Origin of the sequence: Pseudomonas sp. TWP3-1, from assembly GCF_049896625.1 — a bacterium.
Lineage (GTDB): Bacteria > Pseudomonadota > Gammaproteobacteria > Pseudomonadales > Pseudomonadaceae > Aquipseudomonas.
Map to the genome: position 1 here is coordinate 1 of NZ_JAFCUQ010000022.1, position 57,054 is coordinate 57,054.

The window sequence follows — 57,054 nt, forward strand, 5'->3', positions numbered from 1 at the left end:
TTTTGGCCATGTGTGAGACGTTGGAGCAACACACCCCAGAGGAGCTGGCGGCTTTTGCTAAAGAAGCCATCGGCTGGATGGCCAGCCGAAGAACTTAGATGTGTAGATACCAATGCCCACAGGGGCCTGTGTAAAACACAGATCCACTGTGGGAGCTAGCTGCTAGCGATGCTCTGAGCGTTAAACACTCTCGGGCTTGTGCGCTACAAAACGCATCATCCACTCCGCCACCGTGGCGCCATGATGCTGATGCTCAAGGCTGGCCACGCCCTTCGAATAAACCTGTTCACCCAACGCTTCCTGACGCAGATCCAGCAGCGCCCGTGAGTAGTCGTGAATAAATTCCGGATGGCCCTGGAAGCACAGCACTTGATCGTTGATGTGGTACGCCGCAAATGGGCAGAAATCGCTGGAAGCAATCACCGTGGCGTTCTCCGGTAACGCCGTCACCTGATCCTGATGACTGATCAACAGCGTCAGCTCTTCCTGCACCGGACTCATCCACGGTGCCTTGGCTGCCAGTTTGTAGTTGTGGATACCAACGCCCCAACCCTTGGTCGCGCGCTCGCTTTTGCCACCCAGCAGCAGCGCCAGCAATTGGTGACCGAAGCACACGCCGAGCAGCTTGTCGCCGCGCTCATAGCGGGTCAGCAGGTATTCCTTGAGCGTTTGAATCCACGGATCCGTGCCGAACGAATCGGCCTTGCTGCCGGTGACCAGATACGCATCGAAGGTCAGATCATCGCTCGGATACTCGCCCTGCATCACGTTGTACACGGTGAACTCGGCGGCAATCGGTTGCTGCGAGAACAGGCGCTGGAACATCTGCCCGTAGCCCTGATATTGATCGATCAGTTCCGGCCGCAGGATGTCGGTTTCCAGAATGCAGATGCGTAGCGACATAAAAAATTCCTGACACGTGATGGGAATAATGCACACCCCAGAGCCTGCCTTGAAACCAGCCAGCAAGGCAAGCCCTGAAACGCTCACTTCATCCCGTCAGAACAGTTCGCCTGTGGCGGCTTTTTCCAGCAACAGCGCTGGCGGAGCGAAACGCTCGCCGTATTGCTCGGCCAGATATTGCGCGCGCGCGACGAAATCCTTCACCCCGTACTGATTGATGAACTGCAACGCACCGCCAGTCCATGCGGCGAAACCGATGCCGAAGATCGAGCCGACGTTGGCATCCGCGGTCGAGGTCAACACGCCCTCCTCCACACAACGCACGGTTTCGATGGCTTGCACGAACAGCAGTCGATCACGCACGTCCTTCGGTGAAATCTGCCCGTCAGCCTTTTCGAAACGGGCTTTCAGCTCGGACCACAAATGCTTCTGGCCACCGGCCGGGTACTCATAGAAGCCGCCTCCTGCGGCTTTGCCCGGCCGCTTGTATTCGTTGAGCAGCAAGTCAATCACGGCGAAGGCCGGGTGCTCAATCAGAGGTTTCCCTTCTGCTTGCAGGTCTTTGGCCGTTTGCTGACGGATATGGCTCATCAGGCTGAGGGAAACTTCGTCGGAGATTGCCAGAGGCCCGACCGGCATGCCGGCCTTGCGCGCTTCGGTCTCGATCATCGGCGCGCTGACGCCTTCGCCGAGCATGGCGATGCCTTCGTTGGTAAAGGTGCCGAACACCCGCGAGGTAAAGAAGCCGCGACTGTCGTTGACCACAATCGGCGTCTTCTTGATCTGCAGGACGAAATCGAAGCCACGCGCCAGGGTTTCGTCGCTGGTTTGCGCGCCCTTGATGATTTCCACCAGCGGCATTTTTTCCACCGGACTGAAGAAGTGCAGACCGATGAATTTGCTCTGATCCGGTACGGCAGCCGCCAGACCAGTGATCGGCAAGGTCGAGGTATTGGAGGCGATCACAGCGTCAGCACCGACAACCTGTTGCGCGGCCGCCGAGACCTTGCCCTTGAGTTGACGATCTTCAAACACCGCTTCAATGATCAGATCACACCCCGCCAGATCGGCATCGCTTTCAGTGACCTGAATCCGCGCCAGCACCGCTTCACGTTGTTCGGCGGTCAATTGGCCGCGAGCGACTTTTTTGTCGAGCAACGCCGCCGAATGCGCCTTGCCCTTCTCTGCAGCAGCAATATTGACGTCTTTGAGCACTACATCAATGCCGGCCGAAGCGCTGACGAAGGCAATCCCCGCGCCCATCATCCCGGCGCCGAGCACGCCCACGCGCTGCGTCACGTAAGGCGCAATACCTTGCGGACGCGAGCCGCCAGCGTTGATCTCGTTCAGTTGAAACCAGAAGGTGCCGATCAGGTTTTTCGAAATCTGCCCGGTGGTCAACTCGGTGAAGTAACGGGTTTCGATCAGATGCGCGGTATCGAAATCCACCTGCGCGCCCTCCACTGCCGCGCAGAGAATTTTCTCCGGCGCCGGCAACGTACCCTGGGTTTTCGCGCGCAGGATCGACGGCGCGATTGCCAGCATCTGCGCGACTTTCGGGTTCGACGGAGTACCGCCGGGAATCTGATACCCCTTCACATCCCAGCGTTGTACCGCCGCAGGATTGGCCAGAATCCATGCCCGCGACTTGGCCAGCAGCTCATCACGATCCGCCGCCAGTTCATCGATCAGACCGGCCTGCAACGCCTGCTGCGGGCGTACTTTCTTACCTTCGAGCAGATAAGGCAGAGATTTTTCGATGCCGAGCATGCGCACCATCCGCACCACCCCGCCGCCGCCCGGCAGCAGGCCGAGGGTGACTTCCGGCAAGCCGAGTTGCACCGAGGCGTTGTCCAGTGCGATCCGATAGTGGCAGGCCAGACAGATTTCCCAACCGCCACCCAGTGCCGCACCGTTGATCGCCGCAACCACCGGTTTGCCGAGGGTTTCCAGCGTGCGCAACTGGGCCTTGAGGGTCAGCACCATGTCATAGAAGGCTTTGGCTTCCGGCTTGCCGACTTTGATCAACTCATTGAGGTCGCCGCCGGCAAAAAAAGTTTTCTTGGCCGAGGTGATGATCACACCGGCAATCGCATCTTTCTCCACCACCAGGCGAGCAACGCACTCGGCCATGGCCTCGCGGTACACCGCGTTCATGGTGTTGGCGCTCTGGCCCGGCATGTCGATGGTCAGCACCACGATGCCGTCCTGGCCTTTTTCGTAACGAATGGCTTGGGTCATGACAGTTTTCCTTAAGGTCCGGGGCTCAGAGGCGTTCGATGATGGTGGCAATGCCCATGCCGCCGCCGACACACAGCGTCGCCAGGCCGTAGCGCAAGCGCCGCGCTTCCAGTTCATCGAGCAAGGTGCCGAGGATCGCGCAACCGGTGGCGCCCAGCGGGTGGCCCATGGCAATCGAGCCGCCATTGACGTTGACCTTGTCCGGGTCGACCGCCATGTCCTTGATGAATTTCAACACCACCGAAGCAAACGCCTCGTTGACCTCGAACAGGTCGATGTCCTCAACGCGCAACCCGGCTTTCGCCAGCGCCTTGCGCGTGGCCGGCGCCGGGCCGGTGAGCATGATGGTCGGGTCAGTGCTGGTCACCGCCGTGGCGACGATCCGCGCCCGCGGCTGCAACCCCAGCGCACGGCCCTTGGCTTCGGAGCCGATCAGCATCAGCGCCGCGCCGTCGACGATCCCGGAACTGTTACCCGGTGTGTGTACGTGGTTGATCCGCTCGATATGGCTATAAACCCGCAACGCGGTGGCATCGAAGCCCATCTGGCCGATCATTTCGAAACTCGGTTTGAGCTTGCCCAAGCCTTCGAGGGTCGATTCAGCGCGGATGAACTCATCGTGATCGAGCAGGATGATGCCGTTCTGATCCTGCACCGGCACCAGCGACTTGTTGAACGAGCCGTCCGCGCGGGCGCGCGCAGCTTTCTGTTGCGAGTACAGCGCGTAGGCATCGACGTCCTGCCGACTGAAGCCTTCAATGGTGGCGATCAGGTCGGCGCCCACGCCCTGCGGGGTGAAATGCCCGTGCAAGTTGGTCGCCGGATCCAGCGCCCACGCCCCTCCGTCGCTGCCCATCGGTACGCGCGACATCGATTCGACGCCGCCGACCACCACCAGGTCCTCGAACCCCGAGCGCACTTTCATCGCGCCAAGGTTCACCGCCTCAAGTCCCGAAGCGCAGAAACGATTGATCTGCACTCCAGCAACGCTGACGTCCCAATCGGCCACTTGCACAGCGGTTTTGGCGATGTCCGAGCCTTGATCGCCAATCGGCGTAACGCAACCGAGGACCACGTCATCGACCTGGCTGGTGTCCAGCGCCGTGCGCGCCTGCAACGCCGTCAGCAACCCGGCCACCAGATCGACCGGTTTGACGCTGTGCAGGGCGCCATCGGCCTTGCCTCTGCCACGGGGAGTGCGTAACGCGTCGAATATCAAAGCTTGGGTCATGACGGCCTCGAACCTGTGCGGTGAGTGAAATACTTGCTGCCACTCTTGGCTTTGCACGTCGCGGATTCAATGACCACAGCGCTCAATGACGTTGACGCGCACGCTCAGACGGACGGTCATCCGCCGTTTGGTGAACCGGTTCACGTCAGCGAGCGGTCTAGCAAAAGGGCGACAAAGAAGCTGGCAATGGGCCTCATGTGTTTTTAATCGCTTTGTGCTTGAGATCCATACGAAATGGATCTAAGCCAAGTGTGACGTGGGCTCTAAGGTGAAGATGTACGCCGTTGTCGTCGGGTTTTGCCGAGGCAGGCGTACTAAACAGGAAGTGCAGCACTTGCCGTCATGGATATGCAGGCAAGTATCAGGAAATAACAAAAAAGGCGGTCAAGCCATGTTCAAGCAACCGAAAGTTCGTCAAGCAGGCCTCATTCTTTTCGCCACGACGCTGTTGTTGATTTTGCCGAATCTGACCAAGGTCATCGGCTGATTCCAGCGGCAGGTCTTTCATTGCCACCGAAAATGTCCTTGGCCCGCTACCCGGGCCAGCGTGGCTGTGCCAACCTTCGTGCACTTCCACGACATCGACGACGATCATTTGAAAGCGCTCATTGTGTTCGGGGCCATGCTGCTGAGCATGCCCTTGTCTGCCGCACAGCTGAATCTGGAGCTGGGCGCAACCAGCCGCACCTGGCAGACCGAGGAGTTGCTCAAGCATCCTCAGGTACAAACCCTCACCATCAAAAATGACGTGTCCTACAAGAAGGACATGACTTATCGCGCCGTGCCTTTGGCCAGCCTGCTGACCGGAATCAAACCGCAAGATCACCTGCAAGCTGTCGCACTGGACGGTTTTGCTGCGGAGATAACCGCCGCACCGTTGCTCAATACGCAAGGTGCGCGAGCCTGGCTGGCGATCGAAGATCCGGCCGATCCGTGGCCGCCGCTGTCGGAAGGCAAGCACAGCGCCGGGCCGTTCTATCTGGTGTGGACCGATCCGCAGGCCGGCAACATCAGCCCGGAGCAGTGGCCGTTCGAAGTGGCGAGCATCAAGCGCATGGCGCCGGTGGCCGAGCGCTTCCCTGCCCTGCTGCCGGATCCCGCGTTGAAGGCTGATGACCCGGTGAATCAGGGCTTTGCGTTGTTCCAGAAAAATTGTCTGGCCTGCCATCGCTTGAATGGCGCAGGGGATGCGCAATTTGGGCCGGATCTGAACATTCCGTACAACCCGACCGAATATTTCGGGGCGGATTTTCTCAAGCGCTACATTCGGGATCCGCAGAGTTTGCGTCAGTGGCCACAGGCTAAGATGCCGGGGTTTTCCGCGCAGGTGTTGCCTGACGGAGATTTGCAGTTACTGGTGGGGTATTTGCAGCACATGGCCGGGCGCAAAGCCAAGCCATAAGCCTTAGGGTGTGATTACCGGCCTCATCGCTGGCAAGCCAGCTCCCACAGGGTATGCGCCGATTTTGAAACAGCGGTAATCCTGTGGGAGCTGGCTTGCCAGCGATGCGGTATCCCGGATTTATTGTTGTTGCACCGAGATCACCGGCGTCGGCGACACGAACACCTTCGCATGCATCTGCTCACACCCGCCGCCCCGACGCATGCCGCGTACCGGGCAGGCGTCGAGATAATCCAGACCCACCGCCAGTTTCAGGTGCCGCTCCGGCCGTGCCAGTTGGTTGGTCACGTCAAAGCTGTACCACGCGTCATCGAGCCAGGCCTCGGCCCAAGCGTGACTGGCCAAGTGCTCGCAATCTTCGCTGTACAGATAGCCCGACACATAGCGCGACGGAATCCCGAGGCTGCGCGCGCAAGCGAGAAACGCATGGGTGTGATCCTGACAAACCCCGGCACGCCCGGCGAATGCTTCCGAGGCGCTGGTATCGACTTCGGTTGAGCCCGGCGTGTAAGTCATGTGCTGGTTCAAACCATGCATCAAGTCGATCAGCGCAGTACGGTCGCGGCGTTGTTTGCAGGATTTTTTCGCAAACCCGCGCAGGGCTTCGTCAGCTTCGGTCAACCGGGTGAAGCGCAGAAACGGCAGCGCCGACTGGCTCTCATGCTCGGCTTCGCGCAATTCATCGATATCGACCTGACCGCGAGCACCGATGATGATCGCTTCGTGCGGCTCGTCCATGGTCAGTACATGCAGGATGTTGCCGAACGGATCGAGCTGCGCGCGCACCGGGCGCGGCAGGTCGAGTTGCCAGCTCAGCACGTGCTGGCGCTCGCTGTCGTGGGGTGTCAGTCGCAGGTACTGGATGCTCGCCCGCACCTTATCTTCATAGTGATAGGTGGTCTCGTGGCTTATGGAAAGTCTCATGCAGCCTCCAGGTAGGAACTGTGAATGGCGTTGCCCAACTGGCGCACCAGCGGGATGAATTCGGTGAGCCAGGCGTGCAGGCCTTCTTCGAGGATTTCGTTGATGCCGGTGTAGCGCAGGCGTGCGTCCATTTCGGCCGCCAGCCGTTGTGCGGGGCGGCCATTGGCACCCGGTAACTGCGCGAGTATCTGGTCGATTTCTTCGGTGCAGGCGCGCAGCGAACGCGGTACGTCAGCGCGCAACAGCAGCAGCTCGGCGACATGCCGGGCGCCGGGTGCGTCGCGGTAGATCTCGGTGTAGGCCTCAAAGGAAGACAGAGCGCGCAACAACGCACTCCATTGGTAGTAAGCGTGCGCGGTGCCATCGCTGACCGCTTCGGCCTGATCGCCAGCCATTTCATAACGCGCGTCGAGCAAGCGCAGCGTGTTGTCCGCGCGCTCGATAAACGTCCCCAGACGAATGAAGCGAAATGCATCGTTGCGCATGATCGTGCCGTAGGACGCACCGCGAAACAGGTGCGAACGCTCCTTGATCCACTCGCAAAAGCGGCTCATGCCATAACGGCTGAGGCCCTGTTCGGCGATCCCGCGAATCTCCAGCCAGGTGGAGTTGATGTTTTCCCACATGTCAGCGGTGATTCGTCCGCGCACCGCGTGCGCACTGGCCCGCGCCGAGCCCAGGCAGCTGTAAATACTGGCCGGGTTGGCCGCATCCAGCGCGAAGAAATGCAGCAGGCGTTCGGCGTGCAACTCGCCGTGGCGCTCCAGGTAATCGTCGAGAGTGCCGGTGATCAGCAGCGGCATGGCGAGTTCGTGCAGGCCGTCGCCACGGCCGTCCTGCGGCATCAGCGACAGTGAATAACTGATGTCGAGCATCCGCGCGAGGTTTTCCGCCCGCTCCAGGTAACGCGACATCCAATACAGATCCGAGGCAGTTCTACTTAACATGACAGGCTTCCTTCAATCCTCGACCACCCAGGTGTCCTTGGTTCCGCCACCCTGGGAGGAATTCACCACCAGAGAGCCTTCGCGCAGCGCGACCCGGGTCAAACCGCCGGGTACGACCCGGGTTTCGCGGCCGGACAATACGAACGGACGCAAGTCGATATGGCGTGGCGCAATACCGTTTTCGACAAAGGTCGGACAGGTCGACAGTGACAGCGTCGGTTGCGCGATGTACGCGTGAGGCTTGGCTTTGATCCGCTCGCGAAAGGCGTCGATTTCCGCCGTGGTCGAGGCCGGCCCGACCAACATCCCGTAACCACCGGAACCCTGGGTTTCCTTGACGACCAGATCCGGGAGATTGGCCAGCACATGGGAAAGTTCAGACGGGTTGCGGCATTGCCAGGTCGGCACGTTCTTCAGGATCGGTTCTTCGTCGAGATAGAAACGAATCATGTCGGTGACAAACGGATACACCGACTTGTCGTCCGCGACACCAGTGCCAATCGCATTGGCCAGCACCACGTTGCCGGAGCGGTAGGACGACAGCAGCCCCGGCACACCGAGCATCGAATCCGGATTGAACGCCAGCGGATCGAGGAACGCATCGTCGAGCCGGCGGTAAATAACGTCCACGGATTTCGGGCCGTCGGTGGTGCGCATGAAAACCTTGTCGTCACGCACGAACAGATCAGCGCCTTCGACCAGTTCGACGCCCATTTCCCGGGCGAGGAATGCATGCTCGAAAAACGCGCTGTTGAAGCGTCCCGGTGTCAGCACCACCACGCTCGGGTTATCGATCGGGCTGGAGCTTTTCAGAGTGTCGAGCAGCAGGTTCGGGTAGTGATCGATGGGCGCGATGCGTTGCGCGGCGAACAGTTCGGGGAACAGACGCATCATCATCTTGCGGTCTTCAAGCATGTAGCTCACGCCGCTCGGAGTACGCAGATTGTCTTCGAGTACGTAGTAGGTACCATCGCCATCGCGCACCAGATCGACGCCGGAAATGTGCGAGTAGATATCGCGGTGCAGATCCAGCCCTTGCATCGCCAACTGATATTGCTCGTTGGCCAGCACCTGTTCGGCCGGGATGATGCCGGCCTTGATGATGCGCTGCTCGTGATACAGGTCGGCGAGGAACATGTTCAGCGCCTTGACCCGCTGAATACAGCCGCGCTCGACGATCCGCCACTCGCTGGCGGGGATGCTGCGCGGAATCGTATCGAAAGGGATCAGGCGCTCGGTGCCCTGCTCATCGCCGTAGAGCGTGAAGGTAATTCCGGCGCGATGGAACAGCAGATCGGCCTCGCGTCGCCGCTGGGCCAATAGCTCGTCAGGGGTCTCGGCCAACCAACGGGCGAACTCCCGATAATGCGGGCGAACCACGCCGCCGGCATCGTACATCTCATCAAAATAGGTGCGGATCATGCCGTACTCCTTGTCACCCGGACCTACGAGCCTTCGCAAGGCCCGTGCCATCGGCAGAAACGCTTTGATTTCAATCGGTTGGATATTCACGCTGCAACCGCCGCACCATTCCTGTGCGACAAATGCCCCAACTCGTCAGCCCCCGCTTCATTGCGACGCAGTGCAATCGCCTGTCACCAGCATAGTCAGAGTTGATTTCACTGCCCGGCGACTGTTGTTTCAGCGTTTTTCCGCGAGAGATTTCCTGCCGCCGAAAACAAAAACGGCCGACCCAAAGGTCAGCCGTTATTCAGTGTCGATGTTGCGGGATCAATGCAGACGATGCCGATTTCGCACCTCCTGCTTCACGCCCCAGCCTTCGATGATACCGCCAAGCGGTTCAACGACGGCGCCAAGGTACTGCTCGAAATCGCCAATGCCGCCGTAGGTGGCGTACATCACTTTGCTCAATTCCAGACACCATGCGCCGTCATCACGCGCGCTGATCTGTGCATTGATGGACTCACCGCAAAACTGATCGGCGGCTGTACGCGCGCTCTCCTCGTCCGGAAACAGTGCGTAGAACTCGATCGGATGAAACCTGGAGAAATCGAAACCGCCTTCCTTCATTCGGCGCAGCACGCTGCTGCTGATGTCTTCTTGATAGGCTGTGCTCATGAATCGTCCCCCTCACATTTGATGGATAGACTTTCCGTATTCCCTGCAGCGGCCTGACGGCCAAAGTACGACGGCAACAGATTGCCAACGGGACACAAGCATGTAGCTGAGAAGACCAGACCTTAGCGATTCTTCGCTGATCTCGCCTGCAGAGTAGCCCCAAGATAGAGCCGCTGCCAAGGCCTGGTGATTGAAGTGACAAAAAGATTTCAGACGGGAGTAATGCTGCGGATTTCAATGCTGTTCTGGGTCTTGAGACTTTTGACGCCGGCATCGGTGGTGCGGCCTTCCAGATCGTTCAGATCCAGTTCGGCGGCGACAGGCAGGAACCGTTCCTTGATGAGTTTGGCGGCGTGCTCGTGATCCGGGCACTCTTCACACTCGAAGACCTCGTCGACTACTTCACCATGATCATCCACGAAAGTGACTTTCCACTTGGACATCGGAGCCTCCTAGATCAAACCCGCAAATGGGCTTACCTCTATCTCGACTTTTGTCAGGAATGATCGTTCAAAACCTTTACACCGAGTGACGATGAAAAAAACATCATCCAATCCGGGGCGAGGCTTTTGTGGCGAGGGAGCTTGCTCCCGCTGGGCTGCGAAGCGGCCCCCAAAATCTGACGTCCATCGCAGATTTTGTGAGTGCTGCGCACTCAAGCGGGAGCAAGCTCCCTCGCCACAGGAATCCCGGGATTTGTCTAGTCGTTGCTTGGTTTGTTCACCGCTTGCAGCACGTACTGTGGCAAGGCGAAAGCACCGATGTGGATTTCCGGGTTGTAGTAACGGGTGACGATGCCGCTGCCGATGAAGCGCTGTTGCAGGGTTTCACGGCTCAGTTTGCGATAGGCCGGGTTGGTCGAACCCCAGGCAAAAGTCATCGAACCGCCGATGTAGGTCGGCACGGCAGCCTGATAGAAGTGCCAGTCCGGGAACAGGCTGCGCAGGCGCCCAGCAGTGGTTTTGACTTCTTCGATCTGCATGAACGGCGTGCCATTCTGGGTCACGAGAATGCCGCCCTCGTTCAGGCAGCGGTGGCAGGCCTGATAGAAGTTTTCCGAGAACAGCACTTCGCCCGGCCCGATCGGGTCGGTGGAGTCGGAAATGATCACGTCGAATTTTTCGGTGGTGGTCGCAACGAAGCGCATGCCGTCGTCGATTACCAGATTCAGACGTGGATCGTCGTAGGCGCCTTTGGAATGGTTCGGCAGGAACTCTTTGCACATATCTACTACGGTGCCGTCGATCTCGACCATGGTGATGTGCTCGACACCGCCGTGCTTGGTCACTTCGCGCAGCATGCCGCCGTCACCGCCGCCGATGATCAGCACGCGCTTGGCCGCGCCGTGGGCGAGGATTGGCACGTGAGTGAGCATTTCGTGGTAGATGAATTCGTCGGCTTCAGTGGTCTGGATCACGCCGTCCAGCGCCATCACCCGGCCCATGCGCGGGTTCTGGAAAATCACCAGGTGCTGGTGCTCGGTGCGCACTTCGTGCAGCAGTTTTTCCATGCGAAAACGCTGGCCGTAGCCTTCGTAGAGGGTTTCCAGGTATTCGCTGGTCTTGATGTCGCTCATGGTGAAGTGCTCCGATGAATGCGCGGGCGCCAATCGTGGGGACAATTGCCCGGGAAAGGCGCGCATTCTACGTTGCCGAACATGACAGGTCGAACCTCAGTTCATCGGCATGCCGCAATCCCTGTAGGAGCTGCCGCAGGCTGCGATCTTTTGACGTAGATTTTCAAAAGCAAGATCAAAGGATCGCAGCCTTCGGCAGCTCCTACAGGGGGTTGCGGTGTGCTCAGGATCAGCGTCAGATCCGCACATTCCCGCGTGGTCCGGCGATCGCCCAGATAATCAGGCCCAGCACCGGCAGCAGGATGATCAGCAACACCCAGACGATTTTCATGCCTGTCGAGGCGCCGCTTTTCAGCACGTTGATGATGGCCCAGATGTCGAGGGCGAGAATGATCAGGCCGATCAGGCCATTGAACGTGGAACCCATGGTGTCGCTCCGTTGTGAGTGGCAAGCACCTTTAGGATAGACGGGCCTGACGAGGGTTCCGTTTTATTGCGTTCAGACGTGAATTGCGATCTTCAAGGCTTCCAGCGACGGCGCGACGGCGATGCCGACTTCGGCGCACAGTTCCAGCACGCGTGGCACGTCGTTGCCGTGCACCAACACCATTTGCAGCTCGTCGTCGAGCAACTGGCTGAAGTTGACCAGTGTGTAACCGCCGTTTTCCTTGTTCAGGCTGCTCATCTGCACCTGGATACGGTTGAGCGCGGTCAGCGCTTCGGTCTTGGCCAGTTGTTTAGGTTTGATGTTGAACTCGACGCCCGGGCCGAACGACGCGACGATCTGCGCGAACAGATCAACGTAAGTGTCGGCCTGGAACAGCACGGTCTCCGGCAGACTGCCGACCACCACCCACTCGCCCAATGGAATCGGGAAGTCATCGTCGTAATTGATGTCGGGGTTGGCGGTCAGGAAAGCGTCGGCATCGGCATAGGCCTGCGCTGCTTCGTCGGCGACCTTCAGGATCTCGTCCTCGCCCATGCAGCCGGAGCTGATTTTGCTGATGAGTTCGACGAGTGCGGCTTTCATGTGGGCGGATCCTGTGACGAAGGGAGATTTTGCGGGCGCGAAGGATAGCGCATTCTCGACTTCGCCACAGTCGGTTCCAGCCCGAAGGCGTCAGCCCAGCAGCTTTTGCAACTGCGCCGTGGTATCGACCGCACCCATGGTCTTGGCCGCGTCGAGCGCGGTAATGCCATTGGCATCCTTGGCTTTCGGGTCGGCGCCTTGGCTGATCAGGTAGTCGACGATTTCAACGCGGTTGAACATCGCCGCCATCATCAACGCGGTACGGCCGTCGAACGAAGAACCTTCGATTTGCGCACCACCTTCCACCAGCGCCTTGACCACCGGCAGGTCTCCTTTGAACGCCGCACCGGCAATCGGGCTTTGGCCGCTGCCATTGCGTTGTTCCGGGTCAGCGTGGTGTTTAAGCAGCACTTGCACCGCGTCCAGATGCCCGTAATAAGCGGCGAGCATCAACAAAGTGTCGCCCTTGCTGTTGCTCAGATTCACCGGCAGACCGGCGGTGATCAGGCGATCAAGCATCTCTGCGTCACCGGCGCGCGCCTTGTCGAATACCTGCTCGGTGAATTCAGCAGCTTCTTCAGGGGTCATCTGGCGGCTTTGCTCGGACATGGGTCACTCCACTTTCGGTCAATCGGAAAGCAGACAGTTTCCCGAGCGCGACAGAAGCTGTCACCCACTTTTTTTCATGCGCGCGCATAGCCAATTTCAATAACGGTATTTGCCCGCGCGGATTTCTGCCATGACCTGATCGGTGACCTGCACGTACGTTTCGCTCCCCGGCAACCACGCATAAACCGGATCGTCGCTGACCAGCGCCGGGTCGAAGCCTTGGTTTTTCAGGCGGGTTTTCTGGTATTTGAAGGTGCCGGTGGTTTCCATTTTCACCTTCACCCGCAGAAATAGCGGCACCGCATAGGCCGGCATACGTTGCCGGGCGAACGCCAGCAATTCGGCGAAATCCAGCGTCGCGAGGGATTCGGTCGGTGTGATCGCGGCCATACCAGCGCGGCCGTTGGTGTTGTGGATTTCCACGCCATAGGCCACGGCTTCGCAGATATTTGGATGTTGCAGCAGCAGGTTTTCGACTTCAGTGGTCGAGACGTTTTCACCCTTCCAGCGGTAAGTGTCGCCGAGACGATCGACAAACTGCGCATGGCCGAAACCAATGTTGCGCAGCAGATCGCCGGTGTTGAAGAAACGGTCGCCACGGCTAAACACGTCGTGCAAAACGACTTTGGCGGTTTTCTGCGGGTCGGTGTAGCCGTCGAGCGGCGCCTTGTCGTCGATCCGCGCCAGCAACAAGCCCTGCTCGCCCTTGCCGACCTTGCGCATGAAGCCATTGCCGCCGCGCGTCGGCTCGCCGGTTTCATGGTCGTAGGCCACCAATTCCCACGCCATCAAGGAGAAGCCGATGGTGTTGTCGAAATTGAGGATGTTGGTGAAGCCGATGTTGCCGTCGCTGGCCGCATACAACTCGCAAATGTGTTCAACGGCAAATCGCGTCTTGAACTCGGCCCAGGCACCGGGACGCAAGCCGTTGCCGATCATCTTGCGCACGTCGTGGCGATTGTCATCGGCGCTGGCCGGTTGATCGACCAGATAGCGACACAATTCGCCGACGTAGCCGATGGTGGTCGCCCGGTAACGCCGCACATCGCTCCAGAACTGGCTGGCGCTGAACTTGCGGCGGATTGCGAAGCCCGAGGCGCCGCTGATCGCCGAACCCCAGCAAACGCACAAGCCAGTGGCGTGATACAGCGGCAAAGTGCAGTAGACGACATCGTCCGGGCGCATGTTCAGGGCGATCATGCCGAAACTCGCCGAGCTGCGCATCCAGCGGCCGTGCTTGAACACGCCGGCCTTGGGCAGCCCTGTGGTGCCGGAGGTGTAGATGTAGAAACACGGATCGTCGAAAAAAATCTGCCGGCTGCTGGCCGGGTTGTCACTGCATGCATCGGCACTGGCGCTGATCAGATTGACGTAGCCCTCAGGCGCGGTGCCTGGATGGCTGAAGGTGTCCTGATCGGCAACGAACCAGGTGCGTGCGGGGGCGATCGATACTTGCTCGCGAATTGCCGCGAAGGCCGGCAGCAATTCTTCGCCGACCACGATGGCCACCGGAGCTACCAGGTTCGCGCTGTGAATCAACGTATCGCGGGTCTGCGAGGTGTTCAGCAGCGCGCTGACCGCGCCGACCTTGGCCAGTGCCAGAATGGTCACCAGTAATTCCGGACGGTTCTCGATGAACACCGCCACCACATCACCTTTGCTGACGCCCTGCCCGATCAGGTAATGCGCGATGCGATTGGCCCACTGGTTGACCTGTGCGTAACTCAGCAGCACATCACCGGCCAACAACGCGGGGCCGTCGGGATTGCGCAGGGTCGCTTGCTCGAAGGTGAAACCCAAGCCACAGGTTTGGGTCGGATCCTTGACGTTGGCCGCCTTCATGCCTTTGACCAGCCGTGGGATGGCTTTGGCGATGGTCGGCAGCTTGCGGAGCATCATGCCCCAGGTAATCGTGTCGTTTGACGCGTGACGCATGGCAGCTCCCGTTCGACCCTGGCGTGCAGATCGGATTTTTATTGTCGGGCAATCGAGTGAGGCAACCGGCACTTGCGAGCGAAGGTTGAGGCTGAAAGTACGTCAGCGCTTCTCGGGCTGTACATGCGGTTTTTGCAATGTTTTGTATCCGCCAGGCGCGTTAGCGAGTGGGAGATCGCGAGGGTGCGGTTTGGTTCCGTTAATTGGAGGTCGATCACGCAAAATGCAGGATGCACGATGGCCATTCATGCAGATTGCACGAGCTTTAGAAATTAACTAATTTTTAACTTGTTGATTTATATAGGTTTTTAAAAATATCAGTGCTGGCACAATCACTGCAACTCTCTATGCATGCTTGCCATTCAAGTGCATACGGAGCTGAAAAACATGAGCCTGATTCAAGAAAAATTTACCTCGCTGTTCTCCAACTTCGACGTCACCACTGCGCCACGTCCTGATGGCGGGATTCTGTTGACCCTGCGCAGCGCCGACGGCAAGACGTTTAAACGTGCCCTGACTTATCAGCAGTTGCATGCCGGCGACCAACTGTCTTGGGCGATCAGCGCGATTCGTCGTGACTTGGCTGAACAAGCCAGCGAGCTGCCGCAAATTGCCATGCTGCAAAGCCAGCAGCGTTTTGCCCTGCCGACTTATCACTCGCTGTAATCAATTCGCTGTAAACAAACAGGCCGTGAAGTTTTCGCTTCACGGCCTGTTTTTTTGTGGGTGGTTCTAAAACCTGTGGGACTAGAAAGCTTCCGGTTCGATCCCGGTGAAGCTATCGACCGTCACATGCCCTGCCAACTCCCCGCCTTCACGGGCCAGACCGCAGGTCTGCATACCCGCTGACTGAGCGGCATCCAGCTCTTCGACGATATCCGACAGAAACAGAATCTCCTGCGCTTCAACGCCAATCGCTCGCTGGATGTTGCTGTAAGACTGCGCCTCTCGCTTCGGCCCGGAAGTGGTGTCGAAGTAACCGCTGAACAGCGGCGTCAGATCGCCCGCTTCCGAGCAGCCGAAAATCAGCTTCTGCGCCTGGATCGAGCCGGACGAATACACAAACAGTTGATAACCGGCCTGATGCCAGCGCTTTAACGCTTCAACAGCGTCCGGGTAAACATGCCCCTGCAACTGCCCGGCCTGATAACCCTGCTCCCAGACCATGCCTTGCAATGCCTTGAGCGGCGTGGCTTTGCGATCTTCGGCGATCCAGCTCAGCAAGATTTCAACGACACGTTCAACGTCGGCCTGCGGCTCATTGCTGTCACGGCGCACGGCGTCCAATTGCTCGGCGACATCGGCACGCTCGGCGTTGTGGCGCACAAAGTCCGGCAGGTGTTTGGCCGCATACGGAAACAGCACATCGAACACAAAACTTACTGCGCTGGTGGTGCCTTCGATATCGGTGAGAATGACTTTGATCGACATCTACTCAGTCCTCCAGACGCGGGAAACGACCGGCGATGTCTTCGCCGGTGAATTTGGCAACCCAGCCATCCGGGTTGTTAAACAGACGGATCGCCACGAAGTGCGGATGCTCGCCCATGTCGAACCAGTGCTTGGTGCCGGCCGGAACTGAAATCAGATCGTTCTTCTCGCAGAGCACGGCGTACACGTAATCGTCGATGTGCAAGGTAAACAGGCCACGCCCGGCGACGAAAAATCGTACTTCGTCCTCGCCGTGCTGGTGCTCTTCGAGGAACTTGGCGCGCAGTTCGGCTTTTTGCGGGTGATCGCTGTTCAGGCTGATGACATCGACGGTGATGTAACCGCGTTCGGTCATCAGTTTGTCGATCTGTTCTTTGTAAGCGCCGATCACTTCTTCCTGACTGGCGCCAGGCTGAATCTTCGCCGCGGCTTGCCAGCGGTCAAAGCGCACGCCCTGCTCGGCGAGCGTCGAGGCGATGTCTTCGAGATGGGTCAGCACCTTGTTCGGCACTTCAGGACTGGAGATGTGATAAACGGACAGGCTGCTCATGGGGCGATTCCTCGGTAACGGCCGCGCCGTCCGGTTTGTGGTCACCGGTCGGGCGTAGCGCTGCATCAGGCGGTTGGCGACTTGGGTGCAAGTCTGCCGTTAACGGTTCAACAGGCTGCGGGTTTTCAACTCGCATTCAAACAAGAATTCAAAGGCCTCGATCTGCCGTAACGCATCGTTCATGCCTGCGCCCCAGGTGTAGAGGCCGTGGCCGCGAATCAGGTAACCGACGCAATCCGGATGGGCGTCGAGCCAAGGCTGCACCTTGGCGGCGAGGCGCGCAATGTCCTGATCGTTGTCGAAGATCGGCACGCGCACCCGCGATTCGTGGGTCGAGATGCCGCTGAAGGCTTTTTGCAGTTCGTAATCTTCGAACTCGATGAAATCTTCCGCAGTCAGGCGCGACAGCACCGTGGCATTCACCGAATGCGTGTGCAGCACCGCACCGATCTCCGCGCGCCAGTTATAGAGCTGGGTGTGCAGCAGGGTTTCGGCAGACGGCTTTTTGCCCGGTTCCAGACTGTTGCCGGACATATCGGTAGCGAGCACGTCATCCAGGCCCAACTGACCTTTGTGTTTGCCAGACACCGTCAGCAGCGCTTCGCTCGGCGACAGGCGCGTCGAATAGTTGCTGCTGGTGGCTGGCGACCAGCCGCGACCATAAAGAAAACGCCCGGCGTCGACGATTTGCTGAGCGAGCTGTTCACGCGTAAGGCTCATGGCCTGTCCTCTTGCATTCGGGTAGCAATGATAACGGCAGCGGCGAGCGCTGCGAGACTGGCAATACTAAAGGTCAATGTTGCGCCGAGGGCATTCCAGCTGTAGCCGGAATACAACGCGCCGAGTGCACCACCGGTTCCGGCCAGCGCCGCGTACAACGCTTGGCCCTGCCCTTGCTGACGCGCGCCGAAACTACGTTGCACGAACTGGATGGCAGCCGCATGAAAGCTGCCGAACGTGGCCGCGTGCAACACCTGAGCGAACAGCAAAACCCAAAGGAATTCGGCGAACGAACCTAGCAGCAACCAGCGCAACGCTGCCAGCAGAAAACTCGCCATCAGCACCCGGCGTACCGAGAAGCGCGCGAGAATCCGGCTCATGGCCATGAACATCAGCACTTCGGCGACCACGCCGACCGCCCAGAGCATGCCGATCACGCCTCGGGTGTAGCCGAGCTTTTCCAGGTGCAACGTCAGAAACGTGTAATACGGCCCGTGGCTCATTTGCATCAGCGCAACACAGCCATAAAACGCCAGCACGCCGGGACTGCGCAGCTGTTTGAGAAAGCCATCGCCGTTCGACCGGTTGCCCTGCGCCGGTTGCGCGTTGGGCACCCACAAACTGCTGAGAACAATGCCGGCCATGATCAGCACCAGCGCCGCCGGGTAGATATCCAGGCTCAGCCATTCGAACAAGCGACCGAGCGCGACCACGGTGATGATGAAACCGATTGAACCCCACAGGCGAATCTGGCTGTAGCGCGAGGTCTGGCCCTGCAAATGTGCCAGCGTGATGACTTCGAACTGCGGCAATACTGCGTGCCAGAAGAACGCGTGCAAGGCCATGACCATCGCCAGCCACGCGTAGCTTTTGCTGACGAAGATCAGCGAGAAGGTCAGCAGCGTACACACCGCGCCGAAGCGCACGATGGCCAGGCGTTTGCCGGTGTAGTCGCCGAGCCAGCCCCAGATGTTCGGCGCCACGCAGCGCATCAGCATCGGGATTGCCACCAGCTCGCCGATGCGCGCGGGACTGAAGCCGAGGTGATCGAAGTACAGCGCCAGAAACGGCGCTGTCGAACCGAGCAAGGCGAAATAGAACAGATAGAAACTGGACAGCCGCCAGTACGGGAGCGCCGCCACGCCGGTCAGACTGCGGCGGCTTGCAGGTCAGCCATTAAAGTTGACCCAGCACCGGAGTGCTCACGCGCACATCGGCGTTCTGGCCACGGTGCCGCAGCAGATGATCCATCAGCACGATGGCCATCATCGCCTCGGCAATCGGTGTAGCGCGAATACCGACGCACGGGTCGTGACGGCCCTTGGTGATCACATCCACCGGGTTGCCGTGGACGTCGATTGAACGGCCCGGCGTAGTGATGCTGGATGTTGGCTTCAGCGCCAGATGCGCAACGATTGGCTGACCGGACGAGATGCCGCCGAGAATGCCGCCAGCGTTGTTGCTGAGGAAACCTTCCGGGGTCATTTCGTCGCGGTGCTCGGTGCCACGCTGGGCAACGCAGGCGAAACCGGCGCCGATTTCCACGCCTTTAACTGCGTTGATGCTCATCAGCGCGTGGGCCAGTTCGGCGTCGAGGCGGTCGAAAATCGGCTCGCCAAGGCCGGGCATCACGCCTTCGGCTACCACGGTGATCTTCGCTCCGACCGAGTCCTGATCGCGGCGCAACTGGTCCATGTAGGCTTCCAGCTCCGGGACTTTGTCCGGGTCGGGGCTGAAGAACGCGTTGTCGTCCACCGAGTCCCAGGACTTGAACGGGATTTCAATCGGGCCGAGCTGGCTCATGTAGCCACGAATGACGATGCCCTGGCTGGCCAGATACTTCTTGGCAATCGCCCCGGCCGCTACGCGCATGGCAGTTTCGCGCGCCGAGCTGCGACCGCCGCCGCGATAATCGCGCTCGCCGTATTTGTGGTGGTAGGTGTAGTCGGCGTGGGCCGGACGGAACAGATCCTTGATCGCCGAGTAGTCCTTGGACTTCTGGTCGGTGTTGCGGATCAGCAGGCCAATCGAGCAACCGGTGGTGCGCCCCTCGAACACGCCGGAGAGAATTTCGACTTCGTCGGCTTCCTGACGCTGGGTGGTGTGGCGGCTGGTGCCCGGCTTGCGGCGATCGAGGTCGCGCTGCAGGTCTTCGAGGGAAATCTCCAGGCCCGGCGGGCAGCCGTCGACTATGGCGACCAACGCCGGACCATGGCTTTCGCCCGCGGTGGTGACAGTGAACAACTTGCCATAGGTATTGCCGGACATGCAGGACGCTCCGTGAAATCAAACCTGATTCTTGATGCGCGCCAGTATACGCAGGCTAACCGAGTAGTTCATCCTCGAACCTTAGCGGTGTTGGTGAGTCCAACCGGCACCTTGGCGAATGATGGCGTGATGATGCTGCGAGTTTTGATATTGAGTCTTACCCTGTTTAGCGGCTTTGTTCAGGCGACTGTCCTGCAACGACCTATCACTTTGCCTACCGATGGCGGCGAACTTTTCGGCTCGCTGTTGTTGCCGAAGTCCGACACGCCTGTGCCGGTTGTCCTGATTCTGTCTGGCTCGGGTCCTACCGATCGCGACGGAAATAATCCGGACGGCGGACGCAACGACAGCCTCAAACGGCTGGCCTGGGTGCTGGCCAAACACAACATTGCCAGCGTGCGCTTCGACAAGCGCGGCGTGGCGGCGAGCCTGGCGGTGACGCCGGACGAGCGCAATCTGAGCATCGAAGCCTACGTCGCGGATGCGGTCGCCTGGGGCCAGAAACTCAAGGCTGATCCGCGTTTCGGACCGTTAATCGTGCTCGGCCACAGCGAAGGCGCGTTGATTGCCAGCCTCGCCGCGCCGAAAGTCGATGCAGCTGCAGTCATTTCCCTGTCCGGCAGCGCGCGGCCGGTTGATCAAGTGATCCGCCAGCAATTGTCGCAACGCCTGCCGCCGCCACTGATGCTGCGCAGCAACGAATTGCTCGACAGCCTCAAGGCCGGGCGCACTGACGACAACGTGCCCGCACAATTGCAGGTGATTTTCCGCCCGAGCGTGCAGCCGTATCTGATCTCGCTGTTCCGTCAGGATCCGGCGGCAGCCTTCGCCCAACTGAAAATGCCGGCGCTGATCGTGCAGGGCAGCAACGACATTCAGGTGCAGGTCGATGACGCGAAACTGCTCAAAGTCGCCAAACCGGACGCCAGATTGGCGCTGATCGAAGGCATGAATCACGTGCTGCGCATCGTGCCCAATGATCTGAAGCGGCAATTGGCCTCCTATAAAGACCCGAATCTGCCACTGGCAGCGGAACTGGGTTCACAGATCCTCGACTTTATTGACGGAATTCGCACCCGTTAAGCACGGTTTCCCCTCCAGTCTTGCAGAAAACGGCCGATAAGCCTTTGTCGCCAGCGTACCGGCTGGCGACAAGCAGGGCTTGGACAGGATCTCGCCGTTATGACTGATACCCAGACTTCACCCGACACCACCGCTGAAAAAGACGCGCCGCCAGCGGTCGAGCTGCCGTGGGCGGACGTTCATGTCGAGCACCACAAGATGCTCCGTCTGGCGCCGCTGAAGACCGACCGCAACACCGGCGGACGGCCGCTGCGTTTCGTCGAATTCGGCTACGCCGAGCGCAACAGCAAAGAACAAAGCCTGATGCGCATGGCGATCAAACTGCCCGGCCAGCGCGTGCGCAAGGAGCAGAATCTTGTGGATGTGTGGGTCGATCACAAGACCAAACGCGTGCATTTCGGTCCGGACAGCGGCTTGCAGATCGAACCGCTGAACCGTGGCATCGGCCGTTTCATGGCCGCTCAGGGCATCACTTGGGCCAAGAAACGCTGGCCCGCCTACACCGTCGACGGCATGGACCTGAACAACAAGGACGCGCTGAACGAAGACACCCGCCTGCGCCGCGATCACTTTCTGCGCGTGCATGGTTTTGACGTGGCGTATGCCGATGCGCAGCATTTGAAGGGCAGCGTCAAAGAGGCGCAGGTCAGTGATTTAGTGGGCGACTGGAACAGCGAAAAGCTGCAGATCGTCGAGATTCTCGAAGCGGCGCAGATGCTGCAACAGGCCGAGCAGAATCTGGCCGAGCAGGAAGTAAAGCTGAAAGTGCAGGAAGACAAGGTCAGCAAGTTCAAGCGTGAAGACGCGGGTTTGCGTTTTACGATTACGTGTCTGGTGGCGTTTTCGGTGTTTCAGGCGGGGTTGTTGATCTGGATTGCAACGCACCGTTGAAAATTTTGAATCAGCGCTGATCTGTGGCGAGGGAGCTTGCTCCCGCTCGGTTGCGAAGCGACCGCAAAACCTGAGCACTCGGTCTATCGGAAAAACCGTGGTGCCAAGTTAAGGGTCTGCTTCGCAGACCAGCGGGAGCAAGCTCCCTCGCCACAAGAACTGCGGCGTCTTAATTGCGATTCAGACGCGCGAAGCAAACAACGCCTGATGATTGCGGCACTGTTCCGCCGTCAGCATGAACACGCCATGCCCGCCGCGTTGGAATTCCAGCCAGGCAAAATCCACTTCCGGGTACAGCGCATCGACGTGCACCTGGCTATTGCCCACTTCGACGATCAGCAAACCCTTCTCGGTCAGATGATCCGCCGCTTCGGCGAGCATGCGGCGCACCAGGTTCAGACCGTCATCACCGCAGGCCAGACCCAGTTCGGGTTCGTGTTGATATTCGTCCGGCATGTCGGCGAAATCTTCCGCATCGACGTAGGGCGGGTTCGACACGATCAGGTCGAAACGCTGACCGGGCAAACCATCGAAACCATCGCCCTGCACCGTGTACACACGCTCATCGACGCCGTGACGCTCGATGTTCTGATTGGCCACTTCCAGCGCTTCGAACGACAGATCGGCCAACACCACTTCGGCGTTCTGGAACTCGTAGGCGCAGGCGATACCGATGCACCCGGAGCCGGTGCACAGGTCGAGAATCCGCGCAGGCTCTTCACCAATCCACGGCGCAAAACGGTTTTCGATCAGCTCGCCGATTGGCGAACGCGGGATCAACACGCGCTCATCGACGATGAATGACATGCCACAGAACCACGCCTCGCCCAGCAAATAAGCCGTTGGAATGCGCTCTTCGATACGACGCTTGAGCATGCGTTGCAGGTTGACCAGTTCGTCGTCTTCAAGCGCGCAGTCGAGGTAGCTGTCGGCGATTTCCCATGGCAGATGCAACGCACCGAGTACCAACTGTCGGGCTTCGTCCCAGGCGTTGTCGGTGCCATGGCCGAAAAACAGATCCTCCCCATGGAAGCGGCTGACGGCCCAACGGATGTGGTCGCGCAGGGTACGAAGTCGGGAAGTGATCACGGGGCAGAACTCCAGAAAAAACGACTGGCGATTCTACCAGCCAAAACGCGCCACGACGACGCAGGAAAAAACCTGCGCGACCGTAGGACTCTTCGATTTTTTCCATCAGCTATTGAACAGAACGTGTAACTTGACAAGGCTGCAGGCCAACAACGACGGTGCCTACGATGGTAGCGATTCACAGAACCGCTCAGCCAGAGGAGAATGTCGCAAAAGCCCCACCCCAAGGAGCCCCAGAATGTCCGTTCCAAAAACGATGTTTCAACTCAGCGGTCGCGGTTACGCAGCGGCCACGTTGAGCCATGCCACCGTGGTCATCATCGATGCCCAGAAAGAATATCTCAGCGGCCCGCTGGCCCTGAGCGGCATGGACGCGGCGGTCGCGAACATCAAACAGGTTGTCGCTGCGGCCCGCGCCGCCGGCCGGCCAATCGTGCATGTGCGCCACCTCGGCACCGTCGGCGGTCTGTTCGACCCGCAGGGCGAACGTGGCGAATTCATCCCCGGCCTTGAGCCGCAGGGCGATGAAGCGATCATCGACAAACTGCTGCCGAGCGCATTCCACGGCACTGCCTTGCTGGAACGACTGCAGAACCTTGGATCGCTGGACCTGATCGTCTGCGGCTTCATGAGTCATTCCAGCGTCAGCACCACCGTGCGCGCGGCGAAGAACCTGGGTTTCCGCTGCACCCTGGTTGAAGACGCCTGCGCCACCCGCGATCTGCCGTTCAAGGGCCGTGTCCTGAGCGCTGAACAGGTGCAGGAAGCGGAAATGGCGATCATGGCGGACAACTTCGCCACGCTCGCGCTGACTCAGGATCTGGTCTGATCCAATCTTCGGTGAGCGGGCAAAACCGCCGCTCATCCGCAAAAGCCTCGCATTTGGCGCAATTGTCTTAGCCTCAGGAACAACCCGGTCAACTCCCGGTCGAAGGGCCGATACCCATTGAGGAAGGTCGGAATGAAGTTATCCGATGGATTTGACGCACGCCGCTTGCGGCCCAAAGGCCAAAGCAACTGGCGTTTTCGATTTGGCGCGGCGATTGCTGCCATTCTGGCGACGTTCGGCGTGCTGCTGGCGATGGCCGGTGCCGCCAGCCTGCTGGGGCGCCCGCCTGCGCTTGGCGACTTGAACGCAACACCGATGGGTTCGGCGATCATTCTCGCGGTCGGCCTGTTGTTCCTGTATTTCGGCGTGGCGCTTTGGCGTCGCTGCCGGCGTCGCGCACGGCAATCGCGCGAACTGAACATGTCGCCACACCTGATGAAAAAACACGATTGAATAACGGCCTGGCTTTTTGCCGGGCCGTTTTGTGTCTACTTGGGTAAACTGGCCGCCCTTCGCGGAGGCTGACATGCAAGACGACGATTTTTCCCTGTTCAAAAACGAGCTGCGCGGCGTCAAGCCGATCAAACACGATCGCGCCGACACCGGCAAACCGAAGACCGACCGCGCCCAGATCGCCAAACTGCGTCAGTCGGCCACCGTGCGCACCGACAGCACGATCATTGACGGCCTGTCCGATCAGTTCGTGATCGACGTCGGCCCGGAAGACGAGTTGATGTGGGCGCGCGACGGGGTGCAGGAAAGCCAGATGCGCAAGCTCAAGATCGGCCAGATTCCGTTCGAAGGCAGCCTCGACCTGCATGGCATGAGCGTAGAAAAGGCCCGCGAAACCCTCTGGGCCTTCCTCGCCGAAGCAACCAAATTCGAAATCCGCTGCGTGCGCGTCACCCACGGCAAGGCTGTGCGCCTGGACGGCAAGCGGCCGATGATCAAAAGCCACGTCAACACTTGGCTGCGTCAGCACGCACAAGTACTCGGCTTTACCTCGTGCCAGGCTAAACATGGTGGCGCCGGGGCGGTTTACGTGATGCTCAAACGCACGATGATGGAAGGTCGCGACGAATAACGTCGTTACATCGAACTTGCAGGGTTGTGTCCGCCACCGTACCCTTGCCCTTTGCGAAAATCCCCACAGGTAGTTTCATGTCCCTGGAACAGAATTACACCGCGATTCTCGGCCAATTGGGCGAGGACGTTTCCCGCGAGGGCCTGCTCGACACGCCAAAGCGTGCCGCCAAAGCCATGCAGTACCTCTGCCGCGGTTATGAACAGACTCTGGAAGAGGTCACCAACGGTGCCCTGTTCAGCTCTGATAACAGCGAAATGGTGCTGGTCAAGGACATCGAGTTGTACTCGTTGTGCGAGCACCACCTGCTGCCGTTCATCGGCAAGGCGCACGTTGCGTACATCCCGAGCGGCAAGGTGCTGGGCCTGTCGAAGGTCGCGCGGATCGTCGACATGTACGCGCGCCGTCTGCAGATTCAGGAAAACCTCAGCCGCCAGATCGCCGATGCGGTGCAGCAAGTCACCGGCGCGCTGGGCGTTGCCGTGGTGATCGAGGCCAAGCACATGTGCATGATGATGCGCGGTGTGGAGAAGCAGAATTCGTCGATGATCACTTCGGTGATGCTCGGCGAGTTTCGCGAGAACGCGGCGACCCGCAGCGAGTTTCTCAGCCTGATCAAGTAATGCGTGACCGAAAAAACCGGCGTTGATCGCCGGTTTTTTTTCGTCCGTGAAAAATCGGGTAAGCTGCGCGCCTTCTTCAATGTCCCTGTGAGGCTTGTAACGTGTTCGTCAAAGCGCTTCGTGTCGGCCTCGGCCAACTGATTATCTTCGTTGACTTCCTGACCCGTCCGGGCAAGAAGCAACGCCCCGCCGCTGCTCAAGCCCAAGTAGACGCCGCGGCCAAGGACCTGACCCTGTATCAGTTCCACGCCTGCCCGTTCTGCGTGAAAACCCGCCGCAGCCTGCGTCGCCTGAACGTGCCGGTGGCGCTCAAGGACGCGAAGAACAATGAACTGGATCGCCAGACCTTGCTGGAACAGGGCGGCAAGATCAAAGTCCCTTGCCTGCGCATCGAAGAGAACGGCCAGACCACCTGGCTGTATGAATCCAACGCGATCATCGATTATCTGAACACGCGGTTTGCCGCGGTGTGATGGTGTTCTGTGTTGCTGATGGCCCTATCGCTGGCAAGCCAGCTCCCACAGTGATCTGTGGCGTTTACAAAACCTGTGGGAGCTGGCTTGCCAGCGATGAGGCCCGCTGAAACAACACACTATCCAGACAAAAATAAACCGGCCCCAATGGCCGGTTTATTCGTTTTCACGCCGCTTTGGCCGCCTGCGCCTGACGCACCACCGCTGTCAGACACTCGAGTCCTGCGCATATATCCCTATCGACAAAACTTTCGTCGACAAAACATAAAACAATATTTGCTTTATTTGTACACAAAAGCATAATCCACAGCGTGCGAGTTCCTGACCAAGCGGTCAACAAATTCGCGTATGCCTCAAAGGGCCGCTGCCACCCCTCATGGGTCCGGCCCTGGAAATAACAATAAAACTCTTGAGGAGTACTCGCTGTGGAAAGCCGCAAATCCGAAGCATCGCCGCTGGATCTCTCGCCGCCGTTACGCAATGGCTTGCTTGAGCGCATCTTCAAACTCACCTTGCATGGCACCACGGTGAAGACCGAGCTGATCGCCGGTCTGACAACCTTCATCACCATGGCCTACATCATCTTCGTCAACCCGAACATCATGGCCGATGCCGGGATCGATCACGGTGCAGCCTTCGTCGCTACCTGCATCGCCGCCGCGCTGGGCTGCCTGCTGATGGGCCTGTATGCCAACTGGCCAGTGGGCTTGGCGCCAGGCATGGGCCTCAACGCGTTCTTCACTTACACCGTGGTCGGCACCATGGGCTACAACTGGGAAACCGCACTCGGTGCGGTATTCGTTTCCGGTGTGTTGTTCATGATCCTGACGTTCTCGCGGATTCGCGAATGGTTGCTCAACAGTATTCCGGTCAGTCTGCGGTATGCGATGGGCGCCGGTGTCGGACTATTTCTCGGTTTGATCGGTCTGAAAACTGCGGGCATCGTCGTCGATAGCCCGGCGACACTGATCAAACTCGGCTCCCTGCGCGAGCCCGGCCCGCTGCTCGCTGCGATCTGCTTCCTGATGATCGCGATCCTCAGCTATCACCGCGTGTTCGGTGCGATCCTCATCAGCATCATCACCGTGACCCTTGCCGGTTGGGGCTTGGGTCTGGTGCATTACGAAGGAATCATGTCGGCCCCGCCGAGCCTCGCGCCGACCTGGATGGCGATGAATGTCGCCGGCGTGTTCAACGTCAGCATGATCAGCGTGGTCCTCGCCTTCCTTTTTGTACACATGTTCGACACCGCCGGCACCCTGATGGGCGTGGCTCAGCGCGCCAACCTGGTCAACGCTGACGGGCGCATCGAAAACCTCTCGCGCGCCATGAAAGCCGACAGTGCCTCCAGCGTATTCGGCGCTGTGGTCGGTGTTCCGCCAGTCACCAGCTACGTGGAAAGTGCCGCGGGTGTCGCTGCGGGTGGTCGGACTGGTCTTACCGCAGTCACAGTGGGTGTGCTATTTATAGCGGCAATGTTTTTCGCACCGCTGGCCGGCATGATTCCGGCTTACGCCACCGCTGGTGCACTGATTTACGTTGCAATGCTGATGATGGGCGGCATGGCCCACATCGAATGGGACGAAGCCACCGACAGCATTCCGGCAATCGTCACCGCGATCATGATGCCGCTGACCTTTTCGGTCGCCGACGGCATCGCGCTGGGCTTCATCACCTATGTGGCGCTGAAGGCCGGCACTGGCAAGTACAAGGAAATTTCGGTCAGCCTGTGGGTGCTCTGCGCGATCTTCATCGCCAAGTTCATCTTCTTGTAAACCGCACGCGGTTCACGCTTTACATCAGCCTCACCCTTGCGGGTGGGGCTTTTGCACATTCTTGATTACAACAAAAAAGGAGCAAAGTGATGAGTCTGGAAACCTGGCTGCTGTTCAGCGGCGCTGCGCTGGTGGTGATCCTCATTCCAGGGCCACTGTCGTTGCTGATGATTAGCAACAGTCTGAATTACGGGTTGCGCCGTTCCTACCCGGCGTTTCTTGGTGGCGTGTTCGCTTCGATCTGCCTGCTCAGCGCTTCGGCACTCGGGTTGGGCGCCCTGCTGCTGGCTTCCGAACAGTTGTTCAGCGCGCTGAAAATCATCGGCGCGATATACCTGTTCTACCTCGCCTGGCAGAGCTGGCAGCAATCGCGTCAGCCATCGGTCGGAGCCGAAGTACCTCAAGCGGCGCCGGTGCCGCGTTTTCGCGCGTTGTTCAGCCGGGCGTTCGTGCTGGGGGCGAGTAATCCCAAGGACATTCTGTTTTTCGCCGCGTTTCTGCCGCAGTTCCTCAGTGCCGAACAACCGTTTCTGCCACAACTGCTGGTGATGATTGCGACCTGGACGGTGCTGGATCTGCTGTGCAAGTTGACCTACGGATTGGGCGCCCATGGTGCGGCGCGGTATTTGCGCAGCGGCAAGGGCCAGAGTTGGTTTAACCGGATCAGTGCCGGATTGTTCGGCGGTGCCGGTGCCGCTTCACTGCTCAGCGGGCATTGAAACATAGTGTTCTGATTTGATACTGCCATCCTCGATATCCAAGTTGTACATCGAAGATGGCAGCCAACTATCCTGCGACCTTGGTAGTTGAAGCATAAACGCAACACACCGCAACACCCCGTCGATGTACTTCATTTGAAACGTCCCCCTAAGATGGCGCCGCAGCGCAACATCAATTCCAGGACAAGGACGTTCAAATGGCAACTCTGATACTTGATGCTTCGATAGAAAAAGACACGGTACTCGTTACAGACGTGGAACTTGTCTCGAATCAACGCTCGGCTTCGACAATTGATTTCGATGAACTTGAATCTGTTCAGCCCTCGCTCGAAAACAAACATAAAAGAGCGCAACTGAAAACCGTCGACCAGCTATTTGGTCCATTGCATATCGGCGAATATTCGATTACCCGTTCGGCTCTGGACGCATTGGGCGCCACCGTCGATGGGCAACCATTGAATGGCAATAACACATTCTTCCGTACACCGAAAAAGACGTTCATCAATGCTCTGCAATTTGATCCTGCAGCCATAGAAGCGCGCATGAAACAAACATCGGGCGCGGATGATTATTTGCTGCCGGCCCTGCTCTTTGAAATTGCCAGCCGACGGCCATTGAACGCCCCGGCGATGTTGCACACCAGCCTGAACACCGAGGTTGATCCAGGCATATATCAGGCCAAACTGAAACAACTGCTGAACTCGGCGCACAAGCTCAACATCCGCCATGCACACCTTGCCGAGCCTCTGCCGCACTGGATCAAGCGTTCATCCAGTCGCACGATGGCCGGCACCGGCATCGGACTTCAGGCGTTCGGTATCTACAGCGGACTGCGCGGCCTGCAAGATGCGCTCAGGAACAAGGATTCGTATGGCATCGTCTTCAACAGCTCCGCGTTCACCGCAGATGTTGCCTCGATAGCGATTGATCTGGCGGTCGCGCGCAAAGCCACGCAAATGATCAAAGCCAGCCAGAGCGCTTATCAGGGATTTGCCAAAACCAGCTTCGCCTTGAAGTTGGGTCGCAGCGGCGGTTTGATTGGCGGCGCCTTGACGTTACCGTTCGACATCATTGCCGCCGTAGACGGTTTCAATGCTGCAGCCAAGGCAACCGGCAAAGAAGCCATCAATCACTACGTCAATGCTGGCTTGAGTGTCGCCAGCGCAACCATGACCGTGCTGCTCGGGGCGGCGGCACTGGCCGGTTTTTCCTTCGCAGGTCCGATTGGTCTGATCGCCGGTTTGTTGCTGGTGGCAGGGTCGCGGGTCTGGGCCGCCATCAATGTGGTCGATGACATTGACGACTACATCACCCTGACGACCGACGAACGCCTGCGCACCGGCTGGTTTGCGTTCTGGGGTATCAGCCCGGATGAAACGATCGAAGATCGCCACGCGATTGCCAAAGCCACCGCACAACATTCGCAACAACTGCAAGCCACGGCCAGAAAGTTGCTGGACGGGGATCTGAAAGAACAGACCGAAGCCATCATCAATGGCAGTTTCCATGTCGATCTACAGCCGATCCAGGTTGCGACCTACGACTGGACGCCAGAAAACCCGCAGTACAGAACCGTCAAACGTGCGCGGATCAACGACGACGCCGACACCATAGATGCGCGCGACGGCGTCACCGCGGACACGCCCGGCGCTGTATTGGGGACGGCAGCAGATTACAAAGGCGTGTTGTGGTTCATCGGCGGCGGTCACGACACCATTCAGGGCGTGAAGAACAAACCCAACAGCTATTACTACGCCGCCGGCAAAAAACACCTGAGCGGCGGCAGAAAAGATGATGAGTTCATCTATGAAGGCGCCGCCGCCCTGTTGCAGAGCGGCGCTCACGAAGCGTCGATTTCCGAATTGAAAGGAGGCCCGGGCAGCGACACTCTGAAGCTGGCGGGCCACTTCCCTGAAACCAACGAAGAACGTTACGGCTTCAGGATCGATCTCGAAAAAGGCGAGATGTCGGTATTGGTCAAGCCGCCAACTCGCAAAGAACAGGCCTATAAACCGCACAGCACCCTGCGCAGTATTGAAAACGTCGAAACCCTGGCCGGCGCCACCAATGAAGTTATCGGTAACGATGGCCCGAACATCATCAAGTCGCGCGGCCGTGATGACATCGATGCCGGTGCCGGCGATGACCAGGTCTACTTGCTCGGCAGCTACAGTTCGGCTCGCGGTGGAGCCGGCAAGGATGCTTTCGCTATCGCCTATATCCCGGGGATGGTGTCGATCATTGAGGACGCGCTGGACGAGAGCATCATTGCACTCGACTGGCGATCGGATCTGATCGAAAGCTGGCAGGTAGAAAAGACCGAACTGGTGATTACTTCGCGATTTGAAATCGACGACATCAGCAAAAAAATTGTCAGGATCAAGAACGTCTACAAACAAGTTCAAGACCAACGCTTGCTGCTCAATGCCAAACTTTCATTCGTCACCAAAGATGGTTTTAACCTGGTGCCCGAGTTGCCACCGAGCATCGATACCCCGCAGCCCACTGATGTACCGGTGGTCATCATTCAGCAGGGCACCCGCCACTTACCGGTGATTATCTACGCATCAGAGTGCATCGTTCCTCACAACAAAAGTTCCAGCTACTGGGTTTCGCGCAACAATCTTCAGACCGTCTTCAAGGCAAACGAATACAACAAACATTTCGCCACCACGCTGCACCTCGACTACGCCAGCAATGAACTGACTCACGCTGAGGCTTATTACAACGCTGACCTGATACACGCAACCAGCGCAAATCACATCATGTACAAACAATGCGATATGAATCTGCATTTCGGAGAGAAGCAGATCACGCTAAAAAATCTGGCAGCGTCACGTATGGCCGGGCATACGAAGATCATTGGGCGGCTTACCAGGCCCGTACTGGAAACAAATCACCCGTTCATCTTGATCATGAACGACGGAGTCTCTTACCGTCTCACCTTGCCCGATGCAGCCGACAACGTGTTCGCTAACAGTCACTTTGAAATCAGCGGCCCCTTGCAATGGAACAGCACTGTCCGGTTGCCGCTATCACCCAGAGCCGGCACCCATCAATACCTGCAACCACTGGACAACGAAGCGCATGCGCTGGGTAACCGCGAGAAGTGCGTCAAACTCAACCCGGCCACTGCACCGACCGCCGTCGAGTCCCTGACCGGTGATGGATCAAAGTATCTGGTTCATCTTGGCTCGGGGATGTCGTTACGCATCGCGACGCCGGATGCACTGGCCGGCGCGAGCAAACAATTGGCCTATGCCTCGACCTGGGAATTTGACGCTACAGCCCTCGGCAACGTCGAAATCAAACTCGCCGACGGCCAATTGCTGATCGGGCAAACTGTCATTCACTTACCGCAGTACAAAAATCCTGCAGACCTCGTTGATCAGGTGCGAGTGATCACGGCCAAAGGTATCGTCTACGCTGTCGACCTGATTTTCGACGCGGTGTACATCGAAGCGCTCGACGCCCGCTTCCATGTACCTGCCAGCGGCCTCACAGCCACCCTCCCCGCCGAACTCGACCCGCTGACGATGCCGCAGATACCCGTGCGTAACATTGCCATGAAGGATGGCAGTAGCGGCGCATTGTCTTATCACCTGACGCAGCGCCGCTGGATACTGGCTACGGACACGTCCCGCAGCATTACCGCAGAAGATCTGCAGACCACCCATCACTGCACTCACCAACTGAAGCTGTTCGAGGAAGTCGCGAAGATTGGACTCGGTTACGCTCCTCCCCTTGACGAGCAAGCCATGAAAACCTTGCGTGAGCACTGCGTGAAACTCATGGGCGATCTGTCGCTTGATTACGCCGCAAAATTGTCCAGGGCGAAGAACCTGGCCTGGCTGCTGTCCGGACAATCGCACTTCACGTGACGGCGGCGCTGGACACGCTTTGCATCAGTTGCTTACGCCGATTGATATATGTACCACACGCCAGACGCCCGGCTTGACGATCATTCAGCCCCCTTAAGCCACCACCAGATTCCAGGCTTTACACAACTGAATGATCGATAGCGGAGCACTTCAAATGGCCAAGCCACCCAAGCAGATTCCTGCTGCCCATTCATCGCCCCCCAGACCCGCAACGGAAACTGCGCGGGTCAGCGGCGATGACATCCATATCCTGCGCCCAGGCTTGCACTCGCAAGCCGGCGATTTGCCTTTTGCCGGGCCTTCCTCGCAGCGCCCGCCCGAAACCGACGGCGGCACTCGACAGCCCGCAGTCGAAGTCAGCGAGATGCTGACGCGACATCAGCCAGGCGAATCGAGCACTGCGCCTGACGCACTGAACCTGTCCGCCCGCCCCACAACACCGACATTTCTTCCCGCACACCTGGCCATCAGACTGACGCCCGCCACCGATTCCCCGGAAGGTATCCGTTATGACGGGCGAGACCGAATCTACGTGGATATGCGCGAAGGTACCGCCATGGTGTCGAAAAATCCGGACGGGCACTATCAGCTGACCTCCGCCAACGAGTTGGTCCCCTCCGGTTATCGGGTGGAACGGATTCGCGAAACGCACCTGTGGCAAAAACTGCAACCGGGCGCAACGCGTCGACCGGCGGCAGATGCAGCAGATTCCATGGCCGGCCCCAGCAAGCGTGCGCGTGTGGAGGATGATCAAAGCGCTCAGGCCAAGACACTTTCTGGAGTACTTGATCTGTCCAGCCGCCAGTGGCGCAACTGGGGTCAATCGACCCGGCCGACGTCCGGGCAATCGGTAGAGATCGACGGGCTGCATTATCCGATCGTGTCGCAGATCGTTCGCTCCAATACGCCGGTTGTCTGCATCAAGCACCCACATTTCAACCCCGAGCGATTTGACGCATTCGAGCAGATGCTTGTAGACGAACCAGCGCTGCAGCCGCGTTGGGCCACCCGAAGCGCGGATGACCGCTGGGCAGTTGCGGACACTCGTCTGCCGTTCGAAAGATCGCTGACGCGATCGGTCGCCGAGTCTTTCGAGTATTTGTCCGGGCAGTCCTCCAGAGCCGTGGCCAACACCCTGTTCTACCAATCCCGCGGCGCTGAAGTGATTAATGGTGAAGGTTTGCAGGTTCTCGGTCAGACCCTGCGCCACTGGGAAAACCGAGCCATTCCGGCGCCCCGGCGCAGTCTCGCCGACCCGTTGATGCTGTTGCCAATACAGCCAACCCTGAATGATGGAACCTTCGGCGGAAAAATCGAATTGCCCTCGGCGTCTGCTGCGAACCTGCAACGAATCGATTTTGATTCGGCGAAATTCCCTGACCAATGGCGTGAATATTCCGCAACACCGCGCAATGCGAGCCTGCAAAAGCTGTTCAAGAGCGTGCTGGAAAAAAGTGGATACACCGTTAGTCCACCGAATCACTCACTGCTGGAAAACGCTCTGGTCTTTTACCGACCGGGACTTAACGTCCTGTTTGCCATGAAACTGCCGACGATATCCGCAGCCTTCATCCGTCGCTATACCAAACCGGGTTCCGAATTGAACAATTCGGCGGCGCTGATGCAACTCGATGACGCGGGACGCCAAAGGCTGAGCGCACTGCTGGCGCAGGACAACGTCATCTATCTGGTTGGCGGGATTGATCCACTGAATTCGCAAACCCCTTCCCTGTTCGTTCTTCGAGAAGGCTGACGTCAATGAGCCCAAAACGCCCCATAAGACCCAAACCCTCTTCGACAGACAATACCCCTGCAGTCCGTGACACGGCACCGGACGTTGTGCCCGGAACACGCTTCAGCACAGGATTGCCCGCCATCGAGTCGGCATTCGGTCACCCGACCGGACAAGTGCCACGGCAGCCGGACTTGCCTGACTCGACCGTGGAAATCATCGACCTGCCGGCCGATACGCAAATCCGCCAGACGCCCCCCGACCGGCCTATTGGCAGCTATTTTCTGCCGCCGGTGCTGGTCAACCGCTTGCCACTTGCCGATGCGCAATCCGGGTTACGCCTGGCGGGCCGTTACCTCTACGCAGACCTTGTCGATGGCGGAACCGTGTTGATCGGCAGCGACGCACAGAATCAATTTCGCGCCAGGTTATCGAATGAATTGCTGGCGTCCGGTCCGTTGCTTGAACGGGTTGAAGGCACCAATCACTGGCGCCCGGTTCGACCGACTGACCAGGCTGGCCACTCCGAACTGGTCGTAACTCGCCAACGTGTGCCGGATGATCCCCATGCTGCACTGCGTGATCCGTGGAAGGGCTGGGGAATTGACAGCCAACATGCTTCAGCCGATGACATCCGCGTCGATGGTATTCAGTACAAGGTCGTACCGCGCGGTGCGGTGAATGATCCGATCGTCTACATCAAAAACCCGATGCACATGGTTTACGACTTCGATCTGCTGGATCAGACGCTGAGGACCAATCCGCTCGAACAACCGCGGGCTGCAATTCAGGTTCCGCCGACCTACCACTGGGTCGTCGACCCGACATTGCCGTTCCAGAGCCCCATGACCGAATACGTCGCCAGCTACTTTCCAGAGCTGTCGGCGGTATCGCTGGAGAATGTAGCGTTTCAGCAGTTTGTGCTGGCGAACGGCTCCAGCATCGCCACTGGTTCAGGCTTGACCCTGCTGCGCCAGACGTTCAATGACTGGAAGGTCGGCAACAACCATCCGCGACCGCAACTGGCTGACCCGCTGTTGATGCTGCCGATCTTGCCGTCCACGGGTGGCGGCACCGTGCGGATCACTGAATTACCGAGTGCGTCGGCGAACGGTGCGCTGCAACGACTGGATTTCAATCCGCAGCTGTTCCGACAGGAATGGCAGTATGCGCAGGCAACCCAGACCGCCGTGGACCTGAAGCGTTTCATGGCAACGCTCCTGACCCGCAACGGCTACACCGTATTCGACCCGAGCATGTCCAATGCCTATCCGGCCGTGGTGTTTCAGCGAACCGGGCACGATTACGTGTATTTCCTCAGCCTGCATCGCATCCGCGGTCGAAAAATCAACCAGACGCTGAATGCCGACCCGAACAGTGCCAGCCTGCGCCTGCATATCCAGGTGGGCACACGGGCAGCACAGGTCGTGGTGGACGCGCACGCCGCCAACAAACTGATCTGGCTGCGGGGCGGCTCGCAATTGCTGGCCTCTGCCCCGGACACAGTCTTTATCATTCGCGACGGCCACTCGAGGCTCTGATAACCGTCTTCAGCTGACAGGCTCGCGCACACCGCGCGAGCTTTTTGACCGACGAAAAAAAGCCCGCAGTGTGGGCGGGCTAAAGACCAAAGAAGCTCTATGCGCAGTCGCTTCCCGGTGGGGGCAGCTGCTTGGGGGTCAGCTGCCCCGATACGTGGAATAGCTGTAAGGCGAAATCAGCAGCGGGACGTGGTAGTGCTCCTGTTCGGCAGAGATGCCGAAGCGCAGCACCACCACATCGAGGAATGCCGGTTCCGGCAATTGCACGCCACGGGCGCGGTAGTAATCGCCGGCGTGGAACTGCACCTGATAGACCCCGGTGCGGTAATCGTCGCCTTGCAGCAACGGCGCATCGACCCGACCATCGCTGTTGGTGACCGCACTGGCGACCAATTCCAGCTGCGAACCTTCAACGCGGTACAGCTCGACTTTGATCGAGCTGCCCGGGCAACCGTGTGCAGCGTCCAAAACGTGTGTTGTCAAACGTCCCATTGATTCTGCGCGCCTGCCTGCAGTGAGCAGTCAGACCTCGCGCCTCCCGAAGTCAGTTAAAAAGGAGACCGCACCGTTTCGGAGCACGAAAAGCTGCGGCGAGCGACTGATTAAGACACTTTCCAAAAAAATTGTACACAATAAAAACGACATTTTTCCTTCCACTCCCGCCATCCACCGATTTTCCGGGGATCTGCCCACACACCATGCGTGCATTGAACCTTGTAGCCATTAGCTGACTGGTCAGGCAGGTTTCTTGCAGGTTAGCGTCAATAGCAGCAAAAGATGACAGCCGGTGAAAAATGCGAAAATTCAGACTTACAAAGTGCGAATAAAGTTGTATACAATCAGCCCACCACTGTGACGCCAGGTCGTCACCTACACCGACATTCAACACGTCGTCACGAATAAGAAGGAAGCATGCAGTGAGCGCTGACTACCCACGCGACCTGATCGGTTACGCCAGTAACCCTCCTCACCCACACTGGCCGGGCAATGCCCGGATCGCCCTGTCCTTCGTGCTCAACTATGAGGAAGGTGGCGAACGCAACATCCTGCATGGCGATAAAGAATCGGAAGCCTTCCTCTCGGAAATGGTCGCGGCCCAGCCTCTGCAAGGCGTGCGCAACATGAGCATGGAATCGCTTTACGAGTATGGCAGCCGTGCCGGCGTGTGGCGGATTCTCAAACTGTTCAAGGAATTCGACATTCCGCTGACCATCTTCGCCGTCGCGATGGCCGCGCAGCGTCATCCGGATGTGATCCGCGCCATGGTCGATGCCGGTCACGAGATCTGCAGCCACGGCTATCGCTGGATCGACTATCAGTACATGGACGAGGCGCAGGAACGCGAGCACATGCTCGAGGCGATCCGCATCCTCACCGAACTCACCGGCGAACGCCCGCTCGGCTGGTACACCGGCCGCACCGGCCCGCACACGCGTAAGCTGGTGATGGAAGAAGGCGGTTTTCTCTACGACTGCGACACCTACGACGACGACCTGCCCTACTGGGAACCGAACAACCCGACCGGCAAGCCGCATCTGGTGATCCCGTACACGCTGGACACCAACGACATGCGCTTCACCCAGGTCCAGGGTTTCAACAAGGGCGACGATTTCTTCGAATACCTGAAAGACGCATTCGACGTGCTGTACGCCGAAGGTGCCGAAGCGCCGAAGATGCTTTCGATTGGTCTGCACTGCCGCTTGATCGGCCGTCCGGGACGCATCGCTTCGCTGAAACGCTTTATCGAATACGCCAAAAGTCATGAGCAGGTGTGGTTCAGCCGTCGCGTCGACATCGCACGTCACTGGCACGCAACCCACCCGTACCAAGAGGCCGCCCAATGAGCCGCTTTCAAACTGTGCAACCGTCGACCCTGAGCCGCGACGCCTTCGTCAGCGCCTTCGCCGACATCTACGAACATTCGCCATGGGTGGCCGAGAAGGCCTACGACCTGGGTCAGGACGCCTCGATCGACGAGATCGAAACCCTGCACCAGCGCATGAGCGACATCCTGTTGAGCGCCGATCACGCCAGCCAGTTGGCTTTGATCAACGCTCACCCGGACCTGGCCGGCAAGGCTGCCGTCCAGGGCCAATTGACCGAAGCCAGCACCAATGAACAGGCTGGCGCCGGTATCCACCAATGCACGGCCGAAGAGTTTTCGCGCTTCACCGAGCTGAACGACGCCTACAAAGCCAAGTTCAAGTTTCCCTTCATCATGGCGGTAAAAGGCAGCAACCGGCATCAGATCCTCGCGGCGTTCGAAACGCGCATTCACAACCCGGAAGATACCGAGTTCAAATGTGCGCTGGCGGAGATCAACAAGATCGCCCTGTTCCGATTACTGACTCTTTAGCGAGCCTGACCCGAGTGTCTTAGACGCGGAAAGCACCCAGGGTCTCGCAAGCATCCCAAGCCACTTATTTAAAGGCAGACAAGAAGAATGAAAGCTTACGCCGTACCTTTCGAGAAGTTCGTCAACCTGGCCGATGCCCGTCTGGGCACCAAAATCATCTCGGTCACCGATGACTGGTTTGCAGACGCCAATCGTCTGTTCCAACCGACCCCGGCCGTATGGAAGGAGGGCGTGTTCGATGACAACGGCAAGTGGATGGACGGCTGGGAGTCGCGCCGCAAGCGCTTCGAAGGCTACGACAGCGCAGTGATCCGCCTGGGCGTTCCGGGTTCGATCAAAGGCGTGGACATCGACACTTCATTCTTCACCGGCAACTATCCGCCGTCGGCCTCGCTGGAAGCGTGCTTCCTGGCTTCCGGTGAGCCGGACGCCAACACTCAGTGGACTGAAGTGCTGTCGGCCGTCGAGCTGCAGGGCAACAGCCACCACTATCACGAAATCAGCAACGACCAGGCGTTCAGCCACCTGCGTTTCAACATCTACCCGGACGGCGGCGTCGCCCGTCTGCGTGTGTACGGCATTCCGTTCCGCGACTGGTCGTCCGTCGGTGACAACGAGCAAGTCGATCTGGCAGCAGCCCTGAATGGTGGCCGCGCCCTCGCCTGCTCCGACGAACACTTCGGCCGCATGAGCAACATCCTCAACCCGGGCCGTGGCATCAACATGGGCGACGGCTGGGAAACTGCACGGCGGCGTACGCCGGGCAATGACTGGGTGATCGTCGCGCTTGGCCATCCGGGCGAGATCGAAAAAATCATCGTCGACACCCTGCACTTCAAGGGCAACTACCCGGACACCTGCTCGATCCAGGGCGCGTTCGTCAAGGGCGGCACCGATAGCCAGATCGAAACGCAGTCGCTGTTCTGGCGTGAACTGTTGCCGGCGCAAAAACTGGAAATGCACGCCGAACACACCTTCGCCGAGCAGATCAAGGCACTGGGCCCGATCACCCACATCCGCCTCAATGTGTTCCCGGATGGTGGTGTAAGTCGCCTACGCGTTCTCGGCAAGGTCGCTAAATAAGGTGGAACCCCTGTGGCGAGGGAGCTTGCTCCCGCTGGGTCGCGAAGCGGCCCCAAAAACTTGGGCCTGCTGCGCAGTCCAGCGGGAGCAAGCTCCCTCGCCACAAAAACAGAATCAACAACACAGAATCCGGATAAGAAGAACAGCATGCGCACACTGACGATTGAACCGCTGAGCAAAGAAGCCTTCGCCCCTTTCGGTGACGTGATCGAAACCGACGGCAGCGATCACTTCATGATCAACAACGGTTCGACCATGCGCTTCCACAAACTGGCGACGGTCGAAACCGCTAAGCCTGAGGACAACGCGATCATCAGCATCTTCCGCGCCGATGCGCAGGACATGCCGCTGACCGTTTGCATGCTGGAACGACATCCGCTGGGCAGCCAGGCTTTCATTCCGCTGCTCGGCAACCCCTTTCTGATCGTGGTCGCGCCAGTTGGCGATGCACCTGTATCAGGCTTGGTCCGCGCCTTCGTCACCAACGGCAGGCAGGGCATCAATTACCATCGCGGCGTTTGGCACCATCCGGTGCTGACGATCGAAAAGCGGGATGACTTCCTGGTGGTTGATCGCAGTGGCACAGGCAATAACTGCGATGAGCATTTTTTCAAAGAGGATGAGCGTTTGATCCTCGCCCCCCACCAATAAGAGAAGGTCTGATCACTCGACAACAGAGTGACAGGCGAGAGGTAAAGACTGTGGAAGCACATCTGTTTGAATGGCTGAACCTGAGCGTGCGCTGGGTGCACATGATTACTGGCGTGGCCTGGATCGGCGCGTCGTTCTATTTCGTCTGGCTGGAGAACAACCTCAACCGCGTCAACCCGAAAACCGGTCTGGCCGGTGATCTGTGGGCGATCCACGGTGGCGGTATCTACCACCTGGAAAAATACAAACTGGCCCCACCGACCATGCCGGACAACCTGCACTGGTTCAAATGGGAAGCCTATTTCACCTGGTTGTCGGGGATCGCGCTGCTGTGCGTGGTGTTCTACTCCAATCCGACGCTCTACCTGCTGGCTCCCGGCAGTTCTCTGAGCGGCCCTGAAGGCGTGGCCATCGGTATCGGCTCGCTGTTCATCGGCTGGTTCATCTACTCGTTTCTGTGCGACTCGGCTCTGGGCAAGCGCCCTGCTCTGCTGGGTTTCATTCTGTTCGTGCTGATCATTGGCGCCGCTTACGGCTTCAGCAAGGTGTTCAGCGGTCGGGGTGCGTACCTGCACGTCGGCGCGATCATCGGCACCATCATGGTCGGTAACGTGTTCCGCATCATCATGCCTGCGCAACGTGCGTTGGTAGCGGCGATTGCCGAGAACCGCACGCCGGATCCGGCCCTGCCGGCCAAAGGCTTGCTGCGTTCGCGGCACAACAACTACTTCACCCTGCCGGTGCTGTTCATCATGATCAGCAACCACTTCCCGAGCACTTATGGCAGCCAGTACAACTGGTTGATCCTGGCCGGGATCGCCGTGTTGGCGGTGTTGGTGCGTCACTACTTCAACACCCGTCACGACAGCCACAAGTTCGCCTGGACCCTGCCAGTGGCAGCGGTGGGCATGATCACTCTGGCGTACGTCACCGGCCCGACGCCGATGGCAACTGCTCCGGAAGTGGCCAAGGCGCCAGCGAAAATCGAATACCAGCCATTGCCGGAAACCGCAGTGGGCGGTGGCCTGAAACCGGCTGAAGCGGCGCAACCTGCTGCAGCAGCACCGGCCACAGCACCGGCTCAGGCATCGAACGCAGGCCCGGGTTTTGACAAGGTGCACACGGTGATTCAGGAGCGCTGCACGGTCTGCCATTCGGCCAAACCGACCAGCCCGTTGTTCAGCGCTGCGCCAGCCGGCGTGATGCTCGACACCCCTGACCAGATCCGCCAGAACGCCGCGCGGATTCAGGCACAAGCTGTCACCACGCAGATCATGCCACTGGGCAACATCACACAGATGACCCAGCAGGAACGTGAGCTGATCGGTGCGTGGATTGTGCAGGGAGCCCAGACCAACTAAGCAACACGAAAGCCTGTGTAAAAGCAGGCTTTTGTGGCGAGGGAGCTTGCTCCCGCTGGGTTGCGAAGCGGCCCCGCTCTTTGCCTGAAGAGCAAGGACTGCTGCGCAGTCCAGCGGGAGCAAGCTCCCTCGCCACAAAACCCGATGCAAAGAAACAGCTGTGAGCCACCCGGCAGCTGTTCAATCACAAGAATAAAAAGATCCGAGGTGTTGCATGTCCGAGCTGTCCAAAGCGCGCATCCCCGACGCACCCGCCATTCAGCGATTGCCCCTTTTGCAACTGATTCTGGTCGGTTTGCAACATGTTCTGCTGATGTACGGCGGTGCCATCGCGGTGCCGTTGATCATCGGACAGGCCGCTGGCCTGAGTCGTGAAGAAATCGCCTTCCTGATCAACGCCGACCTGCTGGTCGCCGGCATCGCCACCATCGTGCAATCGATGGGCATCGGTCCGATGGGCATTCGCATGCCAGTGATGATGGGCGCCAGTTTTGCTGCGGTCGGCAGCATGGTCGCGATGGCCGGCATGCCAGGTATCGGTCTGCAGGGGATCTTCGGCGCAACGATCGCCGCCGGGTTTTTCGGCATGATCATCGCGCCGTTCATGTCCAAGGTCGTGCGTTTCTTCCCGCCGCTGGTGACCGGCACGGTCATCACCTCGATCGGTTTATCGCTATTCCCCGTCGCCGTGAACTGGGCCGGTGGCGGTGCCGCCGCTGCAGAGTTCGGCTCACCCATTTATCTGGCCATCGCCGCGCTGGTGTTGGGCACTATCTTGCTGGTTCACCGCTTCATGCGTGGCTTCTGGGTCAACATTTCGGTGTTGATCGGCATGTGCTTCGGCTACGTATTGTGCGGCGCGATCGGCATGGTTGACCTGAGTGGCATGGCCAACGCGCCGTGGGTGCAATTCGTCACGCCGCTGCACTTCGGCATGCCGAAATTCGAACTCGCGCCGATTCTGTCGATGTGTCTGGTGGTGGTGATCATCTTCGTCGAGTCGACCGGGATGTTTCTCGCGCTGGGCAAGATCACCGGCCAGGAAGTCTGCCCGCGCATGTTGCGGCGCGGCTTGCTGTGCGATGCCGGCGCTTCGTTCGTCGCCGGTTTCTTCAACACCTTCACTCACTCGTCTTTCGCGCAGAACATCGGCCTGGTGCAGATGACCGGCGTGCGTTGCCGTTCGGTGACCATCGTTGCCGGCGGTTTGTTGATCGTCTTGAGTCTGCTGCCCAAAGCCGCGTATCTGGTGGCATCGATCCCTCCGGCAGTTTTGGGTGGCGCAGCGATTGCGATGTTCGGCATGGTCGCCGCGACTGGCATCAAGATTCTGCAAGAGGCCGACATCGGTGACCGCCGCAATCAACTGCTGGTGGCAGTGAGTATCGGCATGGGCCTGATCCCGGTGGTACGTCCGGAATTCTTTGCCCATTTGCCATTGTGGATGAGCCCGATCACCCACAGCGGCATCGCCATGGCGACCCTGAGTGCGCTGACGCTGAACCTGCTGTTCAACATCCTCGGTGGCGCCGAACGCGCAGCCATCAACGACTGTCACGCCCACCCGCATTGATCCGAGTATTCACCCAAGGGGCCTGCAACGGCTGGCCCCCTCTCCACAGCTGTGCCTCAAAAATAAAAACAAGAGGGAGCAACAGATGATTCGCACGCAATCGAGTTTGCTATTGAGCGGCGGTTTGCTCGCCGCAACCCAGGCCATGGCCGGCGATTTATTGCTCTGGCAGACCAACAGCCTCAGCTATTTGTACGGCAAGAACTTCGCCATCAATCCGTCGATTCAGCAGACGGTGACGTTCGAGCACGCCGACAAATGGAAGTACGGCGACAACTTTCTGTTCGTCGACAAGATCTTCTACAACGGCCAGGAAGACCGCAACAAAGGTCCGCACACCTTCTACGGCGAATTCACCCCGCGTTTCTCGTTCGGCAAGATCCTCGACAAAAAACTCGAGTTCGGCCCAATCAAAGACGTGCTGCTGGCGATGACTTACGAGTACGGCGAAGGTGAAAGTGAAGCGTATCTGATCGGCCCGGGCTTCGACTTGAACGTGCCGGGTTTCAACTACGTCACCCTGAACATCTTCCGCCGCCAGACCGAAGGTCCGCGTCCCGGCGACGGCGTGTGGCAGATCTCGCCCGCCTGGTCTTACAGCATTCCCGTCGGTAATTCCGATCTGTTGATCGACGGTTATCTGGACTGGGTGGTCGACAACGACCAGAACGCGCGCGGCACTTACCACGCCAACCTACACATCAATCCGCAGATCAAGTATGACCTGGGCAAAGCGCTCGGCTGGGGTCAGAAACAGGTGTATGTCGGCACTGAATACAGCTATTGGAAAAACAAATACGGCATCGAAAGCAGCCCCAACCTCGACACCAATCAGAACACCGCCAGCCTGCTGGTAAAGGTGCACTTCTAACATGACCCGCAACCGTGCCCCACACCTGTCATCGGTGCTCTGTTGCGGGGCACTTGAGACCTGGCCAAGGAGTCAGTATTCTCCGCCGCCATCCGAATTCGGTCTAAAAAAAAGCCCGGATTTAATTCCTGACCAAAAAGCCAACTTATCCAGGCTTGGGTCAGTAACAAGGCCTACCCGAATCACGCACAATCGACGGTTTTCGAGCCGCCGATGGGCGTTTTTTTGTTTTTCGAAAAGCCTTGGCGCAGCTCTTGCTAACAGCAAAGAAGCTGACCGGTTGGATGATTTTTGCAGCAACGAAAAAAGGCGCCACACCAGAGCGCCGATCTAAAAAAAATAAACGTGGAACACCTACTTTGGGAGCAACCGAATGAAACGTATGTGCACCAGCCTGATGTTGGCGGGATCGATGCTGGCCGGGGGGCAGGCCATGGCCGAGGGCCTGCTGCAATGGCAGAACAACAGCCTGACCTACCTCTATGGCAAGGACTTTCAAGTCAACCCGCGCATTCAGCAGACCGTGACCTTCGAGCACGCCGATGGCTGGAAGTATGGGGACAACTTCTTCTTCCTCGACAAGATCTTCTACAACGGTGGCAAGGACTTCAGCAACGGCCCGAATACCTATTACGGTGAGTTCAGCCCGCGCATCTCGCTGGGCAAGGTGCTCGACCAGAAGATCGAATTCGGTCCGATCAAAGACGTGCTGCTGGCGATGACTTACGAGTTCGGCGAGGGTGACACCGAGTCCTATCTGATCGGTCCGGGCTTCGACCTGGCGATTCCTGGTTTCGACTACTTCCAGCTGAACTTCTACCAGCGTCACACCGAAGGCCCGCGCGCCGGTGACAACGTCTGGCAGATCACTCCGGCTTGGTCTTACACCATCCCGGTGGGCAATTCGAACATCCTGATCGACGGGTTCATGGATTGGGTCGTCGACAACGATTCCAACTCCAAGGGCGACTACCACGCCAACCTGCACTTCAACCCGCAGGTCAAATACGACCTGGGCAAGGCGCTGAGTTTCGGCGAGAAGCAGTTGTATGTCGGTGTGGAATACGACTACTGGAAAGACAAGTACGGTATCGACGACACCGGCGCGTTCAAGACCAATCAGAGCACCACAAGCTTCCTGGTGAAGTTCCACTTCTGATAAAGATCAAAAGATCGCAGGCTGCGCCAGCTCCTACATTGGAACGCATTCCTCTGTAGGAGCTGCCGAAGGCTCGGGCCGCGATCGGACGATCTTTTGCTTTAAAAAGGCAACCCCAAAAACCGGCACAACTCCTCGCGTTTGGCCAACGCATCGCGCCGCCCCAGATCGATCAATTCGCTGCAATACCCCGCCTCGAATAGCAGATAACTCAATACCCCCGCGCCACTGGTCTTGGTCGCTCCCGGCCCGCGCAAAAACAAGCGCAGCGCCGCCGGCAATTCCTGGCGATGGCGTGCCGCAATTTCATCAATCGGCTGACTTGGCGAAATCACCAGCACTTCAACCGGCGCCACACCCAGCGCCCGCGTCGGCGTGCCGTCAGGCATCAGATGGCTGAACTGATTTAGACGCTGCAGCAGCTCGATATCGCTCTCCAGACTGTCGATGAACGTGCTGTTGAGCATGTGCCCGCCAATTTGCGCCAGCGTCGGTTGCTGTCCGGTGTAGTTGCGTTGCACCGGCTGCGGATCGACACCGCGCGGGTTGCCGCTGACGCCCACCACCAACACCCGAGTCGCGCCCAGATGCAGCGCCGGGCTGATGGGTGCCGACTGGCGCACCGCGCCGTCACCAAAATATTCTTCGCCGATTTTTACCGGCGCAAACAACAGCGGAATCGCCGAACTCGCCAGCAAGTGCTCAACCGACAACTGCGTCGGCACGCCAATCCGTCGATGACGCAGCCACGCATCAATCGTCCCGCCGCCCTGATAAAACGTCACGGCCTGACCCGACTCGTAGCCGAACGCGGTCACTGCTACCGCGCGCAATTGCTTTTGCGCGATCGATTCGGCAATGCCGGGCATGTGCAGTTTGTCGTGGAGCAGATCGCGCAGCGGCGAACTGTTGAGCAGCGCCACCGGCAACTGCCGGCCAATGCCGAGCAGGCTGTGGCTGACAAAACGGCTGGCCTGACGGATCACGCCGGGCCAGTCGCTGCGCAGCACGCGATGGCTGCGAAAGCCCTGCCAGAACAAGGTCAGGCGTTCGATGGCGGCGCGAAAATCCGTGGCGCCGCTGGCCAGACTCACCGCGTTGATCGCCCCGGCCGAAGTGCCGACTATCACCGGAAACGGATTGTCCGCGCCCAGCGGCAGCAACTCGGCAATCGCCGCCAACACCCCCACCTGATAAGCCGCCCGAGCCCCGCCGCCGGAAAGAATCAAACCTGTGACCGGTTCAGTCGGGCTCATCGCAACGCTCCATGGTGCTCAAGGGGAAAGGTCAATCAACGGCGTTTGGCGTACAACTTCGGCTCGCCCGGCGGCCGGCTCTTGAATCGGCGATGTGCCCACAGGTATTGCTCGGGGCAATCACGCAACACGCCTTCGACCCATTGGTTGATGCGCAGGCAATCAGCCTCTTCGCTCTCGCCGGGGAAACCTTCCAGCGGCGGATGGATCACCAGACGGTAACCGCTGCCGTCGGCCAGACGTTCCTGGGTGAACGGCACCACCAGCGCTTTGCCCAGCCGCGCAAATTTACTCGTGGCGGTGACGGTCGCTGCTTGAATGCCGAACAGCGGGACGAAGATGCTTTGCTTGGCGCCGTAGTCCTGATCCGGTGCATACCAGATTGCTCGGCCGCTGCGCAGCAACTTGAGCATGCCGCGCACGTCGTCGCGCTCCACCGCCAGCGAATCCAGATTATGCCGCTCACGGCCCTGGCGCTGGACAAAGTCGAACAGCGGATTTTTGTGTTCGCGGTACATGCCGTCGATGGTGTGCTGCTGGCCGAGCAGCGCCGCGCCGATTTCCAGCGTGGTGAAATGCACCGCCATCAGAATCACGCCTTTGCCTTCACGCTGAGCGTTTTGCAGATGTTCCAGACCTTCGACGTGAGCCAGTTTGGCCAGACGCTCGCGCGACCACCACCAGCTCATGGCCATTTCGAAGAACGCGATACCGGTGGACGCGAAATTCTCCTTGAGCAGGCGTTTGCGCTCGGCGGCGGATTTTTCCGGGAAACACAATTCAAGATTGCGCTTGGCGATGCGCCGTCGGTCGCCGGCAAAGCGATACATCAACGCACCCAAGGCACGACCGATCGTCAGTAATGCCGGATACGGCAACTGCACGATCAGCCACAACAGCCCAAGGCCGCACCAGAGCGGCCAGAAGCGTGGAGAAAGAAATGCTGTTCGAAACTGCGGGCGATCCATTAAAGCTTCCGTAAATGCAGTGGCCGCGCATTCTACATCGTTCGACCCGGCTTGCGGCTGGCCGGCGTTCTCGTTATAAGTCTCGGCACTTTCCGTGACAAGCCGTTGTATGCCGACATGAGCCAAACCGCACCGCCAGACCAAGTTTCCGTCTTTCAGTTGAAGGGCAGCATGCTCGCCATTACGGTGCTGGAGCTGACCCGCAACGACCTCGACAGCCTCGATCGGCAATTGGCCGCCAAAGTCGCGCAAGCGCCGAACTTCTTCAGCAATGCGCCGCTGGTGCTGGCCCTCGACAAACTGCCGCCGGGCGAAGGCGCGGTCGATCTGCCGGGCCTGATGCGCGTATGCCGCCAGCACGGCCTGCGCACACTGGCGATCCGCGCCAGCCGCATCGAAGACATCGCCGCCGCCATTGCCATCGACATCCCGGTGCTGCCGCCATCCGGCGCCCGTGAGCGACCGCTGGAAACGCCTGAGCCGGAGTTGAAGAAAAAGCCGGAAAAACCGCCCGAGCCGACGATCAAAGCGACCCGCGTCATCACCACGCCAGTACGTGGTGGCCAACAGATATATGCCCAGGGTGGCGATCTGGTGGTGGTGTCTTCGGTCAGCCCGGGGGCGGAACTTCTCGCCGATGGCAACATCCATGTATACGGCCCGATGCGCGGTCGCGCGCTGGCCGGGGTCAAGGGTGACACCAAGGCACGGATTTTCTGTCAGCAATTGAGCGCTGAACTGATCTCCATTGCCGGCCACTACAAGGTGTCCGAAGACCTGCGTCGTGATCCGATGTGGGGTTCGGCCGTACAGGTCAGCCTGTCGGGCGACGTGTTGAACATCATTCGGCTTTAACGGATACTGCCGCATTTTCCAAGCATCTCTAAAACGTAGCGAAAACGGCTCAAACGAAGTAGGAAAAAGGCTCAACGCCAAATTCCAGCCAAGGCTGTCCGACTGCAGTAGTTTTCAAGAGATGTTTTTCAGGGGCTCAACAGTCCCTCTTCCTTAGGGGTGAAACACCTTGGCCAAGATTCTCGTGGTTACATCCGGCAAGGGTGGTGTGGGTAAGACCACCACCAGCGCCGCTATCGGTACCGGTCTCGCTCTGCGCGGCCACAAAACAGTAATCGTCGACTTCGACGTGGGCCTGCGTAACCTCGACCTGATCATGGGTTGCGAGCGTCGCGTGGTGTATGACTTCGTCAACGTGGTCAACGGCGAAGCCAACCTGCAACAGGCACTGATCAAAGACAAGCGCCTGGAAAACCTCTACGTGCTGGCCGCCAGCCAGACCCGTGACAAAGACGCGCTGACTCAGGAAGGCGTGGAAAAAGTCCTGATGGAGCTCAAGGAACAATTCGAGTTCGTGGTCTGCGACTCCCCGGCGGGCATCGAGAAAGGCGCCCACCTGGCCATGTACTTCGCTGATGAAGCGATCGTCGTGACCAACCCGGAAGTGTCCTCGGTACGCGATTCGGACCGCATGCTCGGCCTGCTGGCCAGCAAGTCGCGTCGCGCCGAAAAAGGCGAAGACCCGATCAAGGAACACCTGCTGCTGACCCGCTACAACCCGCAGCGTGTGAGCGACGGCGAAATGCTCGGCGTCGAAGACGTCAAAGAAATTCTGGCCGTGACCCTGCTGGGCGTCATCCCGGAATCCCAGGCAGTCCTCAAGGCTTCCAACTCCGGCGTGCCGGTGATTCTCGATGACCAGAGCGACGCCGGTCAGGCGTACAGCGATGCGGTAGATCGCCTGCTGGGCAAAACCGTGGAACATCGTTTCCTCGACGTCACTAAGAAAGGCTTCTTCGAGCGCCTGTTTGGAGGTCGGTAATGAACATTTTTGACTTCTTTCGTGCCAACAAGAAGCCCAGTACCGCATCGGTAGCGAAAGAGCGTCTGCAGATCATCGTGGCGCACGAACGCGGCCAGCGCAGTACCCCGGATTACCTGCCAGCCTTGCAGAAGGAACTGGTGGAAGTGATCCGCAAGTACGTCAATATCGGGTCCGATGACGTGCACGTCGCTCTGGAAAACCAGGGCAGCTGCTCGATTCTGGAACTCAATATCACCCTGCCAGATCGCTGAGTCGATCCAGCAGGAACGACGGCGGCTCAGGGCCATTCCCGCAACGGAATGGCCCTGAGCCGCCGTTGGCATTTGTTACGAGGCTGTTTTAATGCCGTTGTCCAACGTCCACATCATTCATCAGGACGCCGCCGTATTGGTGGTGAACAAACCGACCCTGTTGCTCTCCGTGCCCGGCCGGGCCGATGACAACAAGGACTGCCTGATCACCCGCCTGCAAGAAAACGGCTACCCGGAAGCACGCATCGTGCATCGTCTGGACTGGGAGACTTCCGGCATCATTTTGCTGGCGCGCGACCCTGACACCCATCGCGAACTGTCGCGCCAGTTTCACGACCGTGAAACCGAAAAAGCCTACACCGCCTTGGCGTGGGGCCAGCCGGAACTCGACAGCGGCAGCATCGACCTGCCACTGCGCTACGATCCTCCGACCAAGCCCCGGCATGTGGTCGATCACGAATTCGGCAAAAACGCCCTGACCTTCTGGCGTGTGCTGGAGCGTTGCGGTGACTGGTGCCGCGTCGAGCTGACGCCGATCACCGGGCGCTCGCACCAATTGCGTGTGCACATGCTGTCGATTGGTCATCCGCTGCTGGGTGACGGTCTCTACGCCCACGAACAAGCCCTCGCAGCCTGGCCGCGCCTGTGCCTGCACGCGAGCATGCTCAGCTTCACCCATCCACAGACCGGCGAGCGCCTGCGCTTCGAGTGCCCGGCACCGTTCTGACTTTGCACAATGTCCCAAGCTCCGGCCGATGCGTTAAACTCCCGCCCATCGCTGTCTGGAGCTTCTTATGCGCGAAGAGTTGAACCAAGGCCTGATCGACTTCCTCAAGGCCTCCCCTACCCCGTTCCACGCCACCGCCAGCCTTGTGCAACGTCTGGAGGCCGCCGGTTACATGCGCCTCGACGAGCGCGAGCCATGGAACACCGAGGCCAACGGCCGCTATTACGTCACCCGCAATGACTCCTCGATTGTCGCGATCAAAATGGGCCGCAACTCGCCGCTGCATGACGGCATCCGCCTGGTCGGCGCGCATACCGACAGCCCATGCCTGCGCGTCAAGCCGCAACCGGAGCTGCAACGTCAGGGCTTCTGGCAGCTAGGCGTGGAAGTCTACGGCGGCGCACTGCTCGCGCCGTGGTTTGACCGCGACCTGTCGCTGGCCGGCCGCGTGACCTTCCGTCGTGACGGCAAAGTTGAAAGTCAGCTGATCGACTTCAAAGCACCGATTGCGATCATTCCCAACCTGGCCATTCACCTCAATCGTGAAGCCAACATGGGTTGGGCGATCAACGCGCAGACCGAACTGCCGCCGATCCTCGCGCAATTTGCCGGTGACGAGCGCGTGGATTTCCGTGCGGTACTCACCGATCAACTGGCGCGCGAGCACGGCCTGAATGCCGACGTGGTGCTGGATTACGAGCTGAGTTTCTACGACACGCAAAGCGCTGCGGTCATCGGCCTGAACGGCGATTTCATTGCCGGCGCGCGCCTCGACAATCTGCTGTCGTGCTACGCCGGCCTGCAAGCCTTGCTCACCGCCGACACCGAAGAAACCTGCGTGCTGGTCGCCAATGACCACGAAGAAGTCGGCTCATGCTCGGCCTGTGGCGCCGATGGCCCGATGCTCGAACAGACACTGCGTCGTCTGCTGCCGGAAGGTGACGAATTCGTCCGCACCATCCAGAAATCGCTGCTGGTCTCGGCCGACAACGCCCACGGCGTGCATCCGAACTACGCGGAAAAGCACGACGCCAACCATGGCCCGAAACTCAACGCCGGCCCGGTGATCAAGGTCAACAGCAACCAGCGCTACGCCACCAACAGCGAAACCGCCGGTTTCTTCCGCCATCTGTGCATGGCCGAAGAAGTACCGGTGCAAAGCTTCGTGGTGCGCAGCGACATGGGCTGCGGCTCGACCATCGGCCCGATCACCGCCAGCCACTTGGGCGTGCGCACCGTGGATATCGGCCTGCCGACCTTCGCCATGCACTCGATCCGCGAACTGTGCGGCAGCCATGACCTGGCACATCTGGTCAAAGTGCTGAGCGCGTTCTACGCTTGCCGCGAATTGCCGTAACCCGTTAAAAGCTCGCAGCGTGCCGCAGCTCCTACAGGGATCACATTTCAATGTAGGAGCTGCGGCACGCTGCGATCTTTTGATCTTCAAACCGGCTCATTTCTGATACACATCAGCACCGCACTCTGAAATTCCACCTAGACTTAAATCATCCCTTTCGACAAGGCTGTCGCCAATGATCTCGATGTCTTCCTTCCACGCCATGCTGATTCCGATTCTGTGCGGAATGATTCTGCTGGCGGTCGGTTTCAACTTCCGCGACAAAAACGCCGGCGTGTTCGCCATGTGGATCGGCATGCTGCTGATCCTTGCCACCGTGGTCTACAAGATCCTCGCCAAACTGAACGAATAACCCGCCGCGGCTCGCAATGACCCGGACAGCCTCGTACACTCGCCCGATCCGCCCCTTGCGAGGTTGACCGCCTAGTGTTCGCTCGTCTGTTTGCTCTGCCCTCTGTATTTCTTATCTGCCTGATGACGCTGCTGCCACTGGCGCCCGCCCACGCGGTCGGCCTGCCGGGTATTCTCGGCAGCTCCAGCAAGGCGCAACCGGAAGCGCAGGTGCCACTCGGCCAGTCACTCGATGAAGTTATCAAGTCGCTGGAAAACGACCAGCAACGCGCCAAGCTGCTCACCGATCTGAAAAAACTCCGTGACACGACCAAAAAAGCCCAGGCCACCCCGGAAGAAGGCGTACTGGGCCTGATCGGCGGCACCCTCGCGAGTTTCGAAAAGCAGTTTTCCGGCGCCGACAGCCCGCTCAATCGCTGGTCAGCCGAGTTCGATCTGGCGAAAGCCGAATTCAAAAGCCTAATGCTGCCGGCCAGCGAATGGCTGCCGATCATCTTCGCCTTCGCGGTGATTCTCGCAGTCTGGAGCCTGCTCGCCGCCGCGCTGATCTGGCTCGGGCACCGCGTACGCATGCGCTTCGGCCTGACCGAAGAACTGCCGCAACACCCCAAAGCCCTCGACATGCTGCGCTTCGCCCTGCGCAAACTCGGGCCGTGGCTGATCGCGTTGGTCATCACCGTGTACATGAGCTACGCGCTGCCTTCGTCCTTGGGCAAAAGCCTGGCGATGGTCCTGGCGTATGCCTTGGTGGTCGGCACATGCTTCTCGGCAATCTGCGTGATCGCCTTCTCCGTCCTCGACGGCCCGCACCGCCACAAGGCGCTGTACATCCTGCGCCACCAGGCGTTTCGCCCGTTGTGGCTGATCGGCAGCTTCGCCGCCTTCGGTGAAGCCCTCAGCGACCCGCGCCTGGTAGAAGGGCTCGGCGTGCATCTGGCGCACACCGCCGCGACGGTCGCCAACGTTCTCGCAGCACTGTCGACCGGGCTGTTCATCCTGCGCTTCCGCCGCCCGATCGCGCACCTGATCCGCAACCAGCCACTGTCGCGGCGCCTGACGCGCCGCGCCCTCAGCGACACCATCGATATCCTCGGCACCTTCTGGTACATCCCGGCATTGGTGCTGGTCGGCATCTCACTGTTCGCCACCTTCGTCTCCGCCGGCGACACCAGCACCGCCCTGCGCCAGTCGCTGATCTGCACGGTTTTGCTGGTGCTGTGCATGGTGATCAACGGTCTCGTGCGCCGCCATTCACTCAAACCGCAACGCGGCGTCAAACGCCACGCGCTCTACTCCGAACGCCTGAAAAGCTTCTTCTACACCCTGGCGCATCTGCTGGTGTGGCTGGCGTTCATCGAACTCGGCCTGCGGGTCTGGGGCATGTCGCTGATCGGCTTCACCGAGGGCGAAGGACATGACGTCAGCGTCAAACTGTTCGGCCTGATCGGCACATTGATCTTCGCCTGGCTGATCTGGATCCTCAGCGACACCGCCGTACACCACGCCCTCACCCGCTCCCGCAAAGGCCTGGCCAACGCCCGCGCACAAACGATGATGCCGCTGATCCGCAACGTACTGTTCGTGGCGATCTTCATCATCGCGCTGATCGTCGCCCTGGCAAACATGGGCATGAACGTCACCCCACTGCTGGCCGGTGCAGGCGTCATCGGCCTGGCCATCGGCTTCGGCGCCCAATCACTGGTCGCCGACCTGATCACCGGCCTGTTCATCATCATCGAAGATTCGTTAGCCATCGACGACTACGTCGACGTCGGCGGCCACCTCGGCACCGTCGAAGGCCTGACCATCCGCACCGTCCGCCTGCGCGACATCGACGGCATCGTCCACACCATCCCGTTCAGCGAAATCAAAAGCATCAAAAACTACTCACGCGAATTCGGCTACGCGATCTTCCGCGTGGCCGTGCCCTACAACATGGAAATCGACGACGCCATCAAACTGATGCGCGACGTCGGACAGAAAATGCGCACCGACCCGCTACAGCGACGCAACATCTGGTCACCACTGGAGATACAGGGTGTGGAAAGTTTCGAATCCGGCAGCGCAATCCTGCGTGCAAGATTCAAGACAGCGCCAATCAAACAGTGGGAAGTTTCAAGAGCATTCAACCTATCGCTAAAACGCCACCTCGATGAAGCAGGCCTGGATTTAGCGACACCGCGAATGAGCGTCCAAGTAATAACCGCAGGCGGAGGCCAACCAAAAGAATAACCCTGCCCCTGCCCGCTTTTAACCACTCAACAGGATGAGCGTTAGCTCGGCAGCAGCTCTTGATCTTGATCTCAAGCGCCCATCGGCAGGCTGAGTGGAGGGATGCATCCGGGGGTGGGCGCGCAGCGCCGTTCGACGAAGTCGAACACATCGAGAGGAGGTGCAGCGCAGCAAACCGGAGGCGATGCCCCCGGATGCATCCCGGAAGGAAGGAACCCCGAGCCCCAGCGAGCGGGCCGAACGCCAGGGTAAAGCCTTTTTGGGTACTTTTTCGGCGTCTGGAAAAAGTGCCTCGCCGTAAGGGCGAAACCATAAACAGCCATCACCGCAGCAACGGATATTCACCCAAAACAATCACACGACATCGACGCCCACATGAATCGCATCATGCCGCCAAAACTCCAGATCACAGTCAATAAGCCGCTCATGCTGATCATAATTAACCCGAGCGATCCGCAACCCCGGACTCCCCACCGAAACCCGTAAAGCCGCCGCCGCATCCACCGACAACGCCGTCGGCACAATCTCGAAACGCACCCGCCCATAGTGCAAATCGTAATGCCGCGCATAAAGCTCGGTAATCGACTGATTCAAATCAAACTGCAGAATCCCCGGAAAAAACTGCGGATTCAAATAATGCTCCACATACAACACCAGCCGCCCATCAATCCGCCGCGACCGGCAAATCTGAATCACGCTCGACAACGCAGGCAGTTGCAACCACGCACACACCGCCGCCGATGCCGGTAGCAGCCGCGCCGAAATCACCTCGGTCAAAGGCACCCGCCCCTGCGCACTGACCATCGCGTGAAAGTGGCTGCGCTGCATCAAGTTGTAAGCCAGACGCGGCGGCGAGACAAACCAGCCGCGGCGCTCCTCGCGATAAATCTGGCCCTGCGCCTCGAGCTGCAACAACGCCTCGCGCACAGTAATCCGCGTCGTGCCAAACAACTCGCTGAGCTTGCGCTCGGCCGGCAACTTGCTGCCCGCCGCCAACAAACCGTGGTCCAGTTGCTCCTGGAGAATCTGGCCAATGGCTGTCACCGCTTTGGTTGCCTCATCGCGCATCAACGTTACCTATCTGGACTAGACCAGCACTGTTTCGGGGCAAAACACAACGGCGGTCAAGCCGTTCGAATTGTGTTGCAAGCCTAGGCAGTGCAGATGACCGAGAGATGACAAAACTACCCAACGGTCGTCTTCATGACTTGCAATACATCGGCCAAGTCCCTTGTCCGCCGGGGCTTCGAGCATGGTCTACGCTTACCGGGCACCCGCCAATTGCGGGCAAATAACAGACTCGCCTGACGATGACCGACATCAAATTGTCATCCGGCCACCTTAGATTGGCTCAGGTATTGCTGACCTAGACCAACAACCGCAATCGCAGCGTTGAACACGACCCAAGGAGCTTCGGAATGAAACAGCTTTTCCTGGCATCACTGTTAGGCTCGACCATCGCAATGTGCACCGCCGCCATGGCGGCCGACACCGATCTCAAGACCCTCGAAGCCGCTGCGAAAGCGGAAGGCGCCGTCAACAGCGTCGGCATGCCCGATGACTGGGCCAACTGGAAAGGCACCTGGGAAGACCTGGCCAAGAAATACGGTCTGAAACACATCGACACTGACATGAGTTCGGCGCAGGAAATTGCCAAGTTCGCCGCCGAAAAAGACAACGCCTCCGCCGACATCGGCGACGTTGGCGCGGCATTCGGCCCGATCGCGGTCAAGCAAGGCGTGGTGCAGCCGTACAAACCAAGCACCTGGGAGCAGATTCCAGCCTGGGCCAAGGACACCGACGGCAACTGGGCACTCGCCTACACCGGCACCATCGCATTCATCGTCAACAAGAAGCTGCTGCACGGTTCCGAAGTACCGACCAAATGGGCTGACCTCAAGGGCGGCAAATACAAGGTTTCCATCGGTGACGTGAGCACTGCCGCGCAAGCTGCCAACGGCGTTCTGGCCGCAGCATTGGCCAACGGTGGCGATGAGAAAAACATCCAGCCTGCCCTGCTGTTGTTCGCTGACATCGCCAAGCAGGGTCGCCTGTCGATGGCCAACCCGACCATCGCCACCATGGAAAAAGGCGAGATCGAAGTCGGTGTGGTCTGGGACTTCAACGGCTTGAGCTACAAGGCCAAGATGGCTAACCCGGATGATTACGTAGTGCTGATCCCGTCCGACGGTTCGGTGATTTCCGGCTACACCACCATCATCAACAAATACGCCAAGAACCCGAACGCCGCCAAGCTGACCCGCGAATACATCTTCAGCGACGCCGGCCAGACCAACCTCGCTCGCGGCAACGCGCGTCCGATCCGCGCCGAGCACCTGCAATTGCCGGAAGACGTGAAAGCCAAGCTGCTGCCGAACGAGCAGTACAAAAAGGTCACGCCGATCAAAGACGCCGATGCGTGGGAAAAAACTTCCAAGGCTCTGCCGCAGAAGTGGAACGAAGAAGTCATCGTAGAGATGAAGTAATCCTGTAGATCCACATTGGGTCTGACACAAAACCCTGTGGGAGCGGGCTTGCCCGCGATGGCGATTTCACATTCAACACATGCGTTGAATGACATACCGCCTTCGCTGGCAAGCCAGCTCCCACAGGGTCCGTGTCGATTTCGAGTTTTCCGGTTTATTGTTTCGCGGAGTTTTCGCCCCTATGAAGCACAACGTCATCCTGGTCGTGCTCGATGGCCTCAACTACGAGGTCGCGCGTCACGCCATGGGGCATCTGCAGGCTTATGTCGGCGCAGGACGCGCAGCGCTCTACCAACTGGAGTGCGAACTGCCGGCGCTGTCCCGACCGCTTTACGAATGCATCCTCACCGGCGTGCCGCCCATCGACAGCGGCATCGTCCACAACAACGTCTCGCGCCTGTCCAACCAGCGCAGCATCTATCACTACGCCACGGATGCCGGACTGAAAACCGCCGCTGCTGCCTATCACTGGGTCAGCGAGCTGTACAACCGTTCGCCGTTCGTGGTCGCTCGGGATCGTCATACCGATGACCCGTCACTGCCGATTCAACACGGTCATTTCTACTGGAACGATCACTACCCGGATTCGCACCTGTTCGCCGATGCCGAAAGCCTGCGTCTGTGCCATGCGCCGAATTTCCTGCTGATCCACCCGATGAACATCGACGACGCCGGGCACAAGCACGGCCTCGATTCCTCGCAGTACCGCAACAGCGCTCGCAGCGCTGACATCATCCTTGCGGACTACCTGCAAGGCTGGCTCGACAGCGGTTATCAGGTGCTGGTAACCGCCGATCACGGCATGAACAACGACCGCTCGCACAACGGCCTGCTGCCGGAAGAACGTCAGGTGCCGCTGTTCGTATTCGGCGATGCCTTCAGCCTGAATCCGGATGCAGCCCCGAAGCAGACCGACATCTGCGGCACGATCTGCGAACTGCTCGGCGTAGCTCATGACAAACCTGT

Annotated in this window: 55 protein-coding genes (1 of these 55 only partly in view); 31 read left to right on the forward strand and 24 right to left on the reverse strand. The window is 59.1% G+C overall.

Going from position 1 to position 57,054, the window contains the following annotated elements; genetic code table 11:
* Positions 1–180: 180 nt before the first annotated feature.
* From ACP7BN_RS23980 to ACP7BN_RS23995, 4 genes are all read right to left on the reverse strand, one after another.
* Complete coding sequence (locus tag ACP7BN_RS23980) at positions 181–903, reverse strand: amidotransferase (RefSeq protein ID WP_426206362.1); 723 nt, start codon at positions 901–903, stop codon at positions 181–183.
* A 96-nt stretch (positions 904–999) separates the two neighbouring features.
* Positions 1,000–3,144: a 3-hydroxyacyl-CoA dehydrogenase NAD-binding domain-containing protein gene (locus ACP7BN_RS23985; protein WP_426206363.1), complete on the reverse strand. Its 2,145-nt coding sequence runs from the start codon at positions 3,142–3,144 to the stop codon at positions 1,000–1,002.
* 25 nt (positions 3,145–3,169) lie between these two features.
* The gene (locus ACP7BN_RS23990) at positions 3,170–4,375 is read right to left on the reverse strand and encodes an acetyl-CoA C-acetyltransferase (RefSeq protein WP_426206364.1); all 1,206 of its coding nucleotides are present in this window, start codon (positions 4,373–4,375) and stop codon (positions 3,170–3,172) included.
* A gap of 361 nt (positions 4,376–4,736) precedes the next feature.
* A complete protein-coding gene (locus ACP7BN_RS23995; RefSeq protein ID WP_426206422.1) occupies positions 4,737–4,970 on the reverse strand; it encodes a hypothetical protein in 234 nt (77 codons plus the stop codon).
* Between ACP7BN_RS23995 and ACP7BN_RS24000 the strand changes: the two genes are divergently transcribed.
* Positions 4,956–5,777 (forward strand): c-type cytochrome, encoded by an 822-nt coding sequence (locus tag ACP7BN_RS24000; protein ID WP_426206418.1) that lies wholly within the window; start codon positions 4,956–4,958, stop codon positions 5,775–5,777. The genes ACP7BN_RS23995 and ACP7BN_RS24000 overlap by 15 nt on opposite strands.
* A gap of 120 nt (positions 5,778–5,897) precedes the next feature.
* Here ACP7BN_RS24000 and ACP7BN_RS24005 read toward each other — a convergent pair whose 3' ends face one another.
* From ACP7BN_RS24005 to ACP7BN_RS24050, 10 genes are all read right to left on the reverse strand, one after another.
* Positions 5,898–6,701: a transglutaminase family protein gene (locus tag ACP7BN_RS24005; protein ID WP_426206365.1), complete on the reverse strand. Its 804-nt coding sequence runs from the start codon at positions 6,699–6,701 to the stop codon at positions 5,898–5,900.
* Positions 6,698–7,648 (reverse strand): alpha-E domain-containing protein, encoded by a 951-nt coding sequence (locus ACP7BN_RS24010; protein WP_426206366.1) that lies wholly within the window; start codon positions 7,646–7,648, stop codon positions 6,698–6,700. The genes ACP7BN_RS24005 and ACP7BN_RS24010 overlap by 4 nt, the downstream gene beginning before the upstream one ends.
* A gap of 12 nt (positions 7,649–7,660) precedes the next feature.
* On the reverse strand, positions 7,661–9,070 hold the full coding sequence (locus ACP7BN_RS24015; protein WP_426206367.1) for a circularly permuted type 2 ATP-grasp protein: 1,410 nt from the start codon (positions 9,068–9,070) through the stop codon (positions 7,661–7,663).
* 309 nt (positions 9,071–9,379) lie between these two features.
* Positions 9,380–9,727, reverse strand: coding sequence for a ribonuclease E inhibitor RraB (locus ACP7BN_RS24020; protein WP_420650435.1), 348 nt, complete (start codon positions 9,725–9,727; stop codon positions 9,380–9,382).
* A 209-nt stretch (positions 9,728–9,936) separates the two neighbouring features.
* Complete coding sequence (locus ACP7BN_RS24025) at positions 9,937–10,170, reverse strand: hypothetical protein (protein ID WP_420650434.1); 234 nt, start codon at positions 10,168–10,170, stop codon at positions 9,937–9,939.
* A gap of 257 nt (positions 10,171–10,427) precedes the next feature.
* Positions 10,428–11,303 carry a polyamine aminopropyltransferase gene (speE, locus tag ACP7BN_RS24030; protein ID WP_420650433.1) on the reverse strand — a complete coding sequence of 292 codons (876 nt, stop codon included), beginning with the start codon at positions 11,301–11,303 and terminating at the stop codon, positions 10,428–10,430.
* Positions 11,304–11,538: 235 nt separating this feature from the next.
* Entirely contained in the window at positions 11,539–11,730 is a 192-nt protein-coding gene (locus tag ACP7BN_RS24035; RefSeq protein ID WP_016773784.1) for a PLDc N-terminal domain-containing protein, read from the reverse strand.
* Positions 11,731–11,802: 72 nt separating this feature from the next.
* Positions 11,803–12,333 carry a hypothetical protein gene (locus tag ACP7BN_RS24040; protein ID WP_426206368.1) on the reverse strand — a complete coding sequence of 177 codons (531 nt, stop codon included), beginning with the start codon at positions 12,331–12,333 and terminating at the stop codon, positions 11,803–11,805.
* Positions 12,334–12,423: 90 nt separating this feature from the next.
* Positions 12,424–12,942, reverse strand: a complete 519-nt coding sequence (locus ACP7BN_RS24045) for an ankyrin repeat domain-containing protein (protein ID WP_426206369.1) — start codon at positions 12,940–12,942, stop codon at positions 12,424–12,426.
* A 96-nt stretch (positions 12,943–13,038) separates the two neighbouring features.
* Complete coding sequence (locus tag ACP7BN_RS24050; protein WP_426206370.1) at positions 13,039–14,877, reverse strand: long-chain-acyl-CoA synthetase; 1,839 nt, start codon at positions 14,875–14,877, stop codon at positions 13,039–13,041.
* A gap of 387 nt (positions 14,878–15,264) precedes the next feature.
* Between ACP7BN_RS24050 and ACP7BN_RS24055 the strand changes: the two genes are divergently transcribed.
* Positions 15,265–15,543: a DUF3509 domain-containing protein gene (locus tag ACP7BN_RS24055; RefSeq protein ID WP_420650429.1), complete on the forward strand. Its 279-nt coding sequence runs from the start codon at positions 15,265–15,267 to the stop codon at positions 15,541–15,543.
* An 81-nt stretch (positions 15,544–15,624) separates the two neighbouring features.
* Here ACP7BN_RS24055 and mtnC read toward each other — a convergent pair whose 3' ends face one another.
* From mtnC to aroC, 5 genes are all read right to left on the reverse strand, one after another.
* Positions 15,625–16,308 (reverse strand): acireductone synthase, encoded by a 684-nt coding sequence (mtnC, locus tag ACP7BN_RS24060; protein ID WP_426206371.1) that lies wholly within the window; start codon positions 16,306–16,308, stop codon positions 15,625–15,627.
* A 4-nt stretch (positions 16,309–16,312) separates the two neighbouring features.
* Positions 16,313–16,858, reverse strand: a complete 546-nt coding sequence (locus ACP7BN_RS24065) for a 1,2-dihydroxy-3-keto-5-methylthiopentene dioxygenase (RefSeq protein WP_426206372.1) — start codon at positions 16,856–16,858, stop codon at positions 16,313–16,315.
* Between the two features lie 99 nt (positions 16,859–16,957).
* Positions 16,958–17,578: a methylthioribulose 1-phosphate dehydratase gene (locus ACP7BN_RS24070; RefSeq protein WP_426206373.1), complete on the reverse strand. Its 621-nt coding sequence runs from the start codon at positions 17,576–17,578 to the stop codon at positions 16,958–16,960.
* Positions 17,575–18,720 carry an MFS transporter gene (locus ACP7BN_RS24075; protein ID WP_426206374.1) on the reverse strand — a complete coding sequence of 382 codons (1,146 nt, stop codon included), beginning with the start codon at positions 18,718–18,720 and terminating at the stop codon, positions 17,575–17,577. The genes ACP7BN_RS24070 and ACP7BN_RS24075 overlap by 4 nt, the downstream gene beginning before the upstream one ends.
* 34 nt (positions 18,721–18,754) lie before the next feature.
* Complete coding sequence (gene aroC, locus ACP7BN_RS24080; protein ID WP_426206375.1) at positions 18,755–19,846, reverse strand: chorismate synthase; 1,092 nt, start codon at positions 19,844–19,846, stop codon at positions 18,755–18,757.
* A gap of 129 nt (positions 19,847–19,975) precedes the next feature.
* Here aroC and ACP7BN_RS24085 point away from each other — a divergent pair, with 129 nt between their 5' ends.
* The gene (locus tag ACP7BN_RS24085; protein ID WP_420650423.1) at positions 19,976–20,929 is read left to right on the forward strand and encodes an alpha/beta hydrolase; all 954 of its coding nucleotides are present in this window, start codon (positions 19,976–19,978) and stop codon (positions 20,927–20,929) included.
* A gap of 99 nt (positions 20,930–21,028) precedes the next feature.
* Complete coding sequence (locus ACP7BN_RS24090) at positions 21,029–21,820, forward strand: hypothetical protein (protein ID WP_426206376.1); 792 nt, start codon at positions 21,029–21,031, stop codon at positions 21,818–21,820.
* A 180-nt stretch (positions 21,821–22,000) separates the two neighbouring features.
* Here ACP7BN_RS24090 and prmB read toward each other — a convergent pair whose 3' ends face one another.
* Positions 22,001–22,909, reverse strand: coding sequence for a 50S ribosomal protein L3 N(5)-glutamine methyltransferase (prmB, locus tag ACP7BN_RS24095; protein ID WP_426206377.1), 909 nt, complete (start codon positions 22,907–22,909; stop codon positions 22,001–22,003).
* A gap of 238 nt (positions 22,910–23,147) precedes the next feature.
* Here prmB and ACP7BN_RS24100 point away from each other — a divergent pair, with 238 nt between their 5' ends.
* The 10 genes from ACP7BN_RS24100 to ACP7BN_RS24145 all read left to right on the forward strand — a co-directional run bounded on the left by ACP7BN_RS24100 (position 23,148) and on the right by ACP7BN_RS24145 (position 35,566).
* Positions 23,148–23,738 carry a cysteine hydrolase family protein gene (locus tag ACP7BN_RS24100; RefSeq protein WP_426206378.1) on the forward strand — a complete coding sequence of 197 codons (591 nt, stop codon included), beginning with the start codon at positions 23,148–23,150 and terminating at the stop codon, positions 23,736–23,738.
* A gap of 132 nt (positions 23,739–23,870) precedes the next feature.
* On the forward strand, positions 23,871–24,191 hold the full coding sequence (locus ACP7BN_RS24105) for a hypothetical protein (RefSeq protein WP_007914024.1): 321 nt from the start codon (positions 23,871–23,873) through the stop codon (positions 24,189–24,191).
* 73 nt (positions 24,192–24,264) lie between these two features.
* Complete coding sequence (locus ACP7BN_RS24110; RefSeq protein ID WP_426206379.1) at positions 24,265–24,822, forward strand: Smr/MutS family protein; 558 nt, start codon at positions 24,265–24,267, stop codon at positions 24,820–24,822.
* Positions 24,823–24,899: 77 nt separating this feature from the next.
* Positions 24,900–25,445: a GTP cyclohydrolase I FolE gene (gene folE / locus ACP7BN_RS24115; protein WP_003204506.1), complete on the forward strand. Its 546-nt coding sequence runs from the start codon at positions 24,900–24,902 to the stop codon at positions 25,443–25,445.
* 101 nt (positions 25,446–25,546) lie between these two features.
* Entirely contained in the window at positions 25,547–25,918 is a 372-nt protein-coding gene (locus tag ACP7BN_RS24120; RefSeq protein ID WP_426206380.1) for a glutathione S-transferase N-terminal domain-containing protein, read from the forward strand.
* A 425-nt stretch (positions 25,919–26,343) separates the two neighbouring features.
* Positions 26,344–27,693, forward strand: coding sequence for an NCS2 family permease (locus ACP7BN_RS24125; protein WP_420650372.1), 1,350 nt, complete (start codon positions 26,344–26,346; stop codon positions 27,691–27,693).
* A gap of 89 nt (positions 27,694–27,782) precedes the next feature.
* Positions 27,783–28,412: a LysE family translocator gene (locus ACP7BN_RS24130; RefSeq protein ID WP_426206381.1), complete on the forward strand. Its 630-nt coding sequence runs from the start codon at positions 27,783–27,785 to the stop codon at positions 28,410–28,412.
* A gap of 542 nt (positions 28,413–28,954) precedes the next feature.
* Positions 28,955–32,293 (forward strand): calcium-binding protein, encoded by a 3,339-nt coding sequence (locus ACP7BN_RS24135; protein ID WP_426206382.1) that lies wholly within the window; start codon positions 28,955–28,957, stop codon positions 32,291–32,293.
* A 154-nt stretch (positions 32,294–32,447) separates the two neighbouring features.
* Complete coding sequence (locus tag ACP7BN_RS24140) at positions 32,448–34,046, forward strand: hypothetical protein (RefSeq protein WP_426206383.1); 1,599 nt, start codon at positions 32,448–32,450, stop codon at positions 34,044–34,046.
* Positions 34,047–34,132: 86 nt separating this feature from the next.
* The gene (locus ACP7BN_RS24145; RefSeq protein ID WP_426206384.1) at positions 34,133–35,566 is read left to right on the forward strand and encodes a hypothetical protein; all 1,434 of its coding nucleotides are present in this window, start codon (positions 34,133–34,135) and stop codon (positions 35,564–35,566) included.
* 138 nt (positions 35,567–35,704) lie between these two features.
* Here the strand turns inward: ACP7BN_RS24145 and uraH are convergent, their stop codons facing one another.
* A complete protein-coding gene (gene uraH, locus ACP7BN_RS24150; protein WP_208938131.1) occupies positions 35,705–36,058 on the reverse strand; it encodes a hydroxyisourate hydrolase in 354 nt (117 codons plus the stop codon).
* A gap of 425 nt (positions 36,059–36,483) precedes the next feature.
* Here uraH and puuE point away from each other — a divergent pair, with 425 nt between their 5' ends.
* The 8 genes from puuE (at position 36,484) to ACP7BN_RS24190 (ending at position 44,620) form a co-directional block, all read left to right on the forward strand.
* Positions 36,484–37,410 carry an allantoinase PuuE gene (puuE, locus tag ACP7BN_RS24155; RefSeq protein WP_426206385.1) on the forward strand — a complete coding sequence of 309 codons (927 nt, stop codon included), beginning with the start codon at positions 36,484–36,486 and terminating at the stop codon, positions 37,408–37,410.
* Complete coding sequence (uraD, locus tag ACP7BN_RS24160) at positions 37,407–37,922, forward strand: 2-oxo-4-hydroxy-4-carboxy-5-ureidoimidazoline decarboxylase (RefSeq protein ID WP_426206386.1); 516 nt, start codon at positions 37,407–37,409, stop codon at positions 37,920–37,922. Before puuE ends, uraD begins: the two co-directional genes overlap by 4 nt.
* Positions 37,923–38,009: 87 nt before the next feature.
* Positions 38,010–39,005: an allantoicase gene (gene alc / locus ACP7BN_RS24165; protein ID WP_420650364.1), complete on the forward strand. Its 996-nt coding sequence runs from the start codon at positions 38,010–38,012 to the stop codon at positions 39,003–39,005.
* A gap of 147 nt (positions 39,006–39,152) precedes the next feature.
* On the forward strand, positions 39,153–39,656 hold the full coding sequence (locus ACP7BN_RS24170; RefSeq protein ID WP_426206419.1) for an ureidoglycolate lyase: 504 nt from the start codon (positions 39,153–39,155) through the stop codon (positions 39,654–39,656).
* Between the two features lie 50 nt (positions 39,657–39,706).
* Positions 39,707–41,017, forward strand: a complete 1,311-nt coding sequence (locus tag ACP7BN_RS24175) for a urate hydroxylase PuuD (protein ID WP_426206387.1) — start codon at positions 39,707–39,709, stop codon at positions 41,015–41,017.
* Between the two features lie 214 nt (positions 41,018–41,231).
* Positions 41,232–42,590: a nucleobase:cation symporter-2 family protein gene (locus tag ACP7BN_RS24180; protein WP_426206388.1), complete on the forward strand. Its 1,359-nt coding sequence runs from the start codon at positions 41,232–41,234 to the stop codon at positions 42,588–42,590.
* A gap of 85 nt (positions 42,591–42,675) precedes the next feature.
* Positions 42,676–43,461, forward strand: coding sequence for an outer membrane protein OmpK (locus ACP7BN_RS24185; protein ID WP_426206389.1), 786 nt, complete (start codon positions 42,676–42,678; stop codon positions 43,459–43,461).
* Between the two features lie 373 nt (positions 43,462–43,834).
* Positions 43,835–44,620, forward strand: coding sequence for an outer membrane protein OmpK (locus ACP7BN_RS24190; RefSeq protein WP_420650360.1), 786 nt, complete (start codon positions 43,835–43,837; stop codon positions 44,618–44,620).
* 101 nt (positions 44,621–44,721) lie between these two features.
* On the opposite strand, the gene ACP7BN_RS24195 is transcribed toward ACP7BN_RS24190, so the two are convergent.
* A complete protein-coding gene (locus ACP7BN_RS24195; protein WP_426206390.1) occupies positions 44,722–45,876 on the reverse strand; it encodes a patatin-like phospholipase family protein in 1,155 nt (384 codons plus the stop codon).
* A gap of 35 nt (positions 45,877–45,911) precedes the next feature.
* Positions 45,912–46,844 (reverse strand): lipid A biosynthesis lauroyl acyltransferase, encoded by a 933-nt coding sequence (locus ACP7BN_RS24200; RefSeq protein WP_426206391.1) that lies wholly within the window; start codon positions 46,842–46,844, stop codon positions 45,912–45,914.
* A 117-nt stretch (positions 46,845–46,961) separates the two neighbouring features.
* Here ACP7BN_RS24200 and minC point away from each other — a divergent pair, with 117 nt between their 5' ends.
* The 7 genes from minC to ACP7BN_RS24235 all read left to right on the forward strand — a co-directional run bounded on the left by minC (position 46,962) and on the right by ACP7BN_RS24235 (position 53,602).
* The gene (gene minC, locus ACP7BN_RS24205; RefSeq protein WP_426206392.1) at positions 46,962–47,699 is read left to right on the forward strand and encodes a septum site-determining protein MinC; all 738 of its coding nucleotides are present in this window, start codon (positions 46,962–46,964) and stop codon (positions 47,697–47,699) included.
* Between the two features lie 169 nt (positions 47,700–47,868).
* Complete coding sequence (gene minD / locus ACP7BN_RS24210) at positions 47,869–48,681, forward strand: septum site-determining protein MinD (protein ID WP_259501137.1); 813 nt, start codon at positions 47,869–47,871, stop codon at positions 48,679–48,681.
* The gene (minE, locus tag ACP7BN_RS24215; protein WP_007944431.1) at positions 48,681–48,935 is read left to right on the forward strand and encodes a cell division topological specificity factor MinE; all 255 of its coding nucleotides are present in this window, start codon (positions 48,681–48,683) and stop codon (positions 48,933–48,935) included. The genes minD and minE overlap by 1 nt, the downstream gene beginning before the upstream one ends.
* Before the next feature lie 91 nt (positions 48,936–49,026).
* The gene (locus tag ACP7BN_RS24220) at positions 49,027–49,662 is read left to right on the forward strand and encodes an RluA family pseudouridine synthase (protein ID WP_426206393.1); all 636 of its coding nucleotides are present in this window, start codon (positions 49,027–49,029) and stop codon (positions 49,660–49,662) included.
* Positions 49,663–49,729: 67 nt separating this feature from the next.
* Positions 49,730–51,019: a M18 family aminopeptidase gene (locus ACP7BN_RS24225; RefSeq protein WP_420650355.1), complete on the forward strand. Its 1,290-nt coding sequence runs from the start codon at positions 49,730–49,732 to the stop codon at positions 51,017–51,019.
* Between the two features lie 175 nt (positions 51,020–51,194).
* Entirely contained in the window at positions 51,195–51,371 is a 177-nt protein-coding gene (locus ACP7BN_RS24230; protein ID WP_420650354.1) for a hypothetical protein, read from the forward strand.
* A 74-nt stretch (positions 51,372–51,445) separates the two neighbouring features.
* Complete coding sequence (locus ACP7BN_RS24235) at positions 51,446–53,602, forward strand: mechanosensitive ion channel domain-containing protein (protein ID WP_426206394.1); 2,157 nt, start codon at positions 51,446–51,448, stop codon at positions 53,600–53,602.
* A 354-nt stretch (positions 53,603–53,956) separates the two neighbouring features.
* Here ACP7BN_RS24235 and ACP7BN_RS24240 read toward each other — a convergent pair whose 3' ends face one another.
* Positions 53,957–54,670 carry a UTRA domain-containing protein gene (locus tag ACP7BN_RS24240; protein ID WP_426206395.1) on the reverse strand — a complete coding sequence of 238 codons (714 nt, stop codon included), beginning with the start codon at positions 54,668–54,670 and terminating at the stop codon, positions 53,957–53,959.
* 350 nt (positions 54,671–55,020) lie between these two features.
* Here ACP7BN_RS24240 and ACP7BN_RS24245 point away from each other — a divergent pair, with 350 nt between their 5' ends.
* Positions 55,021–56,088, forward strand: a complete 1,068-nt coding sequence (locus ACP7BN_RS24245; protein WP_420650351.1) for an ABC transporter substrate-binding protein — start codon at positions 55,021–55,023, stop codon at positions 56,086–56,088.
* A 181-nt stretch (positions 56,089–56,269) separates the two neighbouring features.
* A protein-coding gene (locus tag ACP7BN_RS24250) for an alkaline phosphatase family protein (RefSeq protein ID WP_426206396.1) crosses the window boundary here: on the forward strand, positions 56,270–57,054 show its 5' portion. Its footprint extends 22 nt past the window's final position; only the first 785 of its 807 coding nucleotides appear in the window; the start codon lies at positions 56,270–56,272; its stop codon lies beyond the right edge, outside the window.

What these genes read in the sequence shown, in the direction of transcription:
- ACP7BN_RS23980 (WP_426206362.1), bottom strand. Translation starts at nt 903, where the DNA reads ATGTCGCTACGCATCTGCATTCTGGAAACCGACATCCTGCGGCCGGAA.
- ACP7BN_RS23985 (WP_426206363.1), bottom strand. Translation starts at nt 3,144, where the DNA reads ATGACCCAAGCCATTCGTTACGAAAAAGGCCAGGACGGCATCGTGGTG.
- ACP7BN_RS23990 (WP_426206364.1), bottom strand. Translation starts at nt 4,375, where the DNA reads ATGACCCAAGCTTTGATATTCGACGCGTTACGCACTCCCCGTGGCAGA.
- ACP7BN_RS23995 (WP_426206422.1), bottom strand. Translation starts at nt 4,970, where the DNA reads ATGATCGTCGTCGATGTCGTGGAAGTGCACGAAGGTTGGCACAGCCAC.
- ACP7BN_RS24005 (WP_426206365.1), bottom strand. Translation starts at nt 6,701, where the DNA reads ATGAGACTTTCCATAAGCCACGAGACCACCTATCACTATGAAGATAAG.
- ACP7BN_RS24010 (WP_426206366.1), bottom strand. Translation starts at nt 7,648, where the DNA reads ATGTTAAGTAGAACTGCCTCGGATCTGTATTGGATGTCGCGTTACCTG.
- ACP7BN_RS24015 (WP_426206367.1), bottom strand. Translation starts at nt 9,070, where the DNA reads ATGATCCGCACCTATTTTGATGAGATGTACGATGCCGGCGGCGTGGTT.
- ACP7BN_RS24020 (WP_420650435.1), bottom strand. Translation starts at nt 9,727, where the DNA reads ATGAGCACAGCCTATCAAGAAGACATCAGCAGCAGCGTGCTGCGCCGA.
- ACP7BN_RS24025 (WP_420650434.1), bottom strand. Translation starts at nt 10,170, where the DNA reads ATGTCCAAGTGGAAAGTCACTTTCGTGGATGATCATGGTGAAGTAGTC.
- speE (WP_420650433.1), bottom strand. Translation starts at nt 11,303, where the DNA reads ATGAGCGACATCAAGACCAGCGAATACCTGGAAACCCTCTACGAAGGC.
- ACP7BN_RS24035 (WP_016773784.1), bottom strand. Translation starts at nt 11,730, where the DNA reads ATGGGTTCCACGTTCAATGGCCTGATCGGCCTGATCATTCTCGCCCTC.
- ACP7BN_RS24040 (WP_426206368.1), bottom strand. Translation starts at nt 12,333, where the DNA reads ATGAAAGCCGCACTCGTCGAACTCATCAGCAAAATCAGCTCCGGCTGC.
- ACP7BN_RS24045 (WP_426206369.1), bottom strand. Translation starts at nt 12,942, where the DNA reads ATGTCCGAGCAAAGCCGCCAGATGACCCCTGAAGAAGCTGCTGAATTC.
- ACP7BN_RS24050 (WP_426206370.1), bottom strand. Translation starts at nt 14,877, where the DNA reads ATGCGTCACGCGTCAAACGACACGATTACCTGGGGCATGATGCTCCGC.
- ACP7BN_RS24055 (WP_420650429.1), top strand. Translation starts at nt 15,265, where the DNA reads ATGAGCCTGATTCAAGAAAAATTTACCTCGCTGTTCTCCAACTTCGAC.
- mtnC (WP_426206371.1), bottom strand. Translation starts at nt 16,308, where the DNA reads ATGTCGATCAAAGTCATTCTCACCGATATCGAAGGCACCACCAGCGCA.
- ACP7BN_RS24065 (WP_426206372.1), bottom strand. Translation starts at nt 16,858, where the DNA reads ATGAGCAGCCTGTCCGTTTATCACATCTCCAGTCCTGAAGTGCCGAAC.
- ACP7BN_RS24070 (WP_426206373.1), bottom strand. Translation starts at nt 17,578, where the DNA reads ATGAGCCTTACGCGTGAACAGCTCGCTCAGCAAATCGTCGACGCCGGG.
- aroC (WP_426206375.1), bottom strand. Translation starts at nt 19,846, where the DNA reads ATGTCCGGCAATACCTATGGCAAGTTGTTCACTGTCACCACCGCGGGC.
- ACP7BN_RS24085 (WP_420650423.1), top strand. Translation starts at nt 19,976, where the DNA reads ATGATGCTGCGAGTTTTGATATTGAGTCTTACCCTGTTTAGCGGCTTT.
- ACP7BN_RS24090 (WP_426206376.1), top strand. Translation starts at nt 21,029, where the DNA reads ATGACTGATACCCAGACTTCACCCGACACCACCGCTGAAAAAGACGCG.
- ACP7BN_RS24100 (WP_426206378.1), top strand. Translation starts at nt 23,148, where the DNA reads ATGTCCGTTCCAAAAACGATGTTTCAACTCAGCGGTCGCGGTTACGCA.
- ACP7BN_RS24105 (WP_007914024.1), top strand. Translation starts at nt 23,871, where the DNA reads ATGAAGTTATCCGATGGATTTGACGCACGCCGCTTGCGGCCCAAAGGC.
- ACP7BN_RS24110 (WP_426206379.1), top strand. Translation starts at nt 24,265, where the DNA reads ATGCAAGACGACGATTTTTCCCTGTTCAAAAACGAGCTGCGCGGCGTC.
- folE (WP_003204506.1), top strand. Translation starts at nt 24,900, where the DNA reads ATGTCCCTGGAACAGAATTACACCGCGATTCTCGGCCAATTGGGCGAG.
- ACP7BN_RS24130 (WP_426206381.1), top strand. Translation starts at nt 27,783, where the DNA reads ATGAGTCTGGAAACCTGGCTGCTGTTCAGCGGCGCTGCGCTGGTGGTG.
- ACP7BN_RS24135 (WP_426206382.1), top strand. Translation starts at nt 28,955, where the DNA reads ATGAAACAAACATCGGGCGCGGATGATTATTTGCTGCCGGCCCTGCTC.
- ACP7BN_RS24140 (WP_426206383.1), top strand. Translation starts at nt 32,448, where the DNA reads ATGGCCAAGCCACCCAAGCAGATTCCTGCTGCCCATTCATCGCCCCCC.
- uraH (WP_208938131.1), bottom strand. Translation starts at nt 36,058, where the DNA reads ATGGGACGTTTGACAACACACGTTTTGGACGCTGCACACGGTTGCCCG.
- uraD (WP_426206386.1), top strand. Translation starts at nt 37,407, where the DNA reads ATGAGCCGCTTTCAAACTGTGCAACCGTCGACCCTGAGCCGCGACGCC.
- alc (WP_420650364.1), top strand. Translation starts at nt 38,010, where the DNA reads ATGAAAGCTTACGCCGTACCTTTCGAGAAGTTCGTCAACCTGGCCGAT.
- ACP7BN_RS24170 (WP_426206419.1), top strand. Translation starts at nt 39,153, where the DNA reads ATGCGCACACTGACGATTGAACCGCTGAGCAAAGAAGCCTTCGCCCCT.
- ACP7BN_RS24180 (WP_426206388.1), top strand. Translation starts at nt 41,232, where the DNA reads ATGTCCGAGCTGTCCAAAGCGCGCATCCCCGACGCACCCGCCATTCAG.
- ACP7BN_RS24185 (WP_426206389.1), top strand. Translation starts at nt 42,676, where the DNA reads ATGATTCGCACGCAATCGAGTTTGCTATTGAGCGGCGGTTTGCTCGCC.
- ACP7BN_RS24190 (WP_420650360.1), top strand. Translation starts at nt 43,835, where the DNA reads ATGAAACGTATGTGCACCAGCCTGATGTTGGCGGGATCGATGCTGGCC.
- ACP7BN_RS24195 (WP_426206390.1), bottom strand. Translation starts at nt 45,876, where the DNA reads ATGAGCCCGACTGAACCGGTCACAGGTTTGATTCTTTCCGGCGGCGGG.
- ACP7BN_RS24200 (WP_426206391.1), bottom strand. Translation starts at nt 46,844, where the DNA reads ATGGATCGCCCGCAGTTTCGAACAGCATTTCTTTCTCCACGCTTCTGG.
- minC (WP_426206392.1), top strand. Translation starts at nt 46,962, where the DNA reads ATGAGCCAAACCGCACCGCCAGACCAAGTTTCCGTCTTTCAGTTGAAG.
- minE (WP_007944431.1), top strand. Translation starts at nt 48,681, where the DNA reads ATGAACATTTTTGACTTCTTTCGTGCCAACAAGAAGCCCAGTACCGCA.
- ACP7BN_RS24220 (WP_426206393.1), top strand. Translation starts at nt 49,027, where the DNA reads ATGCCGTTGTCCAACGTCCACATCATTCATCAGGACGCCGCCGTATTG.
- ACP7BN_RS24225 (WP_420650355.1), top strand. Translation starts at nt 49,730, where the DNA reads ATGCGCGAAGAGTTGAACCAAGGCCTGATCGACTTCCTCAAGGCCTCC.
- ACP7BN_RS24230 (WP_420650354.1), top strand. Translation starts at nt 51,195, where the DNA reads ATGATCTCGATGTCTTCCTTCCACGCCATGCTGATTCCGATTCTGTGC.
- ACP7BN_RS24240 (WP_426206395.1), bottom strand. Translation starts at nt 54,670, where the DNA reads ATGCGCGATGAGGCAACCAAAGCGGTGACAGCCATTGGCCAGATTCTC.
- ACP7BN_RS24245 (WP_420650351.1), top strand. Translation starts at nt 55,021, where the DNA reads ATGAAACAGCTTTTCCTGGCATCACTGTTAGGCTCGACCATCGCAATG.